At 72.7% G+C, this 52,743-nt stretch carries 44 protein-coding genes and 2 riboswitches; of the genes, 20 read left to right on the top strand and 24 right to left on the bottom strand.

Annotated features, from left to right (window positions below):
• The first annotated feature begins 201 nt into the window (after positions 1-201).
• Positions 202-570 carry a hypothetical protein gene (locus tag FHL79_RS13540; protein ID WP_138759112.1) on the top strand — a complete coding sequence of 123 codons (369 nt, stop codon included), beginning with the start codon at positions 202-204 and terminating at the stop codon, positions 568-570.
• A 56-nt stretch (positions 571-626) separates the two neighbouring features.
• Here FHL79_RS13540 and FHL79_RS13535 read toward each other — a convergent pair whose 3' ends face one another.
• From FHL79_RS13535 to FHL79_RS13515, 5 genes are all read right to left on the bottom strand, one after another.
• Positions 627-2,156, bottom strand: a complete 1,530-nt coding sequence (locus FHL79_RS13535) for an ATP-binding cassette domain-containing protein (RefSeq protein ID WP_138759111.1) — start codon at positions 2,154-2,156, stop codon at positions 627-629.
• A 154-nt stretch (positions 2,157-2,310) separates the two neighbouring features.
• Positions 2,311-3,822 (bottom strand): glycoside hydrolase family 13 protein, encoded by a 1,512-nt coding sequence (locus tag FHL79_RS13530; protein WP_246080761.1) that lies wholly within the window; start codon positions 3,820-3,822, stop codon positions 2,311-2,313.
• Positions 3,823-3,971: 149 nt separating this feature from the next.
• Positions 3,972-4,370: a globin gene (locus tag FHL79_RS13525; protein ID WP_138759110.1), complete on the bottom strand. Its 399-nt coding sequence runs from the start codon at positions 4,368-4,370 to the stop codon at positions 3,972-3,974.
• The gene (locus FHL79_RS13520; RefSeq protein WP_138759109.1) at positions 4,367-5,629 is read right to left on the bottom strand and encodes an MFS transporter; all 1,263 of its coding nucleotides are present in this window, start codon (positions 5,627-5,629) and stop codon (positions 4,367-4,369) included. Before FHL79_RS13520 ends, FHL79_RS13525 begins: the two co-directional genes overlap by 4 nt.
• Before the next feature lie 269 nt (positions 5,630-5,898).
• Positions 5,899-7,998: a prolyl oligopeptidase family serine peptidase gene (locus FHL79_RS13515; protein ID WP_138759108.1), complete on the bottom strand. Its 2,100-nt coding sequence runs from the start codon at positions 7,996-7,998 to the stop codon at positions 5,899-5,901.
• A gap of 221 nt (positions 7,999-8,219) precedes the next feature.
• Here FHL79_RS13515 and FHL79_RS13510 point away from each other — a divergent pair, with 221 nt between their 5' ends.
• Positions 8,220-8,732, top strand: a complete 513-nt coding sequence (locus tag FHL79_RS13510) for an HNH endonuclease (protein WP_138759107.1) — start codon at positions 8,220-8,222, stop codon at positions 8,730-8,732.
• Positions 8,732-9,643, top strand: a complete 912-nt coding sequence (locus tag FHL79_RS13505) for an SCO6745 family protein (protein WP_246080759.1) — start codon at positions 8,732-8,734, stop codon at positions 9,641-9,643. Before FHL79_RS13510 ends, FHL79_RS13505 begins: the two co-directional genes overlap by 1 nt.
• Positions 9,644-9,724: 81 nt before the next feature.
• Here FHL79_RS13505 and kynU read toward each other — a convergent pair whose 3' ends face one another.
• Positions 9,725-10,975, bottom strand: a complete 1,251-nt coding sequence (gene kynU / locus FHL79_RS13500) for a kynureninase (protein ID WP_138759106.1) — start codon at positions 10,973-10,975, stop codon at positions 9,725-9,727.
• A 37-nt stretch (positions 10,976-11,012) separates the two neighbouring features.
• Between kynU and FHL79_RS13495 the strand changes: the two genes are divergently transcribed.
• From FHL79_RS13495 to FHL79_RS13485, 3 genes are read left to right on the top strand one after another with little or no spacing between them, the layout of a single operon-like run.
• Positions 11,013-12,443, top strand: a complete 1,431-nt coding sequence (locus FHL79_RS13495; RefSeq protein ID WP_138759105.1) for an amidase — start codon at positions 11,013-11,015, stop codon at positions 12,441-12,443.
• Positions 12,444-12,484: 41 nt separating this feature from the next.
• A complete protein-coding gene (gene ctaJ / locus FHL79_RS13490; protein WP_138759104.1) occupies positions 12,485-12,829 on the top strand; it encodes an aa3-type cytochrome oxidase subunit CtaJ in 345 nt (114 codons plus the stop codon).
• A gap of 7 nt (positions 12,830-12,836) precedes the next feature.
• Complete coding sequence (locus tag FHL79_RS13485) at positions 12,837-13,361, top strand: DUF5130 family protein (RefSeq protein ID WP_138759103.1); 525 nt, start codon at positions 12,837-12,839, stop codon at positions 13,359-13,361.
• A gap of 115 nt (positions 13,362-13,476) precedes the next feature.
• On the opposite strand, the gene pepN is transcribed toward FHL79_RS13485, so the two are convergent.
• The gene (pepN, locus tag FHL79_RS13480; protein ID WP_138759102.1) at positions 13,477-16,026 is read right to left on the bottom strand and encodes an aminopeptidase N; all 2,550 of its coding nucleotides are present in this window, start codon (positions 16,024-16,026) and stop codon (positions 13,477-13,479) included.
• Positions 16,027-16,173: 147 nt separating this feature from the next.
• On the opposite strand from pepN, the gene FHL79_RS13475 reads away from it, so the two are divergent.
• On the top strand, positions 16,174-16,833 hold the full coding sequence (locus tag FHL79_RS13475) for a mycothiol-dependent nitroreductase Rv2466c family protein (protein ID WP_138759101.1): 660 nt from the start codon (positions 16,174-16,176) through the stop codon (positions 16,831-16,833).
• A gap of 69 nt (positions 16,834-16,902) precedes the next feature.
• Positions 16,903-17,658 (top strand): SDR family oxidoreductase, encoded by a 756-nt coding sequence (locus FHL79_RS13470; protein ID WP_138759100.1) that lies wholly within the window; start codon positions 16,903-16,905, stop codon positions 17,656-17,658.
• A 33-nt stretch (positions 17,659-17,691) separates the two neighbouring features.
• Here the strand turns inward: FHL79_RS13470 and FHL79_RS13465 are convergent, their stop codons facing one another.
• Together FHL79_RS13465 and FHL79_RS13460 are read right to left on the bottom strand one after the other, a co-directional pair.
• The gene (locus tag FHL79_RS13465; protein WP_138759099.1) at positions 17,692-18,459 is read right to left on the bottom strand and encodes an MBL fold metallo-hydrolase; all 768 of its coding nucleotides are present in this window, start codon (positions 18,457-18,459) and stop codon (positions 17,692-17,694) included.
• Positions 18,456-19,181, bottom strand: coding sequence for a DUF429 domain-containing protein (locus tag FHL79_RS13460; RefSeq protein ID WP_246080757.1), 726 nt, complete (start codon positions 19,179-19,181; stop codon positions 18,456-18,458). The genes FHL79_RS13465 and FHL79_RS13460 overlap by 4 nt, the downstream gene beginning before the upstream one ends.
• Between FHL79_RS13460 and FHL79_RS13455 the strand changes: the two genes are divergently transcribed.
• Together FHL79_RS13455 and FHL79_RS13450 are read left to right on the top strand one after the other, a co-directional pair.
• A complete protein-coding gene (locus FHL79_RS13455) occupies positions 19,180-19,665 on the top strand; it encodes a ribose-5-phosphate isomerase (RefSeq protein ID WP_138759098.1) in 486 nt (161 codons plus the stop codon). The two genes, FHL79_RS13460 and FHL79_RS13455, sit on opposite strands and share 2 nt — an antisense overlap.
• A 10-nt stretch (positions 19,666-19,675) precedes the next feature.
• Complete coding sequence (locus tag FHL79_RS13450; RefSeq protein WP_138759097.1) at positions 19,676-20,266, top strand: hypothetical protein; 591 nt, start codon at positions 19,676-19,678, stop codon at positions 20,264-20,266.
• 12 nt (positions 20,267-20,278) lie between these two features.
• Here the strand turns inward: FHL79_RS13450 and FHL79_RS13445 are convergent, their stop codons facing one another.
• From FHL79_RS13445 to FHL79_RS13430, 4 genes are all read right to left on the bottom strand, one after another.
• Entirely contained in the window at positions 20,279-21,520 is a 1,242-nt protein-coding gene (locus tag FHL79_RS13445; protein WP_138759096.1) for a GNAT family N-acetyltransferase, read from the bottom strand.
• A gap of 54 nt (positions 21,521-21,574) precedes the next feature.
• The gene (locus FHL79_RS13440; protein WP_246080755.1) at positions 21,575-23,782 is read right to left on the bottom strand and encodes an MMPL family transporter; all 2,208 of its coding nucleotides are present in this window, start codon (positions 23,780-23,782) and stop codon (positions 21,575-21,577) included.
• 395 nt (positions 23,783-24,177) lie between these two features.
• Positions 24,178-24,852, bottom strand: a complete 675-nt coding sequence (locus FHL79_RS13435; RefSeq protein ID WP_246080754.1) for a response regulator — start codon at positions 24,850-24,852, stop codon at positions 24,178-24,180.
• Positions 24,843-26,162, bottom strand: a complete 1,320-nt coding sequence (locus FHL79_RS13430; protein WP_218938459.1) for a sensor histidine kinase — start codon at positions 26,160-26,162, stop codon at positions 24,843-24,845. The genes FHL79_RS13435 and FHL79_RS13430 overlap by 10 nt, the downstream gene beginning before the upstream one ends.
• Before the next feature lie 268 nt (positions 26,163-26,430).
• On the opposite strand from FHL79_RS13430, the gene FHL79_RS13425 reads away from it, so the two are divergent.
• The 5 genes from FHL79_RS13425 (at position 26,431) to FHL79_RS13405 (ending at position 30,495) form a co-directional block, all read left to right on the top strand.
• A complete protein-coding gene (locus FHL79_RS13425) occupies positions 26,431-28,101 on the top strand; it encodes a hypothetical protein (protein WP_138759095.1) in 1,671 nt (556 codons plus the stop codon).
• Between the two features lie 68 nt (positions 28,102-28,169).
• Complete coding sequence (locus FHL79_RS13420; protein WP_138759094.1) at positions 28,170-29,186, top strand: sigma-70 family RNA polymerase sigma factor; 1,017 nt, start codon at positions 28,170-28,172, stop codon at positions 29,184-29,186.
• Between the two features lie 29 nt (positions 29,187-29,215).
• Positions 29,216-29,620, top strand: a complete 405-nt coding sequence (locus FHL79_RS13415) for a VOC family protein (RefSeq protein ID WP_138759093.1) — start codon at positions 29,216-29,218, stop codon at positions 29,618-29,620.
• Positions 29,620-30,180: a dihydrofolate reductase family protein gene (locus tag FHL79_RS13410; protein WP_138759092.1), complete on the top strand. Its 561-nt coding sequence runs from the start codon at positions 29,620-29,622 to the stop codon at positions 30,178-30,180. The genes FHL79_RS13415 and FHL79_RS13410 overlap by 1 nt, the downstream gene beginning before the upstream one ends.
• A gap of 69 nt (positions 30,181-30,249) precedes the next feature.
• Positions 30,250-30,495, top strand: a complete 246-nt coding sequence (locus FHL79_RS13405; RefSeq protein ID WP_138759091.1) for a glutaredoxin family protein — start codon at positions 30,250-30,252, stop codon at positions 30,493-30,495.
• A gap of 298 nt (positions 30,496-30,793) precedes the next feature.
• Here FHL79_RS13405 and FHL79_RS13400 read toward each other — a convergent pair whose 3' ends face one another.
• The 9 genes from FHL79_RS13400 to FHL79_RS13355 form a co-directional block, all read right to left on the bottom strand.
• Positions 30,794-31,924, bottom strand: coding sequence for a tyrosine-type recombinase/integrase (locus tag FHL79_RS13400; RefSeq protein WP_138759090.1), 1,131 nt, complete (start codon positions 31,922-31,924; stop codon positions 30,794-30,796).
• 147 nt (positions 31,925-32,071) lie between these two features.
• Positions 32,072-32,305, bottom strand: coding sequence for a helix-turn-helix domain-containing protein (locus FHL79_RS25120; protein ID WP_171058157.1), 234 nt, complete (start codon positions 32,303-32,305; stop codon positions 32,072-32,074).
• 1,160 nt (positions 32,306-33,465) lie between these two features.
• Positions 33,466-34,053: a M23 family metallopeptidase gene (locus FHL79_RS13390; RefSeq protein WP_246080752.1), complete on the bottom strand. Its 588-nt coding sequence runs from the start codon at positions 34,051-34,053 to the stop codon at positions 33,466-33,468.
• 203 nt (positions 34,054-34,256) lie between these two features.
• Complete coding sequence (gene resB, locus FHL79_RS13385) at positions 34,257-35,777, bottom strand: cytochrome c biogenesis protein ResB (protein ID WP_138759087.1); 1,521 nt, start codon at positions 35,775-35,777, stop codon at positions 34,257-34,259.
• Between the two features lie 424 nt (positions 35,778-36,201).
• Positions 36,202-37,494 (bottom strand): peptidoglycan DD-metalloendopeptidase family protein, encoded by a 1,293-nt coding sequence (locus FHL79_RS13380; RefSeq protein ID WP_171058156.1) that lies wholly within the window; start codon positions 37,492-37,494, stop codon positions 36,202-36,204.
• A gap of 932 nt (positions 37,495-38,426) precedes the next feature.
• Entirely contained in the window at positions 38,427-39,998 is a 1,572-nt protein-coding gene (locus FHL79_RS13370; RefSeq protein ID WP_246080751.1) for a multicopper oxidase family protein, read from the bottom strand.
• Between the two features lie 73 nt (positions 39,999-40,071).
• Positions 40,072-41,010 carry a M56 family metallopeptidase gene (locus FHL79_RS13365; protein ID WP_138759085.1) on the bottom strand — a complete coding sequence of 313 codons (939 nt, stop codon included), beginning with the start codon at positions 41,008-41,010 and terminating at the stop codon, positions 40,072-40,074.
• The gene (locus tag FHL79_RS13360) at positions 41,007-41,369 is read right to left on the bottom strand and encodes a BlaI/MecI/CopY family transcriptional regulator (RefSeq protein WP_138759084.1); all 363 of its coding nucleotides are present in this window, start codon (positions 41,367-41,369) and stop codon (positions 41,007-41,009) included. Before FHL79_RS13360 ends, FHL79_RS13365 begins: the two co-directional genes overlap by 4 nt.
• 270 nt (positions 41,370-41,639) lie before the next feature.
• Positions 41,640-42,197, bottom strand: coding sequence for a TlpA family protein disulfide reductase (locus FHL79_RS13355; protein WP_171058155.1), 558 nt, complete (start codon positions 42,195-42,197; stop codon positions 41,640-41,642).
• A gap of 165 nt (positions 42,198-42,362) precedes the next feature.
• A riboswitch (cobalamin riboswitch) is annotated at positions 42,363-42,541 on the top strand.
• Between the two features lie 46 nt (positions 42,542-42,587).
• Here FHL79_RS13355 and FHL79_RS13350 point away from each other — a divergent pair.
• The gene (locus FHL79_RS13350) at positions 42,588-43,676 is read left to right on the top strand and encodes a HoxN/HupN/NixA family nickel/cobalt transporter (RefSeq protein WP_246080749.1); all 1,089 of its coding nucleotides are present in this window, start codon (positions 42,588-42,590) and stop codon (positions 43,674-43,676) included.
• 644 nt (positions 43,677-44,320) lie between these two features.
• Positions 44,321-44,473: riboswitch (cyclic di-AMP (ydaO/yuaA leader) on the top strand.
• On the top strand, positions 44,469-45,812 hold the full coding sequence (locus FHL79_RS13345; protein ID WP_246080747.1) for a M23 family metallopeptidase: 1,344 nt from the start codon (positions 44,469-44,471) through the stop codon (positions 45,810-45,812). (Overlaps the previous riboswitch by 5 nt.)
• Positions 45,813-45,880: 68 nt before the next feature.
• Here FHL79_RS13345 and FHL79_RS26500 read toward each other — a convergent pair whose 3' ends face one another.
• Entirely contained in the window at positions 45,881-46,432 is a 552-nt protein-coding gene (locus tag FHL79_RS26500) for a TVP38/TMEM64 family protein (RefSeq protein WP_369333695.1), read from the bottom strand.
• A gap of 698 nt (positions 46,433-47,130) precedes the next feature.
• Here FHL79_RS26500 and FHL79_RS13335 point away from each other — a divergent pair.
• Entirely contained in the window at positions 47,131-47,772 is a 642-nt protein-coding gene (locus tag FHL79_RS13335) for a class I SAM-dependent methyltransferase (RefSeq protein ID WP_218938458.1), read from the top strand.
• Positions 47,773-47,801: 29 nt separating this feature from the next.
• On the opposite strand, the gene lnt is transcribed toward FHL79_RS13335, so the two are convergent.
• On the bottom strand, positions 47,802-49,259 hold the full coding sequence (gene lnt, locus FHL79_RS13330; RefSeq protein WP_246080745.1) for an apolipoprotein N-acyltransferase: 1,458 nt from the start codon (positions 49,257-49,259) through the stop codon (positions 47,802-47,804).
• Between the two features lie 836 nt (positions 49,260-50,095).
• Here lnt and FHL79_RS13325 point away from each other — a divergent pair.
• On the top strand, positions 50,096-51,190 hold the full coding sequence (locus FHL79_RS13325; RefSeq protein ID WP_138759079.1) for a prolipoprotein diacylglyceryl transferase: 1,095 nt from the start codon (positions 50,096-50,098) through the stop codon (positions 51,188-51,190).
• Between the two features lie 479 nt (positions 51,191-51,669).
• Positions 51,670-52,626, top strand: coding sequence for an ABC transporter ATP-binding protein (locus FHL79_RS13315; protein ID WP_138759078.1), 957 nt, complete (start codon positions 51,670-51,672; stop codon positions 52,624-52,626).
• Positions 52,627-52,743 lie beyond the last annotated feature (117 nt).

Raw genomic sequence — 52,743 nt, 5'->3', positions numbered from 1 at the left:
CCCCAGGTCACGCCCGCCCTCGACGAGACGGCTCCGCACCGCGCTCCGGCCGGTGCGACGCACGCCGAGGTGGCACCGCCGCCGCCCCGGGACACCGTGCACCCCCAGACGCCCGGTCCGTCCGGTCGACCCGGGTCCCATCCCGATCCGGAGCGCAGCGACCTGCTGCGTCCCCCAGCGAGAACGACAGGAGCCTCATCCGTGGCACAGCTCGACAACGTCATCGCGGACCTGCTCGCGATCGAGGGCGCCACCGGCGCCGCGATCGTCGACATCGACAGCGGCATGGCCCTCGCGGCCGGCGGCAGCCCCGGCTTCGACCTGAACATCGCGGCCGCCGGGAACTCCAACGTGGTCCGCGCCAAGCTGCGCACGATCGCCGACCTCGAGCTGAAGGACGAGATCGAGGACGTCCTGATCACGCTGCAGGGGCAGTACCACCTGATCAACGTGCTGACCGGCGAGGGCAACGCCGGGCTGTTCATCTACCTGGTGCTCAACCGCGTGGGCGCCAACCTGGCGCTGGCCCGGCACAAGCTGCGGGCCGTCGCCGTCAACGTCGCCGTCTAGGGCCCCGCGACACCACCGGCGCCCACCCCGGACGGGGGACGGGGAGGGCGCCGGCGTCAGGCCGCGGTGGAGGCCTCGATGATCCGGTCGCGGACGGCGGCGTCGGCGAGTCCGCCGGTGTCGATCCAGCGGGCCACGCGGCCGCCGGAGACGATGCCCACGCGGTCGCAGCACTCGGCCAGCTCGTCCGGGTCGACCGAGACGACGACGACCGAGGCGCCGTTGCCGGTCGCGTCGTCCAGCAGCTGGCGCACCTGCCGGCGGGCTCGCACGTCCAGGCCGCGGGTGGGCTCGTGCAGCACGAGGACGTCGTGCGCCGAGGCGGCCATCCACCGCGCCAGGGCGAGCTTGTGCCGGTCGCCGCCGGACAGCGCGCCCACGCGGGTGCGGATGCTCAGCGTCTTCACGTCCATCTGGTGGACGGTGCGGATGACACCGCGCAGGGTGGCGATCTCCTGGCGCAGGTCGGTGAGCGCGCCCCACTCCTCCTGGGTGAGCGTCCGGGCAATCGTCTCGCCGGGGTCCACCCCGTAGGCGTCCTCGTCCGGGCGGTAGGCGGGCAGCCGCAGCGCGCCGCCGTCGGCCCGGGAGTCCAGCGCGCGCGGCTCCCCGTGCAGCAGCAGCTCGTCGGTGATCGCCGGCAGCTCACCGGTCAGCGCGCCGGCGATCTCCCGGACGCCGGAGGAGCGACGTCCGGTCAGCCCGATCACCTCGCCCCGGTGGAGCAGCAGGTCCACGCCGTCCACCGCGCCGGGCACCCGGAGGTTGCGCACCCGCAGGGCGACCTCGTCGGTGAGCAGCGACCGTGGCGCGCTGGGCACGGGGGTGGCCTCCCGCTCGGCCCGCGGCACGACCGACGTCGTCCGGGGGGCGGGCGCCGGTTCGCCGACGGTCTCCGCGGCCAGCCGGACGGGGTCCAGGGCAGCGGCCGGGCTGTCCAGCGCGATCCGGCCCTCGCGCAGCACCAGCACCCGGTCGACGACCTCGAGCATCTCGGGCAGCCGGTGGCTGATGTAGAGCACGCCGCGGCCCTGGCGGCTGAGCCGGCCGGCGACGGCGTGCAGGCCGGTGACCTCCATCGGCAGCAGCGCCGCCGACACCTCGTCGAGCACCACCAGCCGGGTGTCCTCGGCCAGCACCCGGGCGATCTCCACCAACCCGTGCACGAAGTGCGGCAGCTCGCCGACCAGCGTGTCCGGGTCGACGTCCAGGGTGACCACGGACAGCAGCACCTGCGCCTGCCGGCGCAGCTCCGCCGGCGGCCGCCCCGCCTGCGGCGTCCCGCGGAAGACCGCCTGGGCGACGGTGAGCTCCGGGTCGATGCGGACCAGCTGCTCGACCACGCCGACCCCGAGGTGGCGGGCGTCGTCCGCCGACAGCGGGGCGTACGGGACGCCCTGGAGGGTCATGGCACCCGAGTCGGCGGCGGTGATGCCGGCGAGGATGTCACCGAGGGTGGACTTGCCCGCCCCGTTGGTCCCCACGAGGCCGACGATCTCGCCCGCGTCGACGCCGAAGGAGACGTCGCGCAGGACGCGACGGGCGCCGAAGGACTTCGTCAGGCCCTGGACCTGGAGCAGCGTCATGAGCGGGCGGGCTCCCTGGGAGGGTCGTCGACACAGGTCGATGGAGGGTGGTCCCAGCATCGGCAGCGACGCTGCGTGACCACACGCATGCTACCCGGGGCCGGAAGCCGCGCCTCCCGGGACAGCGGTCCCGGCAGGCGCCCGGCGGGGTCGCTCAGGCGTTGAGCCACACCGCCGCGTCGACGGGCAGCTGCCCGCCGACGACGGGCTCGCTGGCCAGCAGCACCTGGCCCTCGGGCAACGGCACCGGACCGCCGGAGAGGTTGACCAGGCACACCAGCCCCCCGGGACGGCGGAACGCCAGCACCCCGTCCGGCGCGGGCAGCCAGTCGAGCGCGTCGCCGTCGACGGCGGGCGAGCTGCGCCGGAGCGCCAGCGCGGCGCGGTACAGCGACAACACCGAGTCGGGGGTGGCGGCCTGGGCCTCGACGGTCAGCGGGCCCCAGCCCGCGGGCATCGGCAGCCAGGTGTCGGCGGCGCTCGAGAAGCCGTAGGGCGGCTGGTCGCCCGACCACGGCACCGGCACCCGGCAGGCGTCGCGGCCGCGCTCGGTGTGCCCGGACCGCTCCCAGATCGGGTCCTGCAGCACCTCGTCGGGGAGGTCGACGTCGGGCATGCCGAGCTCGTCGCCGTTGTAGAGGTAGGCCGCGCCGGGCAGCGCCAGCTGCAACAGCGCCGCCGCCCGGGCCCGGCGGGTGCCCAGCTCGCCGCCGCCGTAGCGGGTGACGTGCCGGGGTCGGTCGTGGTTGGACAGCACCCAGCAGGCCGGCGCCGGGGTGCCCGCCACGGTCGCCAGCGAGTGGTCGATCGCCGTCCGCAGCTCCGCGGGGTCCCAGGCGGAGGTGAGCAGCTTGAAGTTGAACGCCAGGTGCAGCTCGTCGGGGCGCAGGTACTCGGCCAGCCGGTCGTCGTCGGCCACCCAGACCTCACCGACGGCCATCGTGCCCGGGTAGCCGTCGAGCACGGTGCGGACCCGGCGGTGCACCAGGTGGACGCCGTCCTGGTCGAACCGGTGGTCGCCGGGGCCGTGGTCGGCGAGCAGGCCGGTGTCCGCCATCGGCACCATGTCCGGCAGCCCCTCGGGCTTGGCCATGCCGTGCGCGACGTCGATCCGGAAACCGTCGACGCCCCGGTCCAGCCAGAACCGCATGGTCGCCTCCAGGTCCTCGACGACCTCGGGGTTGGTGAAGTCCAGGTCCGGCTGCTCGGGGGCGAACAGGTGCAGGTACCACTGGCCGTCGGGCACCCGGGTCCACGCCGGCCCGCCGAAGACCGACGGCCAGTTGTTCGGCGGCTCGCCGCCGTCGCGACCGCGGCCGTCGCGGAACAGGTACCGGGCACGCGCCGGCGAGCCCGGCGGGGACGCCAGGGCCTCCTGGAACCACTCGTGGTCGTGCGAGCTGTGGTTGGGGACCAGGTCGATGGTCACCCGGATGCCCTGCGCGTGGGCGTCGGCGAGCAGGGCGTCGAAGCCGGGCAGGTCGCCGAACACCGGCTCGACGTCCCGCGGGTCGGCGACGTCGTAGCCGTGGTCGGCCATCGGGGAGGGGAAGAACGGCGTGATCCACAACGCGTCGACGCCGAGCTCGGCCAGGTACGGCAGCCGCGAGCGGATGCCGGCCAGGTCGCCGACGCCGTCACCGGTCTCGTCGGCGAAGCTGCGCACGTAGACCTGGTAGAAGACGGCGGTCCGCCACCAGTCGGCGTCAGCGGTGGACAGGGTCGGGCTCTCGCTCAGCAGAGGCTCCTTTGACTTCTTCCGGCCCCGTCCAGAGGCTCGCGCCGAGCTTGCGAGGCGGGAGGAGGACGGGGTCCTTACTGGTTCTGCATGCTGTGGGCGGCCATCTCCAGGTAACCCCACAACGTGGCGTCCTGCTCGGCGGGGAGCCCGAGGGAGTCGACCGCGGCCCGCATGTGGGTGAGCCAGGCGTCCCGGGCCTTGGCATCGACGGCGAAGGGCGCGTGCCGCATCCGCAGCCGCGGGTGGCCGCGGTTCTCCGAGTAGGTGGTCGGCCCGCCCCAGTACTGCTCGAGGAACATCCGCAGCCGGGTCTCCGCGCCCTCCCAGTCGTCGGCCGGGTACATCGGCCGCAGCACCGGGTCCTCCCGGACCCCGGCGTAGAAGTGCGCGACGAGGGCACGGAAGGTCTCGGCGCCGCCGACCTCGGCGTAGAAGGTGCGCGCCGAGGGCAGCGACCGGCTCGTCTCGCTCATGAGGTCGATCGTCCCTCAGCGCCGGGGGCCGAGGCCACGTGGGCCACGTCTCCGGCGGAGGCCGGCGGCGGGGAGCGCCGCAGGGCGAGCAGCGGGACGACGACGGCCGCCAGCCCGACGCCGCCGGCCAGCGCCACCACGGTCGTCGGCCGGACCAGCTCGGCGCCCGCCCCGGCCAGCACGATGCCCAGCCCCTGGGCGCCGGACAGCCCGGCCACCGCGACCCCGAACGCACGGCCGCGGTACGCGCTGGGGACGGCCTGCACGAAGGCGACGTTGAGCGGGATGCTGCAGGCACCGCCGACGCCGGCGATGAAGAACAGCGCGACGACGAGGCTGTAGGCGGCCAGCCCCCGGTCCAGCACGAGTGGCACCAGGCCGGCCAGGAGCACCCCGGCGAGTGACAGCGCCAGCAGCGGGGTGAGCAGCCGGTCGCGCAGCTGCGGCGGGCACAGCCGCCCCAGCACCAGCCCACCGATCGCCGTCCCGGCCGGGTTGGCCGCCAGCAGCAGCCCGGCGGCCGCGGTGGTCCCGTCCAGCTGCAGGGCGAGCGGGGTGGCGACGCCCTCCGGCGCGTTGACGAACAGGGCGCTGACCCACAGCAGCCCGACGATGGCGCGCAGCCGCGGGATCGAGGCGACCAGGCGCAGCCCGCTGCCGGTGTCCTGCCAGATCGACCGGGTCGCCTCGTCGGGGCCCTCGAGCACCGGTGCGGGCCGGCGCTGCAGCCCCAGCGTCAGCCAGGCCGCGGAGACGGCGAAGGTCGCGGCGTCCACGAGCAGGGCGACCGCGGGCGAGGCCGTGACCAGGAGCACGCCGCCGAGCAGGTAGCCGACCAGCTGCGAGGCCTGCGCGGTGACCCCGGTCAACGACGTGGCGACGGCGTACCGGTCGCCGTGCAGCACGTCGGCCATCAGCGCCGAGCGGGCCGCCTCGAACGGTGGCGAGCACAGCGACACCGCCAGCAGCAGGGCGAGGAGCAGGGCCAGCGGCGTGTGCGGGACGGCCATCAGCGCGACCAGCACGGCCCGGGCCACGTCGCAGCTGATCAGCACGCGGTGGCGGGGGAAGCGGTCGGCCAGCGCGGCCAGCACCGGACCGCCGAGCAGCCAGGGCAGGTAGGTGATGGCGAAGGTCACCGCCGACAGCAGGGCGGAGTCGGTGCGCTGGTAGACCAGCACGGTGAGCGCCACCCGGGCCAGCTCGTCGCCGATCGTGGACAGCAGGTAGGAGCCGAACAGCGGCCGGAACTCGGCCACGGCGAAGACCTGCCGGTAGGTCGCCGGGCGGTCGGCCAGGGCCGTCCGCCCGGCGCGGTGGCGGCTCAGCGGAGCCCTCTGCCGCGGTCCGGCAGCGGGTGCAGCCGGCCCGGATCAGCGCCGCAGTCGTCCATCGGGGTCACCGATCGTGCGCGCTCCATGGCGGTGAGTGTTGCAGGTGAACGTGCTGTGGTCGACCACCTCGCAGGGCACGGCGAGTATCGGTCGGTGTGGTGCCGGTATCCCGTGGTCGTCGGAGAACCCGCCGGTCAGCGCGCTGCCGTGGCCGGGGGCGGCGTCGCGGGGGACAGCCCGGTGAAGGCGGCCACGAAGGCCAGCTGGTCCGCGGCCAGGCCCACCGTGCGGCTCACCGCGCGGGCACCGTGACCGACCGACAGCTCGCGGCGGAGCACGATCGGCGCGTCCGCGCTGGTGGCGTGCTGCAGTGCCGCGGCCAGCTTGCGGGCGTGCAGCGGGTGGACCCGGGTGTCGGACTCGAAGGTCGTGAACAGCACCGCCGGGTAGGCGGTGCCCTCGACCACCCGGTGGTAGGGCGAGTAGCCCAGCAGCCAGCCCAGCTCGGTGGGGTCCGAGGCGGTGCCGTACTCGTCGTTCCAGGTGCGGCCCAGCCCGAACAGCTCGTACCGGACCATGTCCAGCAGCGGGGCGCTGCAGACCACGGCGGCGACGAGGTCGGGGTGCTGGGTGGTCATCGCGCCCACCAGCAGCCCGCCGTTGGAGCCGCCCATCACGGCCAGCTGGGCCGGCGTCGTCCAGCCCGTGGCGATGAGGTGCTCGGCTGCGGCGGTGAAGTCGTCGAACACGTTCTGCTTGCGTTCCCGCATGCCGGCCCGGTGCCACTCCTCGCCGTGCTCGGAGCCACCGCGCAGGTTGGCCACCACCCACACACCGCCGGCGGCGACCCAGGCCAGGGCCTGCGCGCTGTAGGCGGGGGTGAGCGAGACGTTGAAGCCGCCGTAGCCGTACAGGACGGTCGGGCGCGGCGCGTCCGGCGTCCCGGCCGCGGACAGCACGAACAGGTGCACCGGCGTGCCGTCCGCGGAGGTCGCGTGCACCTCCCGCACCAGCACGTCCGGCACCGCGCCGGCCACCGGCGCCCGCTCGTACCCGGTGAGCGCGGCCGGGTCGGCGGCGTCCCAGCGGAGCACCGAGGGCGGGGTGGAGTGGTCGGTGAAGCCCACCCACGCCGTCGTCCCGCCCTCCGGGGGGGCACTCACGCCGGACACGCTCCCCGGACGCAGGTCGCTGACCTCGGCCAGCCGACCGCTGCCGTCGGCCGACCACAGCGAGAGCCGGTCGGTGGCGTCCACGGCGTGCACGGCCAGCACCTGCAGGCCGCCGTCCGGGGCGTCGACCAGCGCCAGGTCGGCCAGCACGCCGTCGGGCTGCTGCGGGACGACCTCCTGCCAGGCCGCCGGCGCCCAGCTCGCCGGGTCGGCCGGGTCGGCGACCACCAGGCGGTTGCGGGGGGCGTCCCGGTCGGTGTGCAGCCACAGCCGGCCGTCGCGGGCGACCCAGGCGGTGGTCTGCGCGTCGACGCCGACCTGCAGCTCGCGCAGCGCGCCGTCGCCGGCGAGGTCGGCCAGCCAGACGTCGTCCCGGGGGGCGGTGCCGATCGAGGCGGAGACGACCAGCCAGCGCCCGTCGGCGCTGGTGCGGGCACCGAAGTAGGTGGCGGGGTCGGCGCCCTCGCCGTGCACGAGGGCGTCGGACCCCGGGTCGCTGCCGACCCGGTGCCGCCACACCCGCCGGTGGAACTGCTCCTCGCCGGCGGGGACCAGCTCGGGGGCCAGCCGGCGGACGTAGAAGAGCTCCTCGCCGCCGGGCAGCCAGGCGACGGGGGAGTAGCGGCAGCGGTCGATCGGGCCCTCGAGCACCTCGCCGGTGCCGACGTCGAGCACGAACAGCTGGGACTCCTCGTCGCCGCCCACCGACAGCTGGTAGGCCAGCCGGTCGCCCTCCCAGCTCGGTGACCAGGCGTCGAGCGTGGTGGTGCCGGCCGGGTCGAGCGCGGTCGGGTCGACCAGCACCCGGACCGTCCCGTCGGGCTCGGTGACCCGCAGGACCGCGTGCTCCTGGCCGGGGTCGCGCCGGGTGGAGAAGGCCCGACCGCGACGCCAGACCGGGATGCCGACCGCGCCGGCGTGCACCAGCTCGGCGAGGCGGTCGGCGAAGGCCGCGCGGGCGGGCAGACCGGCCAGCAGGCCGGTGGCCAGCTCGTCCTGGCCGGCGGCCCACGCGGTGGTGCGCGGGTCGTCGTCGTCCTCCAGCCAGCGGTAGGGATCGGCGACCGGGTGGCCGTGCAGGTCCTCGACCAGGTCGAGACGGGGGGCATCGGGGTAGCGCACGCGCCGACCGTAGCCGGGCCCCCTGACGGCCCGGCATCTCACATCACAGCGGGACAGTGCAGGATGGACGTGCCCGTGGGCTGTCGAAGCCGTCGGTGGCCCGGGGCACTCGGAGGTGTCCGGTGTCGATCACAGCACTCGGGTCGTCGTCCGCGCCGGGGCACCCCGGCGCCCGCCACGACCGCTCCCTCGCTCCGCACGCGCCTGCCCCGGCTCCGTCCATGACCGGTGCGACGCTCCTGCTCAACGCCACCTACGAGCCGTTGTGCGTGGTCTCCAGCCGCCGCGCGGTCGTGCTCGTCCTGGCCGCCAAGGCCGAGGCCGTCGACGTCACCGACGACGAGGTGCACGCCGAGCGGATCAGCCTCGCGGTGCCGATCGTGGTGCGGCTGACCCGCTACGTGCGGGTGCCCTACCCGGTCCAGGTGCCGCTGTCCCGTCGCGCGGTGTTCACCCGCGACGGGTCGACCTGCGTCTACTGCGGGGGCTCGGCGACCAGCATCGACCACGTCGTGCCGCGCAGCCGAGGGGGCACGCACACCTGGGACAACGTCGTCGCCGCCTGCCGGCGGTGCAACCACACCAAGGCCGACCGGTCGTTGGCGGAGATGGGGTGGTCGCTGCCGCACCCGCCCCGCGCCCCCAGCGGCGCCGCCTGGCGGCTGCTGGGGCACCGGACGGTCGACCCGCGGTGGCGGGAGTGGCTGGGCATGCCCGACTCGGTGAGTGCCTGATGAAGGACCCTCCTGCCCCCCAGCCCTCGCGAGCTCGGGCCGGGCCCCTGCAGGAGGGCCGAGCGGCCGCGCGGCGGCTCTGGGCGCTGGGCGAGCCCTTCCACGCGCTGACCTACTTCGCCGACGAGGCCCGCACCGCCTTCGCCGCCGCCGGGCTGCGCACCTTCTGGGCCGGCTACTTCGCCGGTCGGGCCGCCCCGCTGGGCGCCGTCGGCCCGGAGGTGGTGGCGGCGACCTTCGCCTCCTTCGCGCCGGCCTTCGTGGCCCGGCGGGTGCCGGAGGTCTGGTCGACGACGTCGCCCGCGGGCGCGCTGGCCGCCCGGCTGGCCGGGGTCGACGCCGCCGTGCAGCGGGCGCTGCCGGGCTGGGCCGACTCGACCGACGCCCTCGAGGCCGCCACCCTGGCCCGGCGGGCGGCGGAGGCGGTCGACGTCCCGGGCCGCCCGCTGGCCGCGGCGAACTCCGCGCTGCCCCTCCCCGAGCAGCCGCACCTCGCGTTGTGGCAGTCCCTGACGACGCTGCGCGAGCACCGCGGGGACGGGCACCTGGCCACGCTGCTGCAGCACCAGCTGCTCGGGCTGCCCGCCCTCGTGCTCAGCGCCGCGGCCGGGACGACGTCCGCCGACTGGCTGCAGAAGGCGCGCGGCTGGTCGGCCGACGAGTGGGCCGACGCCGGGGTCGTGCTGGCCCACCGCGGCCTGCTGGCCGACGGCGCGCTGACCGCGGACGGGCAGGCGCTCCGGGCCGACGTCGAGGCCGACACCGACCGGCTGGCCCAGGGCCCGTGGACCGCACTCGGTGAGGCCGGCTGCGACCGGCTGGCCGAGCTGCTCGTGCCGGTCCGCCGCGCCGTGATCGCCGCCGGCGACTGGCCGGCGCACAACCCGATCGGCGTCCCCGCCGACATCTGACGGACCCCGCTTGACGTGCTCGAAGGACCCCCGTGCCCCCCACCACTCGCGAGCTCGCGGCGGGGCCCTGCACGGGGGCCGTCAGGTGACGCGGGCCCGCTGGGTCGGGTAGCCGTGGTGCGCGCCCTCGGTGAGGACGGTGCGCAGCCGGTCCATCGCGTCCCAGACGTCGACGAACCGGGTGTAGAGCGGCGCCGGGCCCAGCCGCAGCCGGTCCGGTGTGCGGAAGTCCGGGACGACGCCGCGGTCGACCAGCGCCTGGGTCAGCTGCCAGGCCTGCGGGTGCGCCAGGCTGACGTGCGAGCCCCGGCGGGACGCCTCCCGGGGCGAGGCGACGGTGACGCCGTGCTCGGCCAGCCACTCGTCGGCCAGCGCGATCACCAGCTCGGTGAGCGCGCGGCCCTTGACCGCGAGGCGCTCGATGCCCGCCTCGGCGGAGATCCGGGCACCCACCTCCACCGCGGCCATGGCCAGCACCGGCGGGGTGCCGACGCCGAACCGGTCGACGCCGTCCGCCGGGTCGTAGGCCGGCCCCATGTCGAACTGGTCGCGGGCGCCGAACCAGCCCCAGATCGGCTGGCGCAGCTGCTCCTGCAGCTCCCGACGGACGTAGAGGAACGCCGGGGCGCCCGGGCCGCCGTTGAGGTACTTGTAGGTGCAGCCGACCGCGAGGTCCGCGCCGGCAGCGGACAGCTCGGCCGGCACCGCACCGGCGCCGTGGCTGAGGTCCCACAGGACGAGCGCGCCGGCGTCCCGGGCCAGCCGGGTGACCTCGGCGATGTCGACCAGCGCGCCGGAGCGGTAGGCCACCTGGGAGAGGACGACGACCGCGACCCGCTCGTCCAGCGCGGCGGCCAGCACGTCGAGGTCCAGCCCGGTGTCGATGTGCGCGTCGACCTCGCGGACGGTCAGGCCGCGGGCGGCGGCCACACCGGCCACGACGTACCGGTCGGTGGGGAAGTCGTCGGCACAGCAGACCAGCACGTCGCGCCCCGGCCGGGCGTCGGCGCCGGCGACGAGCAGCTTGTACAGGTCGACGCTGGTGGTGTCCGAGACCAGCACCTCCCCGGGTCGGGCGCCCAGCACGCCGTCGGCCAGCACGTCACCGATCCGGCGGGACTGCTCGACCCAGCTGCCCCAGGACCCGACCAGGCCGCGGCCCCACTCCTGCTCGACGACCCGGGCCACGGCGGCAGGCGTCTCGAGGGGCAGCCGGCCCAGCGAGTTGCCGTCCAGGTAGAGCCCGTCGTCGACGCCGGTGAACCGGGCGCGGAAGGCGGTGAGCGGGTCGGCGTCGTCCAGGGCGGCGGCCGCGGCGCGGGAGGGGTCCACCTGCCCATCGTGGCGCAGCCCCCGCTAGCGTCCGCCCGTGACCTCGTCGACGGGTACGCAGCTGCACGACCTGACCGCGCTGGAGCAGGCGGCCGCCGTCCGGGCGCAGGAGGTGAGCCCGACCGAGCTGGTCGAGCACGCCCTGGCCAGGATCGACGCCCTCGACGAGGGGATCGGGGCCTTCATCACCGTCACCGCCGACCGGGCGCGTGCGGCGGCCGCACGCGCCGACCAGGCCGTCGTCGACGGCGCGGAGCTGCCCCCGCTGCACGGCGTGCCGACCGCGATCAAGGACCTGAACAACACCGCCGGGGTGCGGACGACGATGGGCTCGCGGGTGCTCGCCGAGTTCGTACCCGACGTCGACGACGCCGTCGTCACCGCGCTGGCCGCTGCCGGCACGATCAGCGTCGGGAAGACCAGCACACCGGAGTTCGGGTTTCCCTGCTACACCGACAACGACCTGACCGGCCCGGCCCGCTGCCCCTGGGACACCACCCTGCTGGCCGGCGGCTCCAGCGGGGGCGCGGCCGCCGCGGTCGCGGCCGGCCTGCTGCCGTTCGCGCAGGGGTCCGACGGCGGCGGCTCGATCCGCATCCCGGCGGGCATCAACGGGCTGTTCGGCATCAAGCCCAGCCGCGGCCGGGTCAGCAACGCGCCCTACAACTCCGAGGTCACCGCCCTGGGTGTGCAGGGCCCGCTGGCCCGGACCGTGCGGGACGCCGCCGCCATGCTGGACGCCATGGCCGGCCCGGTCACCGGCGACCCGTTCTGGGCGGCGCCGCCGCCGGCCGGGGAGAGCTTCCTCGGCTACGCCGACCGGGCACCGGGCCGGCTGCGGATCGGCCGGTACCTGGACTCCGGGATGCCCGGCGCCGAGCTGGACCCGGAGGTGCGCGCCGCGTTCGAGGACGCCTCGGCGCTGCTGTCCTCCCTCGGGCACGACGTCGAGGACCTCCCGTCGGGGCCGCCCACGGGTGACATCTTCCCGTCCTTCGAGGTGGTCTGGGCGCTGTCGGCCACCACCCTGCCGGTACCCGAGGCGGCGGTGCCGCACCTGCGGCCGCTCACCCGGTACCTGCGCGAGCGCGGGATGGCGCTGTCGGCCAAGGACGCGATGCAGGCGATGTTCACCCTGCGGCTGTTCTCCCGCCGGTTCATCGAGGCCACCAGCGGCTACGACGTCCTGCTCTCGCCGATCTGCACGATGCCGCCGCGCCCGGTCGGCTGGTTCGGCGACGACGGCGCCGAGGACTTCGAGCGGCAGAAGCGCTACGCCGCGTTCCCGGCCGTCTACAACGTCACCGGTCAGCCCGCGGTCAGCGTGCCGCTGTGGTGGACGGCGTCCGGGCTGCCGATCGGGACCCAGCTCGTCGGCCGCCCCGCCGACGAGGCGACGCTCATCTCGCTCGCGGCCCAGCTGGAGCAGGCCCGGCCGTGGGCGCACCGCCACCCCGCTCTGTGGTGACCTGCCAGGCCGGGGTGCGGAGGTCCCGGTAGATTGCGGCCATGCCCGTGACCGAGACCGTGCTCATCTACGGCGTCATCCCGCTGGCGGTCTTCCTGCTGCTGGCGGTGCTGACCCTCCTGCCTGGGCGGGGCAAGGAGCGGACCAAGTACCGCCCGGGCCAGCCGTGGGACGAAGCGCCGATCTGGTACGAGCCGCACCCCGACGCCGCCGGTGTCGTCGGTGGGCACGGGGAGGACGCGCACGCCGACGGCCACGTGACGCCGAGCCTGGGTGCCACCGCCGCCGCGCTGACGATCGGCGAGCACCCGCACGTGCCGCAGGAGCAGCAGGAGCCCGACGCCCACCGGCGCACCGCCGCCGGCGGCGCCCGCGGGACCTGGTGACCGCGCCATGAGCACCGCCTTCTCGGCCGCCCCGTCACCCTCCGGAGACCCCGCCCCGATGTCCCAGCAGCTCGCCACCCGAGGTACCCCGCCCGAGGACACCCGCGGCACCTCGACCTCGGCCACCAGCGGCTCGGTGGTCGACGAGTCCGGCGGCACCACCCCGTTCTCCTACCAGGACCTGTCCCGTCTCGACGAGGCGCTGACCATGTCCTCGAAGGAGACCGGGCTGCGCTTCACCCTCTACATCGGGGAGCTGGGCACCGACACCCGGACCACCGCCGAGGGCCTGCACTCCCGCTCCGGCGGCGACACCTCCACCAGCGTGCTCGTGGCGATCTCGCCCGGGCAGCGGGTGCTCGAGATCGTCACCGGCACCGCCGCGGCCCGACGGCTGCCCGACCGGGCCTGCGCCCTGGCGGTGCTGTCGATGACCAGCCGCCTGGGCTCGGGTGACCTCGTCGGCGCGATCGTGAACGGCCTGCGCCAGATGTCCGACGCCGCCGGCCACCCCTCCCGCCGCTCGCACTAGAAGGACCCTGCTGCCCCCACGCCTCGCACGCTCGGCGCGGGCCCCTGCAGCAGGGCCGTACGCCAGCGGCCCAGAACTCATCGAGTTCTGGGCCGCTGGCGTTCACAGGGTCGGGTCAGCCGGCGGCGGCGTCCCGCTTGCGTGCCCACAGGGCCCGGGCGACGCCGTCGCGGCCCTCGCTGACCAGCCGGCGCAGCGGTGCCGGGACGTCGTCGCCGGCCAGGAAGGCGTCGGCCGCGGCGAGCGTGCGCTCCTCGATCACCTTCGGGAACAGGTACTCGACGGCGTTCTTCGCGATCTCGCCCGGCCGGCGGTCCCACAGGCCGCGGATGTCGGCGAAGTAGCGCTCCACGTAGGGCGCGGTGAGCTCCTGCTGGGCCGGGTGCCAGAACCCGGCCACCATCGCCTCGTGCACGGCGTTCGGGATCGACTCGTCGGTGAACGCCCGCTCCCAGGTCTCCGCCTTGGACTCGGCCGTCGGCCGGAGCGCCCGGGCGGTCGCGGCCCGGCGGGCCCCGGTCGCCGTCGCGTCGCGCTCGGACTCGGCGTCGATCTCGGCGTCCCCGGCCGCCCCGACGGCGACCAGCCCGTGTAGGAACGCCCAGCGCGCATCGGCGTCGACGGCCAGCCCCTCGAGCGTCCGCGACCCGTCGAGCAGCCCGCGGAGCTCGGCCACGTGCTCGTCGCTGCGGGCGGCCGCGGCGAGGGTGCGCGACCACTGCAGCTGCGCGTCGCTGCCCGGCTCGGCGCTGTGCAGCGCGGCCAGCGCCTTGTCGCCCAGCAGCTCCCAGCCGGTCGGCGCCCAGGCCGGGTCCGCGTAGGCCGACAGCGCCGACTGCACCCGGGCCAGCAGGGACTGGACGACGCTGATCTCGGACTCGGCGTCGACGCCGGCGAGCACCAGCTGCACCCACTCGCGGGCGGGCAGCTCGCCGTCCCGGGTCATGTCCCAGGCCGCCGACCAGCACAGCGCCCGGGGGAGCGATTCTGGGAGCGCGCCGATCTGGCCGCGCAGGGTGGCCAGCGACCGCTCGTCGAGCCGCAGCTTGGCGTAGGTGAGGTCGTCGTCGTTGACCAGGACCAGGTCGGCGGCCGGGTGGCCGACCAGCTCGGCGACCTCGGTGCGCGCCCCGTCGACGTCCAGCTCGACGCGGTGCGAGCGGGTCAGGCCCTCAGGGCCGGAGCTGTACAGGCCGACCGCCAAGCGGTGCCGGCGCAGCACCGGGTGCGCGGGGACGGCGGTCTGCTCGATGGCGAAGGAGCTGTACCGGCCGTCCGCATCGAGGGAGTGCACCGGCCGCAGGGTGTTGACCTGGCTGGTCTGCAGCCACTGCGCCGACCAGTCCGACAGGTCGCGGCCCGAGGCCTCCGACAGCTCGCTGAGCAGGTCGTCGAGGGTGGTGTTGCCGTACTCGTGCTTGCGGAAGTACCGCCGCACCCCGGCCAGGAACTCGTCCCGGCCGACGTAGGCCACCAGCTGCTTGAGCACCGAGGCGCCCTTGGCGTAGGTGATCCCGTCGAAGTTCACCTCGACCGCCGCGACGTCGACCATGTCGGCCGCGATCGGGTGGGTCGAGGGCAGCTGGTCCTGCGCGTAGGCCCAGGACTTCTCGGTGTTGGCGAACGTCGTCCAGGCGGTCGTGTACTCCGTGGCCTCGGACTGGCACAGCGTGGAGATGTAGGTGGCGAAGGACTCGTTGAGCCACAGGTCGTCCCACCAGCGCATGGTCACCAGGTCGCCGAACCACATGTGCGCCAGCTCGTGCAGGATCGTCTCGGCACGCCGCTCGTAGCGGGCCCGGCTGGTCTTGGACCGGAAGACGTAGTCCTCCAGGAAGGTGACCGCGCCGGCGTTCTCCATCGCCCCGGCGTTGAACTCGGGCACGAAGAGCTGGTCGTACTTGTCGAACGGGTACGGGTAGTCGAAGACCCGGTGGTAGAAGTCGAACCCGGCCTTGGTGACGGCGAAGATCTCGTCGGGGTCGAGGTGCTGGGCCAGCGACGCCCGGCAGTAGATGCCCAGCGGGATGCCGTCGTGCAGGTCGGTGACCCGGGCGTAGGGGCCGGCCACCAGCGCGACCAGGTAGGTCGAGATCCGCTTGGTCGGGGTGAAGTGCACCAGCTGGGAGCCGGCGTCCCCGGCCTCGATGGTCCGGTCGCCGGTGTTGCTCACGACCTGCCAGTCGAACGGCGCGGTGACGTGGACGGTGAACGTCGCCTTGAGGTCGGGCTGGTCGAAGCAGGCGAACACCCGTTTGGCCTCGGCCGGCTCGAAGTGCGTGTACAGGTAGACCTGGGAGTCCTCGGGGTCGACGAAGCGGTGCAGCCCCTCGCCGGTGCGCGAGTAGCGGCAGTCGGCGTCGACCACCAGCTCGTTGTCCCCGGCCAGCCCCGGGAGGACCAGGCCCCCCTCCTCGGTGTAGCCGCTGACGTCGAGCTCGACGCCGTTGAGCGTGGCGGAGCGGACGCGTTCGGCGACCAGGTCGACGAAGGTCTCGGCACCCGGGGTGCGCGCGGAGAAGGTGAGGGTGGTGACCGAGCGGAACGTCTCCTCGCCGGGATGGCCCTGGCCGTCGGTCACGTCCAGGAAGAGGTCGTAGCTGGAGACGGCCAGCAGCGCGGCGCGGGCCGCGGCGTCGTCACGGGTCAGGTTGGGGACTGCCACGGGACGGAGCCTCCCATGCGGGGGCGACGGTCTCCTCCCGGTGTGCCCTGGTGGGCGACCGGGAACAACGGGACGGCGACCGGACTTGCTGGCCGCAGACGACCCGGGCACCGCCCGGCAGGAACGACGAGACCCCGAGGAGCACCCATGACCGAGGCAGTGCAGAGCGCGCCCACGAAGGCCCGCGTCGACTTCTGGTTCGACCCGCTGTGCCCGTGGGCCTGGCTCACCAGCCGCTGGGTGCTGGAGGCCGCCAAGGTGCGCGACATCGACCTGCACTGGCACGTCATGTCGCTGTCGGTGCTCAACCGCGGGCGCGACCTGACCGAGGACTACCAGCAGATGATGGAGCAGGCCATCGGCCCGGTCCGCGTCGCCATCGCCGCCGCGCAGCAGCACGGCGAGGGGGTGCTCGGCGACCTGTACACCGCGATGGGCACCCTGCGCCACCACGAGGGCGTCGAACTCCCCGACCTCATCGCTCCGGCCCTGGCCAAGGTGGGCCTGCCCGCCGAGCTGGCCGAGGCGGCGGGGTCGACCGAGTACGACGAGGCGCTGGAGAAGAGCCACCACGAGGGCATGGACCCGGTGGGCGACGACGTCGGCACCCCGGTCATGCACATCGACGGCGTCGCCTTCTTCGGCCCGGTCATCAGCAAGGTCCCCACGGGTGAGGAGGCCGGCAAGGCCTTCGACGGTGCCGTGCTGCTGGCCAACCTGCCGGACTTCTGGGAGCTCAAGCGCACCCGCACCACCGGGCCGGACATGTCCTCCGTCCCCGCCGACGCCCTGGAGCTCAGCCGCTGACGTGGAGTGCCAGCGCATCGTCTTCGGAGCGCTGGCACTCCATGACGAGGGGTGCGGCATCCTGACCGGGTGCCGCGCCCCCTCCGTCAGCGGATCTTCATCACCGGCGCGAGCTCCGGGCTCGGCGCCGGCATGGCCCGCGAGTTCGCCGCCCGGGGCCGCGACCTCGTGCTGGTGGCCCGGCGGCTGGACCGCCTGAGGGAGCTGCGCGAGGAGCTGGTCGCCCGCCACCCCGGCACCCGGGTCGTGGTCGGCGAGCTGGACGTCGACGACCCCGGCGCGGTGGCCGAGGTCGTGCCGCGGCTGGCCGGCGAACTGGGTGGCATCGACCGGTTCATCGCCAACGCGGGCATCGGCGAGAGCGCCTCGATCGGCACCGGGCACGCCGCCCGCAACCGCGCCGTGCTCGCCACCAACGTGCTGGGCACCCACGCCACCTGCGAGGCGGCGATGGAGCTGTTCCGCGCCCAGGACGCCGGCCACCTGGTGGTCGTCTCCTCGGTGGCCTCGGTGCGCGGCATGAAGGGCGGCCGCTCGGCCTACGGGGCGAGCAAGGCCGCGCTCAACTCGCTGGCCGAGAGCATCCGCGCCGACGTGCTCGGCGGCCCGATCGCGGTGACCACCGTGCTGCCCGGGTTCATCGCCACCGACATCAACACCGGCCGACGCGGTCCGTTCACCGTCGACCTGCCCACCGGTGTCGCTGCGCTGGTCGCGGCGGTCGAGCGCGAGCCGGTGCGCGCCTACGTGCCCGAGTGGCCCTGGCGCCCGGTCTCCGCGCTGCTCCGCGTGCTGCCGCTGCCGGTGGTCCGGCTGCTCAGCTGATGAAGGACCCGGGTCCCCCCACCCTTCGCACGCTCAGGGTGGGACCCTGACCCGGGCCAGGGCGACCGTCCGGGTCTGCTCGTCGAACGCCGGCGCGGACCCCGGTTCGGTGAGCCAGCGGGCCAGCAGCGCCAGCTCGTCGCGCTGCGCCACGACGTAGGCCGCGTCCACGACCGCGCCGTGCCCGGGGACGACCGGGCCACGCGTCTGCGCCAGCAGCTCGGTGAGCGTGGCCGCCCACTCCAGCGGGAAGGCGTCCTCCATCGCCGGCGGCGCGCCCTCCTCGACCAGGTCGCCGGCGAAGACGACGTCGTCCACCGCGACCACCAGGTCCGCCCCGGTGTGGCCGCGGCCGAGGTGCCGCAGCGACACCGCGCGGCCGCCGACGTCCAGCACCGCCGCGTTGCCGACGAGGTGGTCGGGCGGGTCCACCGGCGCGGCGGCGACCAGCTCCGCGGTCGGGTCGCCGTCGGCCAGCAGGGCGGCGACCACCGCGGCGCGCTGCTGCTCGGCGGTGCTCAGCAGCTCGGTCACGCAGTCCCGGTGGGCCCAGATGGCGGCCGGCCGGAAGGCGGCGTTGCCGAAGCAGTGGTCGTGGTGGGCGTGGGTGTTGACCACCGTCCACGGGTGCGGGGTGACCGCCCGCACCGCCTCGGCCAGCGCACGGCCCTCGCCCAGGTGCGAGCGGGTGTCGACGACCAGGCAGGCGTCCTCGCCCACGACCAGCCCGCAGTTGAGGTCGAGGTCGTGGTGACGGCGGACGAACACCCGGTCGCCGACCTCGACCCAGCCGGCGGTCACCAGCAGATCCGCATCGGCCGGCCGCGGGAGTCCCTCGTCCCGTCGCCCACGCACTGCTCGGTGCCCTCGGCGATCCGCCGGGCCGACCAGGCGGCGGCGCAGGCGTCCAGCGCGTCGACCGCCGGGACGCCGACCGGGGCGTCGGCCAGCGCCTCCTCGACGTCCATCACCGCGCGCAGCGCGGCCAGTCGCTGGACCGTCCCGCGCGCGGTCCCCTTGCGGTCGGTGACGCCGCCCAGGCCGCAGCGGAACGCCAGCTCGGGGTGCACCTCGACGACCCGGTCGGTGGACGGCGACCCCAGGGCGTCGTCGAGGGCGCGGATGGACCGGACGAGTTGGAAGGCCTGCGCGGACGGCGCCCGCGGTGGGTCGGTGGCCGCGCGGGAGATCGCCCGGGCCTCGGCGTAGTCATCGGTGACCAGCACACCGCGCACCGGCGTGGGGAACACCGAGCTGGCGGCGCCGACCAGCAGCGCCCGCGCGGCGACGTCGCAGGCCCGGACGCCGTCCTCGGACAACCCGATGGGCATGTCGATGGCGACCACCGACACGTCCGGGACGGCGAGCACCGCCGCGACGTCGGGCAGCGCCAGCAGCCGGACCGTCCGCCCGTCCAGCAGCGCGCCCACCCAGGCACCCCGCCAGCCGTCCACCCCCAGCACCGCCACCAGGTCAGCCTGCCAGTCGCCGGGCGTCCGGGGGGCCTGCAAGGATCGGCCCATGCGCGTCTTCCTCGGGACCGACCACGCGGGCCTGGAACTGAAGTCCCACCTCTTGCAGGTGCTCGCCGACGAGGGCTTCGAGCCCGTCGACTGCGGCGCGCACAGCTACGACGCGGAGGACGACTACCCGCCGTTCTGCTTCGCGGTGGGGGAGGGGGTGGTGACCGAGCCCGGCACCCTGGGCATCGTCATCGGCGGCTCGGGCAACGGCGAGCAGATCGCCGCGAACAAGGTCCCCGGCGTGCGGGCCGCCCTGGTCTGGAACACCGACACCGCCAAGCTCGCCCGCCAGCACAACGACGCCAACGTCGTGTCGGTCGGCGGCCGGCAGCACAGCGTCGCCGAGGCCACCGAGCTGGTGCTCACCTTCCTGCGTGAGCCGTTCAGCGGCGAGGCCCGGCACGTCCGCCGCATCGGGCTGGTGTCGGAGTACGAGCGCGACCGGCACCGCCCGGCCGGCGGGCTGCCCACCGACACCCCGTGAGGCCGCCGCGGTGACCGGGGACGAGCTGCGGGCGGCCGACGCGGCCGTCCAGGAGCTGCTGGCGCGGGTGCCGGACGGCTCGGCGGCGGTCCCGCTGCTGGCCACCGACGTCACCGGCGTGGCCCTCCACGTCACCTCGTGCCTGACCTGGTACGCCCAGGACCTGGTCGCCGGGCCGGTCGAGGTGAGCGCCTTCGACCTGGTCCGGCGTCCCGAGGCCGAGCTGGCCGAGATGCGCCAGCAGCTCGGCGCCGCCACCGAGGTGCTGGCCCGGGTGGTCGACGCCGCGGACCCGGCCGAGCGCGGCGCGCACCGCTGGGGGCTGGCCGACCCCTCGGGCTTCGCCGGCATGGGCTGCGCGGAGCTGCTGCTGCACGGCTGGGACGTCGCCGACGGCCGGGGCCTGGACTGGGCGCCGTCCCCGTCGCTGGCCGACGCGACGGTGACCCGGCTGTTCCCGTGGGTCCCGCCGGACCCCGACCCGTGGGCGGCCCTGCTGTGGGCCACCGGCCGCGGCGAGCTGCCCGGCCGCGAGCCGGTGACCTCCTGGCGCTGGCACTGCGCCCCGCTGTCCGAGTGGGACGGCACCCAGCCCCGGTGACGTGCTGGCCTCCTAGAAGAGGTCGGGGCACCAGGGCGCGACCGGCCAGCTGAACGCCGTGGAGGCGGCGACCACGGCACCCGGGCTGACCTCGGTCACCCGGCCGGCGGCCTGCAGCGAGGCGAGCGAAACCCCGCCCAGGTAGGCAGCGCTGAGCGCCTCGATGTCCAGCACCAGGTCCGGGTCCCGGTCGGTGCGGTCGCAGAACGCTCCCGCCGGGTGGCCCCAGACGTGCCAGCGCCCGTCGTTCCAGTCGCAGAACCGGTCGCGCACCTCGAGCACCAGGTCGATCCGGGCCGGGTAGCGGCGGGCGGACAGCGCCCGGCCGACGTCCACCAGCCGCACCCACAGTGCGTCGACCGGCCGCGCGTGCCAGGCGCGGGGGTCGGCGAGCAGGTGCCGCAGCGGGTCGTCGGCCGACAGCGATGGGGCCTCCACGGTGCGGACCAGGTCGATGCCGAGCAGGAACCGCCAGAGCGCGGCGTACGCGGTCGGGGTGGCGGCGCGGACCTCGGCGACGGTGAGCGTGCCGGTCGGTTCGCCCTCGTCGGTCCAGCTGCCCCGGACGCGGTAGAGCGCGTAGCCGGTGACCTCGCCGTCGGCCTCGGTGTGCAGCACGTGCTGCCGGGCGGTGCCGCCGCGGCGGTCCTCCGGCCGGTCCAGCAGCACTCGGTCCCACCAGCGGTCGTCGCGGGCGAGGTTGCCGGGCACCTGCCGGCGAAGCTGGTCGTAGAGCCGGGCGGCGGCCGGCCGGAGCACCTCGACGTCGACGAGCGCGACCCGTCCGGTGCCGCAGTCGACGTCCGGGCGCAGCCGCAGCCGCTCGGTGGCGCCGGTCCAGCCGCCCCGCCAGCTCGCCGGGGCGTAGCCGAACCGGCCGTAGATGCCGGCCTCCGCGGCCCACAGCGCCGCCACCGGCTCGCGCCCGGCGGCGTGCACCTCGCTGAGCTGGCGCCGCATGACCGCCGTCAGGACCCCCTGCCGGCGGTGGGTGGGCGAGACGGTGATCCAGGTGACGCCGGCGGTCGGCACGGTGGCCCCGGGGACGGCCATCTCCAGGCTGTAGATGCCGGCGGTGGCCGCCACCCGGTCGCCGTCGAACAGGGCGAGGGAGCGGTCGAGCTCGGCGATCGGCGACGGCGTGTCCTGGTACGGACCGTCCGGCGCCTCCCCGAACGTGGTCGCCATCGTCGCGGAGAACTGCGGCCACTCCTCGGCGGTGATCGGACGGAGCTGGTCGGCGAGATCGGTCACGGTGGCTGTCTACCGGTCCGGGACGACGATCCGCCAACCAGTTCCGCCCCGACCTCAGGAGCTGCCGGCCGGCAGCCGGTGCAGCTGGCGTGGCAGCCACCAGGTCCGCTCACCCAGCAGCGCCATCGTCGCCGGCAGCAGCACCCCGCGCACCAGCGTGGCGTCGATCAGCACCGCCACTGCCAGCCCGACGCCCAGCTGCTTGAACTGCAGCAGGGACAGCGTCGCGAAGATGCTGAACACGGCGACCATCACGACCGCGGCGCTGGTGACGACCCCGGCCGAGCGGGTGACCCCGCGGGTGATGGCGAGGTCCATCGGGATGCCGGCCTGGGCGGCCTCGCGGACCCGGGAGACGACGAACACGTGGTAGTCCATCGACAGCCCGAACAGCACCACGAACAGGAACAGCGGCAGCCAGGACACGATCGCCCCGGTCGAGCTGAACCCGAGCAGGCCCTCGGCCCAGGTCGACTGGAACACGATCACCAGCACGCCGTACGCGGCGCCCACCGACAGCAGCGTGAGGACGGCGGCGATCAACGCCACGGCCAGCGACCGGAACGCGACCGTCAGCACGACGACCGTCAGCGCCAGCACGAAGCCGATCACGATCGGCAGCCGCTGGGACATGGTGTCCCCGAAGTCGAGGCTGCCCGCGGTGTCGCCGGTGACGGCGGCGGTGACGCCGGGCAGCGACCCGACGGTGCCGGGGATCACGTCCTCGCGCAGGTGGGCCAGTGCGGCGACGGCGTCGGCGCTGTCGGCGTCAGCGGTGCCGGCGATGCTCAGCCGGGCCACGGTCCCGGCCGGGTTGAACTCGACGACGTCGGCGGCCGAGGGGTCGGGCAGCTGCCCGGTCAGCTCGGCGGTGGCGGCGCTGACGGCGGGGACGTCGAGCGGCGCACCGTCGGTGCGCCACAGCACGACCTGGTCCGTGCTGCCCTCCTGCGGGTAGGCCGCGGCGATCGCGTCGTAGCTGCGCAGCACCTCGCTGTCCCGGCTCAGCGACTCCAGGCCCGGCATCGCGGTGTGCATGCCGACCGCCGGCGCGGCGACCGCGAGCAGCACGCCGGTGCCCAGCGCCAGGGAGATGCCGGGGCGGGCGACGACCCGGTGGACGACGGCACCCCACACCCGGCTGTCGTCGGTGCGGCCGACCAGCCGGCCGAGCAGGGGCAGGCGCGGCCGCTCGATCCCCCTGCCGAGCAGGGCCAGCGTGGCCGGCAGCACGGTGAGCGACCCGAGCACGGAGACGGCGACGACTCCGATCGTGCCGGTGGCGAACGAGGTGAAGACGGCGTTGCCGGCCAGGTACATGCCGGCCATCGCGACCGCGACGGCGATGCCGGAGGTGAGCACCGCCCGGCCGGAGGTGGCGGCGGCGAGCTCGACCGCCAGCCGCGTCGAGGCGCCGTGGCGGCGCTCCTCGCGTGCCCGGCGGACGTAGAACAGCGCGTAGTCCACCCCGACGGCCATGCCGATCAGCAGGACGACGCTGGAGGTGCTCTCGTCGACCGGGCGCAGCTGGGAGACCAGCGACACCAGGCCGAGCGCGCCGCCGACGGCGGTGATGCCCAGCAGGACCGGGACGCCGGCGGCCAGCAGCGCACCGAAGGCGACCAGCAGCACCACCAGCGTCACCGGCAGGGTGAGCAGCTCGGCCCGCTGGAAGTCCTCGTCGAGCTGGTCGCCGACGACCGCGTCGATCGAGCTGCCGCCGGACTCGGCGACCAGCACGTCCGGGTGGTCGGCCTGGACCCCGGCGACCGCGTCCAGCACCGGGCCGACGGCGTCGGCCGCGGCGTCGTCGGCCGCGGCACCGGTGGCGCCGCCGACCTCCAGGGTGACCGGCACCAGCAGCGACGTCCCGTCCGCCGAGGGCACCGGGTCCCCGACGGAGGCGACCTCGTCGAGGCTGCGGACGGCGGCGGCGACGGCGTTGGCCGCCGACGTGCCCTCCGGCCCGATCGGTGACCCGTCACGGGTCTGCACCAGCACCTGCTCGACCGGTGGGTCGGGGAAGCCGGCGTCGTCCAGGACGACGTCGGCGCGGCCGGACTCGCCGCTGCCGCTCTCCGCCCCGGTCAGCGTCCTCGTGCCGGTGGCGCTGCCGAGGACGACGGCCAGCACCACGCCTACCACCCACAGGGCGACGACGGTCCAGCGGTGGGTGGCGCTCCAGCGGGCGATGGAGACCACCGCCCCGGCCCGCTGTCGGGGCGGTGTCTCGGGCGGTGCGGTCATCACGGGAGCGCTCACGGCGGGGCCTCTCGGGGTCGGGCGCCGCGGCTGCGGCGGCACTGCCTCGACGCTGGCCGACGCCGGACCCGGGGTCATTGCCGCTGGCACCCCGGCGGGAGTCGGGCTGGCCCCACCCCCGCTCGCCGGTCAGCCCGACGTCACGGCCGCTGCTCACCCCGTCGGCGGCGGTCGTCAGGTCGCCGCAGGTCACCTGGGAGGCGAGCTCGAGCTGCTGGGCGGTGGCGTCGGGAACCGTGACGCTGGGCCCGTTGGCCGCTCGCGGACCGTCGAGCTCGATGACCGTGCGGGCGACCGGGCTGGCCGACCGGAGGGTGCCGTCGACCACCGCACCCCGGTGCGGTCCGCACGCCGCACCGGACCGACCCGTCGGCCGTGTCGGGCCCGCTGTGGGGTCAGCTGCGCAGGTAGGCCAGGGTGGCGAGCACCCGGCGGTGCTGGTCTTCGTCCGGGGAGAGGCCGAGCTTGGCGAAGATGTGCTGGGTGTGCTTCTCCACCGCGCCCGGGGTGACCACGAGCTGCCGGGCGATCGCGGTGTTGGAGGAGCCCTCGGCGATGAGCTCGAGCACCTCCCGCTCCCGCGGTGACAGCGACCGCACCGGGTCGTCGCGCCGGCGGCGGGCGAACAGCTGGGCGACCACCTGCGGGTCGAGCACGGTGCCCCCGGCCACGACGTCGTCCAGTGCGGTGAGGAACTGGTCGACCTGGGCGACCCGGTCCTTGAGCAGGTAGCCCACGCCGCCGGCGCCGTCGGCGAGCAGCTCGTCGGCGTAGGCGACCTCGACGTACTGGGACAGCACGAGCACCGCCGTGGCCGGGACGGCGCGGCGCGCCTCGACCGCCGCGCGCAGCCCCTCGTCGGTGTGCGTGGGCGGCATCCGGACGTCGACGACCGCGACGTCCGGGCGGTGCTCGACCACCGCGCGGACCAGGCTGGGCCCGTCGGCGACGGCGGCGACCACCTCGGCGCCGGCCTCGCCGAGCAGCCGGATGAGCCCCTCGCGCAGCAGCACGGAGTCCTCGGCCAGCACCACCCGGCGGTGGGGGACGGCGCCGGCGGTCACGGGCACGGGAGCTCTCCGATCAGGCGGGTGGGGCCCCCGCGGGGGCTGTCGACGAGGAGCACCCCGTCGACGGCGAACAACCGGTCGGCGAGCCCGGCCAGGCCGTGCCCGGGGGCCAGCACGGCGCCGCCCTGCCCGTCGTCCTCGACCTCCACCCGGAGCCTGCCGTCCTCCCGGGCGACGGACACCCGGGCGAGGGCGGCGTCGCTGTGCTTGGCGATGTTGGCCAGCGCCTCGCTCACCAGGAAGTAGGCGCTGTTCTCCACCGCCGGCGCCAGCCGCTGGCCCCCCGGCAGCTCGACGGCCAGTTCGACCGGGACAGGGGAGCGCGCGGCGACGGCGGCCAGCGCGGCGGCCAGCCCGCGGTCGGCGAGCACCGGCGGGGCGATGCCGCGGGACAGTGCGCGCAGCTCCTCCAGGGTCTCGCGGGTCATCGTGGCCGCCTCTGCGAGCGTGCTGCGGGCACCGTCGGGGTCGCTGTCGATCATCCGCTGGGCGCGGTGCAGGTCCATGCTCAGCCGCACCAGCCGCTGCTGCGGCCCGTCGTGGATGTCCCGCTCGAGCCGGCGCAGCGCCACCGCCTCGGCGGCGACCGCGGCGTCCCGGCCCTCGGACAGCCGGCCGATCTGCGCCTGCGTGCCGGCCCGCAGGGTGAGCAGGGCGCGGCCGAACTGGGCCTCCAGCAGGGCGCTCGCCCGGACGACGGCGGGCAGCAGCAGGGCGAGGAGCAGGCCGATCGCGGTGTGCACGAGCACCCGGTTGGTGGAGGTGTCCTCGAGGCCGAACGCCTCGGGCAGCGTGACGTTCTCCTCGTCGGTGCCGTAGGGGATCGACCAGTCCCAGGCCACCGACGTCAGGCCGCCCAGCGCGACCGCCCACCAGGTGACGACCACGACGAACGCCGGGATCGACACGACCATGCGCAGCAACGCGTGCACCACGTCCAGCCAGCACTGCGGGTCGCGCAGCGGCTCGACCAGCCGGCGCACCAGGGAGGCCTCGGGGGCCGCGCTCCGGTAGACCGGGGAGGGCACCTCGCGCTGCAGGACGCCGGGCAGCCGCATCCGCTCGACGGCGGCCAGACCACGGGCGACCAGCAGCGTGAGCGCCAGCAGCGGCAGCCCGACCCAGACGACCAGCGTGCCGATCCCGACCGCGAGGCCGGTGACGACGAGGACGAACGCGGCGATCGAGAGCGGGAAGCCGACCAGCACGTAGGCGGTGTCGACGCCGAGCTGGCGCCACCAGCGGCGGTGCTCGTGGACGGTCTCGGCGGAGCCGGCCGGCAGGGGGAGCTCGGCGGTGGAGGTGGTCACGCCGACCAGCCTGCGGGCGCGTGGCGGGCGGTCCCAGCCCGCTGGCTGGCCACTGCCGCTTCGGGTTGTCCCGATCCCGCGCCGTCCCGCTCGCCGTCCATGTCGAGGGCGATGCTCCCGGCGTGTGCCCGCGGTGTCCAGGGGCGGGCCCCCCGTCAGGGTGCCGGGGTGGCACGGTGCACCCTAGGGTCGGCGGTCAGCCGACGTGTCCGCGGATCGGCTCCCCGGGACCCTTCACCCGGACGGCCGTGGACGCGAGAGGAAGGTCATGCGCCGTCTCGGGACCGTTGCGTCCGCCCTCGTCACCCTGGTCGTGCTCGCCGGGTGCACCAGCTCCGACTCCGGTGACGGTGGCTCGGCTGGGACCGCGTCGACCGACGCGCCGGGCGATCAGGCGGTGACGGCGGCGCCCGGGGCGCCGCGCACCCTCATCGCCGACGCCGACCCGGTGGCTGCCGCGGTGTCCACCAGCCGGGCGCTGTTCGGCGGCTCGCCGGTCGCCGTGCTGGCTGCCCGCGACGACCCGTCGGCGCAGCTGCTCGGGGCGGTCTCCGCCGTGGGGCTGGGGGTGCCGCTGCTGGTGGGCGGCGACGGGACGGCGGACGCCGTGGCCCCCGAGCTCGACCGGCTCGGGGTGCAGACGGTCCTGGCGGTCGGGGAGGGCGCCGCGACCGCGCTGCCCGACGACGGCGGGATCGACGTGGTGACCGTCCCCGCCGAGGCCGGCGCCGTGGCGGAGGTGACCGGGCTGGACCTGGCCGCCGACCAGCCCGTCGCCGAGCCCGACCGCGCGGCCGCGGTGGCGGCGCTGGCCCCCGACGCGCTGCCCGCCCTGCATGCCGACGGCGCTGCCGCCCCGACCGGTGCGGCGGAGCCCTCCGGCGAGCTGCCGGCGGTCGACCGGCCGGAACCGCTCGAGGACGTCGTGGTGCTGGCCAGCGGCAACGGGGACGCCCTCGCCGGCATCGCCACCGCCCGGGCAGCAGGCGCCGAGGTGCTGCTGACCGGCGGCGGCACCGACCCGCGCAGCTCGGGCGCGGTGGTCGAGCGGCTGGCCCAGCAGCCGACGGTCGTGGTGCTCGGCGCCGACCTGGCCGGCGCCCCGGGGATCGACTGGAAGTTGGACACCGCGGCCAGCGGCACCCAGCTGCCCGGCGGCGGCCAGCTGCTCTTCCCGCAGCACATGCTGGTCGCGCTGTACGGCATCCCGGGCAGCGGCGCGCTGGGGCTGCTGGGGGAGCAGGACCTGCAGGGCTCGATCGCCCGGGCGCAGCAGACCGCCGACCAGTACCGGCCGCTGGTCGACACGACCGTCGTCCCCACCTTCGAGATCATCGCCACCGTCGCCTCCGGGTCCGCAGGCCCGGACGGCAACTACTCCGCGGAGGCCGACGTGGAGTCGCTCCGGCCGTGGGTCGAGGCCGCCGGCGCGGCCGGGCTCTACATCGTGCTCGACCTGCAGCCGGGCCGCACCGACTTCCTCACCCAGGCGAAGCAGTACCAGCCGCTGCTGGAGCTGCCCTACGTGGGGCTGGCGCTGGACCCGGAGTGGCGGTTGAAGCCGGGGGAGGTCCACCTGACCCAGATCGGCCAGGTGGGGGTGGACGAGATCAACGGCGTGGTGACCTGGCTGGCGGACCTGACCCGCGAGCGCGCGCTCCCGCAGAAGCTGCTCGTGCTGCACCAGTTCCAGGTCCGCATGATCACCGACATCGAGCGGCTGGACACCTCCCGGGACGAGCTCGCGCTCATGGTGCACGTCGACGGGCAGGGCGGTCAGGCGGCCAAGCAGGACACCTGGCGGGTGCTCCACCAGTACGCCCCGGCAGGAGTGGCCTGGGGGTGGAAGAACTTCGTGGACGAGGACGTCCCGATGCTGACCCCCGAGCAGACGATCGAGCAGGTGCTGCCGACCCCGGAGTTGGTCACCTACCAGTAGCGGCGTCCCTTGGTTCTGTCGGTGCCCTCCGGCAGGATCGGCCGGGACGTCGACGAGGAGGTCCCGCGATGACCGGTGTGATCGCCGAACGACCCGGAACGGGCCTGGCCAGCGAGCTGGAGCCCCGCCTGGCTGAGCACCGCCGCGAGCTGACCGGCTACTGCTACCGCATGCTCGGGTCGGCCTTCGACGCCGAGGACGCGGTGCAGGAGACGATGGTCCGCGCCTGGCGGTCGCTGGACCGGCTGCAGGGCAGCGGCGCGCTGCGCTCCTGGATGTACCGGATCGCCACCAACGTGTGCCTGGACGCCCTCGACGGGCGCAAGCGCCGGGCACTGCCGGTCGACCTCTCCGAGGAGTCCTCGGCCCCGATCGAGGCCTCGCTCGACGGGGTGCTGCCCGACGGCGCCTGGGTCGAGCCGGCGCTGGACCGGCAGGTGCTGCCCGTGGGCGGCGACCCGGCCGACCTCGCGGTGCAGAAGGAGTCGGTGCGGCTGGCCTTCGTCGCCGCGCTGCAGTTCCTCCCAGCCCGGCAGCGGGCGGTGCTCATCCTCCGCGACGTCCTCCGCTGGAAGGCCGACGAGGTCGCCGGGCTGCTGGAGACCTCCGTCGCCGCGGTCAACAGCGCCCTGCAGCGGGCCCGGGCCACCCTCGCCGCGCAGCAGGCCGCGGCGCAGCCGGCCCGGCCGGAGGTCGCCGCGGACCAGACCGAGCTGCTGGACCGCTACCTGGACGCCTTCAGCCGCTACGACATCGAGGCGCTGGTCGCGCTGCTGCACGAGGACGCGGTGATGGACATGCCGCCCTACGCCATGTGGCTGCGCAGCTCTGCCGACATCGGCACCTGGCTCGGCGGGCCGGGCGCCGAGTGTCGCGGGTCCCATGTCGTGCCGTTGGAGCTCAACGGCAACCCGGCGTTCGCCCAGTGGCGCCCGAGCGGGCCGGGCGGGTCGTTCGAGCCGTGGTCGATCACCGCGCTGGAGTTCGGGGTCGACGGCCGCGTCACCCGGATGACCGCCTTCCTCGACACCCGGCTGTTCGACCTGTTCGACCTGCCGCGGAACCCGTCGCCGTCGCCGCGATGAGTTCCGCCGGTGGCGGCGGTCTGGAGAGCATGACCGAGACCAGGACCGAACTGCTCCGCGACAGCGCCGCCTTCAGCGGCTTCTCCGTCGACGACCTCGACGCGGCACGCACCTTCTACGAGGGGGTGCTGGGGCTGGAGACCAGCGGTGAGCCGGCGATGGGCGGGATCATGCACCTGCACCTCGCCGGGGGGCGGGACGTGCTCGTCTATGCCAAGGGGCCCGGGCACAGTCCGGCCACGTACACGGTGCTCAACTTCCCGGTGCCCGACGTGGACGCCGCGGTGGCCGAGCTCGCCGCCCGCGGTGTCCAGTTCCTCCACTACGACGAGCCCCCGACCGACGAGAACGGCGTGATGCGCGCCGGCGGACCGCTGATCGCCTGGTTCACCGACCCGGCAGGCAACGTCTTCTCCGTCATCGAGCAGAGCTGATGAGCCGGCTGGTCTACAGCACCATCTGCTCCCTCGACGGGTACATCGCCGACGCGGACGGGAAGTTCGACTGGGCCGAGCCCGACCCGGAGGTGCACGCCTTCGTCAACGACCTCGAGCGGGCGGTCGGCACGTACCTCTACGGCCGGCGCACCTACGAGGTGATGGCGGTCTGGCAGACGATCGGCGGCCCCGAGCACCCTGCCGTCGAGAACGACTACGCCGACATCTGGCGCGCCGCCGACAAGATCGTCTACTCGACCACGCTCGAGGCGGTCAGCACACCGCGGACCCGGCTGGAACGAGCCTTCGACCCGACGGCGGTGCAGCAGCTGAAGGAGTCGTCGGACCGCGACCTCGGCGTCGGCGGTGCCGCGCTCGCGGCGTCCGTGTTCCGCGCCGGGCTCGTCGACGAGGTGCACCACCTGGTGCACCCGGTCGTCGTCGGCGGGGGTACCCGGGCGCTGCCCGACGGGGTGCGGCTGGACCTCGAGCTGGTCGACGAGCGCCGGTTCGCCGGCGGCGTCGTCCACCTGCACCACCGCCGCCGCAGCAGCTGAGCCGGCGGGGCCTTGTCCGGGCCGTGGCCCGCTGCCACGGTGGGAGCAGGCACTCATCGAGGAGCACCCATGGCCGAGCTGCCCGTCGTCTACCACCTGCCGGGGTGTCCGTACTCGGCGAAGCTCCGCGCGAAGATGACCCTCGCCCGCATCCCGCACCGCAGCGTGCGGTTCCGGGACGACGAGGAGGGCGCCGCAGCCGTGCGTGCCCACCACCCGCAGGGGTGGGAGCTCTCCCCGACGGTGCTCATCGGCGGCCGGTACCTCAGCAACCCGACCCTGGCCGAGGTCCGCGAGGCGCTCGCGCACAGCTGACGCCCCGGGGCAGGCTGTCGCACCCGCCCTGCTCACCCCGCCGGCGGCGCCCGGTCAGCTCCCTCCGTGCGTCGGCATGCCCGGGACGGGCTTGCGAGCGTGGCCAGCGTGGCCAGCGCGACGACGTCACCGGTGTCGCCTGACCGAGCAGGCGCAGGACCCCGGGGCGTCGCGGAGAGCGGGTGACCGGGATCGAACCGGCATGGCCAGCTTGGAAGGCTTGACCGTCCGAGGGGGTTTGGGCAGGTCAGCGGGCCGTCAACAGCACGAAAGGCATCAGCGTGTCCGCTGTGTGTCCCTAGCGAGCGGTGGAGGCCCTGACCGTGCCGGTCAGGACGGCGTCCAGCGCTCGGGCGATCTCGTCGTCTCGATGGTCGACCGCATGCTGGTAGCGCATCGCTGCGGCGGGGGAGGCGTGCCCCAGTCGCCGCATCAGCTCGGCCGTGGTGGCGCCGGTCTGGGCGGCCCACGTTGCACCCGTGTGGCGCAGCTCGTGGGGACGAACCGGCGGCAGCCCGCACGTCTCGGCTGCGCGGCGGAACGTCTGACCCCAGTTGGAGCGGGCCAGGTAGCCGCCGGAAGCTGTGCTGAACACGAGCGCGTCCGGCGAGTCGGGGACGTACTGCTCCAGGTGATCGGCTAGTACAGCGGCCACGGACGGTGGCAAGGCCACCGACCGGCGGCCCGCCTCGGTCTTGGGCTCGCCGACCGCCCACCGGCCACCGACATAGCGGACCGAGCGCTCCACCAGCAGACGCGTGCAGTCGTCGAGGACGTCGGATCGGCGGAGCGCGGTCGCCTCGCCGAAGCGCAGGCCGCTGAAGGCCAGCACGAGGACGAGCACCGCATAGCGCTTGGTCCGCACGTCCTGGGCCAGGTGGCCGGCGATGGCCTGCACCTCGCGCGTGGTGAGAGAGCGCGACGGGCGGGCGGTCTTCGGCGTACTGGCGTTGCGCAACTTGCAGGGATTGGCCGCGATCACCTCATCGGCCACCGCGACGCCGAGAAGCGAGCGCAACAGCCGGTACGACTGGGCGAGCGCCGTGGGCCCGGTGGTCTTCACAGCCTGCGCGTGCCACGCCCGCACCTTGGCGGGGGTGACGTCGCCGACCGGCACCAGCTCCCAGTGCTCGGCCAAGTGGTGCTTCCACAGTGAGGTGTACAGCCCGCGTGTGGACTCCCGCAGGTCGTTGCGGGCCAGGTACTCGTCGGCGTAGGAGCCGACGCTGCGCGTGCCGGCCTCTGGCGCGCGCCAGGTCTTTCTGACGACGTCGGCTTGCTGGATCGCCAGCCATGCCCGTGCCGCCGACTTGGTGGGGAACGTGGCAGACCGGCGCTTCCCGTCTGGCCCGGTACAGCGCGCTCGCCAGTTACCGCTCTTGAGCTGGGTCAGCGACCCGAAGGCGGTCCGCGTCTGCTTGGTTGCCATGGGGCACCCTCCCGTGTCCTTCGCAGGCTGGCAACGCTTCAACCGATCGCGCGCATGAGCCCGATACACGAGCGGTGGTGGGGTCGGTCGCCGACCCTGCACCTGCGACGTCCGATCCTGGCGGCTGGGTCGTCGCCAACCGATGCGTCAGCGCCGAGCTCGTGGCGGGGCGATGGGCTCCACAGCGCGAGCATCCAGGTAGGCGTCGAGGTCTGACTGCCAGAAGCGGAGCGACCGTCCGGCGTACGTGTGCTTCACCTTGCGTTCGGCGACCAGCCGGTAGATCAGGCGCGGACCGCAGCGGAGGTACTCGGCGGCGCTGTCGACGTCATGCAGACGGTTGGTGGCGCCGACCGACGACCGGGCGCTTTTGGGTGCCACGCTATGGCTCCTTCTCTTGAGACAGCGCACCTGCGACGACCGGAGGTCGCTGGCTGCTGACGTTGCATGCCTGTCGAATGAGAAGGCGCTGCGGGTGGCGCAATAACTGACACGGTCACGGGCGTAGTTTCGTCGCTCGGCGCAGGAGCCGAGCGTGGTCGGCAGGGCACGGTCATGCGCAGTCAGCCGCCAGCAGTCAGCCGCGGGGCTGATTGACATCGGGGGGTGCTGGAAGCACCCGTTGGCGAGCTCGAGCGCCTGGCTCAGTCAGAGGAACGTCACTGAATTCCAGGCGCTTCGAGCCAGCGCCCCGCACGGTCGAGTAGACGCGCAACCCCATCCACTCGCCAGGACCAACCCGCCGTTTGCCATCCCTCTGCGACAACTATCCAGGGTCGTAGTAGGGTGGGTCGTAGTTCACCGCACAACGCTTTGCGCCGGCGGACTGCGGCTGGCCTTCTCCGTGTCTTCGCTCGATCGCGGCCGGGTACAAGTGGCATCGACCCGTGCCGCGGCTCGCGGCATGCCGCTCGCCGGTAGCTGCGCCTGACCCCCTCTCGGCGGCCGCCTGCCCCCGTTCTGGCGGCCGCCGAGAGGGCCCCACTTCAGCTCCGCCACCGGACCATCGCCAGGGCCGAGTCCGGAAAGGCTCAGCCGCGTCAAGGATGCCGGTCAGCCTGCTGCCCATGCTGCGAGGCCGACCGACGGCCATTCACCGTGGTGTTCGGCATGTGACAACCCCTGTGTGGTCAGTGCACCGATGCGGTCATCAGCCAAGGGCCTTACTCGGCTCACGTGCCTTCACGTCGACTCGGACCAGCCCGGCCAGGCTCGACTTGGAAAGATGCCCTCCCACCGCGGTGGTGGACCCACTCCCGTACCACCGACACTGTTCCCGGTCTCACTCATCTGGCACCTGACCGGGCAAGGGTCTCGACCGACGGCCGGAAAGGGCGGTGTCTCGCCGGTGATCGACGCCTGGTCGACTCCGGGTACGCTGGCAGCAACATGACCATCGGCCGGAAGCCGCTCGCTGACTGCGCCGCGACGTGGTGACCAATCGTGAAGTCGGCGATCGGGGGGGGCTGGGCGGATCGTAGGCGACCGAGTCGCCGACAATGGCTGGCTGGCGCGCGCGGTCACGGGGCAGACGCGTGATGTCACAGGTAGATGCCCTGTTCGGCTAGCCAGTCGAGGGGATCTACGCGACGTCCGTCCAGGCCGCCGGCCCAGACCTCGAAGTGCAGGTGTGGGCCGGTGGAGAAGCCGCGAGACCCGACCCGCGCGATGAGTTCGCCGCTCTCCACGATGTCGCCGGCCTCGACCAGGACCTGCTCCATGTGTCCGTACACGGTGACGTCGCCATTGAAATGCTGGATGTAGATGGCATTGCCGTAACCGGTGGCCGGCCCGGCGCGCAACACCGTTCCGGCTGCGGCGGCGTACTCGGGAGTCATCATCGGGGCGGCGATGTCCACGCCCCAGTGCATCTCTCCCCACCTCATGGCGAAGGCGGTGGTGAGCACGCCCGCCAGCGGCAGGCTGCGACGCTCGGCCTCAGCTTTGGCCTCGGCCTGCTCACGCTCGGCCCGTGAAGCCTGCACCTGCTGCACGCGATCGGCGGCTTCAGTCAGGGCAACGTCGCGGCGTGGGTCTGTCTCCCCGCCGAAGTTCGCGTCCGGTCCTGCAGCTTCCAGCGCCGTTGTGACGGGCTGGCTGTCTGCGGCGCCCGAGTCGATGATCGTCAAATTCAGGCCCATGGTGAGGGCCCCGAGTACCGCTGCGACGAGCAGCGCAGGTCCCTTGCTCGCAGGAGTGGCCGGTAGTCGGATTCCCCGCCTCATGGCACTACGTCTAGCCTCTCGCGTCGCGCTGTTCAGACGCGTCTGCACGAGACCCCCTTCCTACTAGCCGAATTAGTAGAGGGTAGGGCGGTCGCCCGCACAGTGCGTTACGACGCGCTGACAGGGGGCTCAGCTTGGTGGTCACGGTGGATGCCGGCCTCGACGGCCAGTCCGCCGAGCAGGTCGTCCAGTCGGGCTTGAGCATCATCGCCGCCACCGCGCGACAGGCCGGCGGCTGTTCCGACGGTTGCTGTTCGGTTTCCAGCGTCGGACTCCGCCGAGGACAAGCGAATGAAGACCCGCTCCCGGCGAAGGAGGAGATTCGCGACCAGGCCAGCCAAAAGCATGATCGCGCTACCGAGAACTGCGACCTGGGCCGGGTCGTGCGAGACCTGGAGCGCCGCGAATTCCCGGAAGCCGTCGAAGCGCACCGACGTGCCGTCGTCGAGGGTCGCGCTCTGCCCGATCGTCAGGTTCACGGCACCGATCTTCGAGAGGGCACCCACGTCGATCTGACGTTGGTCGAGTTGGAAGACCGACTGCGGGGCGCCGGAGTCCAAGCCGAGGTAACCGCGGTAGGCGATGATCGCGACCTGAGGGCTGAGTGGTCGCGCATCCACTGACCTGAGGACCCCGTCGGCGACCATCCCGGTCGGCGCGAAGAAGCCCGCCAACGCGAAGCCGTCACCGGAACCGTCACCCAGGTCCGGCAACTTGACGACGCCCTGGCTGCCGAACGTGCGACTGTCCTGAGGCAGGAACGGTGCCGACAGGGGGCCGAATGTCTGCCCGTTCGGGAGCGTGATTGTGAACGTCGGGCTGAAGCCGTGTCCGGTCACGTACAGCCGGTCGCCTTCCAAGCGGAGCGGATCGTTGACTCCGATCCGCGTAGTCCGCTTCGCCGCTCCTGGCCGGTCTTGGACCGCGATGTCAGCGGTGAAGGAGGCGGGGGTGCCGTTGAGTTCGTAGCTGGCGTTGAAGTCCTCGAGGTCGAAGCAGAGGGGGCTGAGGTTCTGTTGCTTGACCAGTGGGCCCGCCCGGTACTGGTCGTACTGCTGGAAGGAGTTGCAGAACCCGTCACCTTCGGTGACCAGGATGTTCCCCTCATAGCCCCACAACTTGCCGCCCGCGACTGCGAGCAGCAGGACGAGCAGCGAGATGTGGAAGACGAGGTTCCCCGTCTCCTTGAGGCGTCCGCGTTCGGCTGCCAGCTCAACGCTCTCTGGGGCCTGCCGGCGGTTCACTCGGAACCGCTTGTGCCGAAGTCTTTGCTCCGCTGCATCGGCCGCGTCGTCGACGGTGGTGTCGGTCCGCCATGTGAGATGAGCCGGAAGACGATGCAGGTGCCGCGGAACGGGCGGCGGCCCAGCCTTGAGGCTGCGGGCGTGCTCCAGGCAACGCGGGATCAGGCACCCGACCAGGGACGTGAACAGCAGCAGGTAGACGGCAGCGAACCAAGGGCTGGCGAACACGGCGAACATGCCCAGCCGGTCCAGCAGCGGCGCAAGGGTGGGGTGGTCGCGGTAGTAGGAGGCGACCCCGGTAGGCGACAACGACCGCTGCGGCAGCAGCGAGCCCGGGATCGCGGCTAGCGCCAGGAGGAACAGCAGCACGATGGCCGTGCGCATGCTGGTCAGTGACCGCCACTGTCGCAGCAACCAACGGCCTGACCAGGTGGCGGGGCGGCGCCGTGGGGGCGTGACCGGATCGGACGTGTTGTGCGTTCGCACATCGGTCACGCGAGCCCTCCGGGCGGGGATGGCTGGCCGTGGGCGGCCACTCGCGAGTCAATCTACTAAGCCATCTAGTAGTGATCCTGACTCGGGCTGTTGCCCGTGACGAACGGGGCGTTGACTACTGCACCCCGGGTGTTGTCCCGCGCCGTCTGGCAGGCCACGTCTCCGCCGCGCGTGTGTCGACGCAACCGCCACGCTCCGGCCCCCGTGTCAGGGAGCCGGAGCGGGCCGGCAGTCAGGTGACGCCGCCGTCGGCGGGTGACGCACAGGACCTGTCCCGGGATCTGTGGGAGTCGACCGGTCGGACAGGTGGTGGTCAGCAGCGACCGCCCATGTCCACGCCGCGCGCAGCGAGCCAGGTGATGGGGTTGACCGCGCCGGCGTACATGCCCTTGGTGTTGACCTGGAAGTGCAGGTGCGGCCCGGTGGACTCGCCGCGGTTGCCCACCTCGGCGATGACCTCACCGGCTGACACACGCTGGCCCACGCTGACGAAGTAGTCGTTGATGTGTCCGTACACCGTGACCGACCCGTCGTCGTGCTGGATGTACACGGCCAGCCCGTACCCGGTGGCTGTTCCGGCGCGCACGACACGGCCTGCTGCGGGGGCGTAGATCGGGGTGCCGATCGGAGCCGCGATGTCCACGCCGTTGTGCATGGTGCCCCAGCGCATCTCGAAGCACGTGGTGAACCGGCCACTCGTCGGCGCCACGCCGCCACCGCCGGTCATGGGCTTCACCGATGCCGCCTGAGTCGACGTGCCGTTGGTCGGCTTGGGCGCAGTCGCCTTGGGCGCAGTCGGCGTGGGCGCGGTCGGCTGCTCGGCCGCCTGACGAGCGCGTGCCGCTGCCTGTGCTGCTGCCTTGGCGGATGCAGCCGCCTGTGCCGCCTCCGCAGCCTGCTGCTGCGCCTGCTGGTCCTTCCACGCCTGATAGGCGTTCCGCTGCCCTTGCAGTGCCAGCAGGTTCACCTGGGCGTCCTGCAACTGCTTTTCGTACGTCGCCTTCTGTGTGCTCACACTTTGCACCGCAGCCTGGAACGTGCTGACCTGCGCGTCCGCCGTGGCCTTGGCTTGGGCAGTCTCCTGCGCAGCCTCGTCCTTGTCGGCGACTGCGGCCTTCGCCTGGGAGTCTGCTTCGGCCTGCCGTGTTTGCGCGACCTCCAGTTGGTCGAGAACGGCGGCTCGCTGGTCGCCCAACAGCCCCAGGACGGCGGCCTGCTCCATCAGTTCGGACGGACCCTCGGCGCTGAGCAGGGCGGTGACGCCACTGATCGACCCACCGCGCATGTAGTTCTCGCGTCCAAGTGTGGCCACGTCCGCCTGGGCCGCGGCCACCGCCTCATTGGCAGCCTGCAGTGCCGCTGCCGTCTCGGCGGCCGCCTGCTGGGCTTCCTCCAAGTCCCCCTGCGCGACCAGGTAGGCGTCATTGGCGGCTTCAGCCTGTCCCGTGACGCGCTGCAGGTCTGACTCCGCCGAAGCGACAAGAGCAGCGATCCGGCCGACCTCGTCAGCCGCCGCCTGCTGAGCGGACTGGGCCGAGGCGATGTCGCCGTCGCTCGGGTTGGCCGGCGCCGCGAGCGCCTGGCCCGGAAGGACGCCCACGAACACTGCGATCAGGACAGCGAGGGCAGGCAATGCAGCGACGCCTCGGCCAGTGCCGCGGCGGTGAAGACCACTGGGGGTGCGCCGAACGCGCGAGGCGTGCTCGGCGCTGATGGCACGCGCGTTGTTCGCGGGCACCTGGGTGGTCCCGTGCGTCGTCCGGCGGCGTCCGGCCCACCCGTACATGTCGCTCCTCGAGTCGTTGTGCGTCCGTTCCTACTACCTGCACTAGTAGGAACGGCAGACGCGCGACTTCCTTGAGCGGTCAACTCGGAAAAGGTGGAGAACCTCCTGGGCCCGATTGATCGCGCTGCGAACTCAACCCTTGAAACGGGTTGTGATCGGTTGAACGGCTAGCGTCGATTGTGGCTTGCGCTCCTCGGTCGCATCCGGCGCATGGCGGAGAATGAGACGCGACAAGTCAATCGAGGGGAGCTCGTCTTCAATGCGGTCCTTTCCCGGTGAACGTGGTCGTGTTGGGACCGGGCATGCGTATTCGTTCTTGATTCTCCGCCGCAAGGCCCAACCCAGCCCGAGTACGGACGCCACCCCGAGGGCTGGCTGAAGCGGTGCCCAGATGCTCAATGCCCCGGAAACGCCCAGCGTTGAGACGATCAGCTTGTTGCAGATGGGGCAGCCGACGGCGAACGCGGCCAACAGCCCCCCGCCTGACGCTGACGCAAACCCGTTCCGTGGTGCAGTGTCGCCAGGGCGACGGATGTAGGTCGCTACCACCAAGCCGCCCAGAATGGCGGTGGCCGCCCACACCGGGTAGTTCCACCACAAGACCGGTGTCATGCGGCTGTACAGCGGCGTGGGAACCATCCCTGTTGGTATGCCGACCGCCAGAGCGAACACAACGCCCGCGACGAGTGCGGCGGCGATTCGCCGGGGCGGCCATCCGGCACGCGTTGTCGACGTTGACTTGCTCGAGTGCATCACTTGATGTAGGCGAGAGCGGTCATCATCCCCGCCTCCCCGTGGTAGACGTTGTGGCAGTGGACGAGCCACTGGCCTGGGTTGTCTGCGACCAGGTCCGCCGTGATGGTTTCGCCGGGCAGGACCATCACCGTGTCCTTGCGCGGGCCACGCCCAGTCGCTGAGCGAACCTGAAACGTATGCCCGTGCAGGTGCATGGGATGGAACATCATTGTTGAGTTGGTCATCTTGAGCCGGACGACCTCCCCTGGCCGCACTTGCAGATCCTTGCGATCGCTGTAGACGCGGTCGTTGATCGTCCATTGGTAGTCGGACATGCTGCCGCCGAGCACCAGGTCGTGCGTTCGGTCGGGTCGACGTTCCGCCAGAAAGGCATCGTCGGCTGCTTCGAGCATCAGGGCCCCGGTGACTTGACCGGCCAACTCCCTGGGGTACGTGTCTGCCGTCGGCGCTGCACCACTGCCGGTCCGGATGACTTCCAGCCCGCTCGCGTTCTTCCCTTCCGCCAGCGCAATGAGGGGAAAAGCGCCGTCGGCCAAGGTGACCAGGACGTCGATGCGCTCACCCATGCCGATCAGCACTGCATCGGTGTCGACCGGGCGGACCGGGAAGCCGTCGCTGTGTACGACCGACAGGCGGTGTCCACCCAGGGCGACCCGAAATGCGGTGTCACTGCCCACGTTGATGATGCGCAACCGCAAGCGAGTGCCCGGCGTGAACGTGACGGTGTTCGGTGCCGTCGCCACCCGTCCGTTGATCAGGTAGTACGGGTACTGGACGTCGCCGGCGTCCCCGCCAAGCAGTGGGGACAAGGGCGAGTCGCCGCCCGCACTCATTCCATCCATGTCCATACCACCCATGTCCATGCCACCGGCCTGCAACTCCTTCAACACGGAGTCCGGGGTGCGCCCAGTGCCATCGAGCCAGTCGTCGAGAACGACGACGTGCTCAGCGTCATAGACCAACGGCTCGGCCGGGTCATCCACGATCAGGGGTGCGTAGAGCCCCCGGTCCAGCTGAGTGCCTACGTGTGAGTGGAACATGTACGTGCCGGGGTCAGGAGCCGTGAACTCGTACTTCATCGACCTACCCGCCGCAATGGCCTTCTGGGTGAGCCCCGGGACACCGTCCATGTCGTTGCGCAACGCAATGCCATGCCAGTGCACCGACGTCGGATCGGGAAGCGCGTTGGTGACCGTGGCGACAAGACGGTCGCCGGCAGGTAGACGGACCAGTGGGCCGGGCACGGCTTCTCCATAGGCCCACGTTTCGACGACCGGGCCGCCCAAGTCGATCGACGCTGGTTGGGCGGTCAGGACGACCGGGTGCACCGTGGCCCCCTCACCGGTGCGGCGAGCTTCTGCCGTCTCAACCAAGACATCGGTTGGCTTGATCAGCTGAGCAGCTGCTGGAGTCGCCTGACCCGTGCATGCGGCGAGTCCTGCCAGCCCCAGCGCACCGACCGTTCCACCCAGGAACTGTCGACGGCCCATCAATCGATCGAACCGGATCCCCGGGTTGACGGTATTTCCCGCCGTCGACCGCGAGCCGTCCCTGTGCTTGCTGATCATGGCCCCTCACGTCATGGCGGGCGCCCGCCGTGGAACCACTATGGCCCATAGTAGTCGCCGTGTGAGGGAGAGGTCAGGTGACGACGCAACCCACGATGTTCATGCCAAGCCATCCTGTTGCCAATGGAAGCGCGAGCGCCCCCACGGTCATCGCCGCACAGCCGGCCCAGCGAAGCAGGTGACTGGTCCCTCGCTCGCGCCCGTGCAGGCGATTCATCCGCACTTCGGTCAATCGGTTGGCCATGGCCAGGCCGAGGGGCGGATTCGGGTGTCCCGTGAGCAGCCGCAGAGCCGTCTGCACCGCTTCCGGCCCGCATCGGCGGGCAGCCTGAGCATCCGCGGCCAGCTCTATCAGGTCCTTGGTGGCGGCCGGAGCCGCGCGCAGCAGAGGGCACCACGGCAACGCGGCGGCCATCGTCTCCACGACGGACACCAAGACGTGATGGTGACCGCGAAGGTGAGCACGCTCGTGCTCCAGCGTCGCCTCCACCGCGTCAGGCGGCAGTTGCCGGCGGAGCCCCTCTGTCATGAGGATCAGCCCGGGTCGGCCCCCGATGGACATGGCCATGGCCCGGTCGTCGTCCACCCACAGCGGTGCATCGGAGGGGGCGCCGGCCGCGAGAAGCAGAAGCTGCCTCACGTGTGGCGCCTGCTGGCTGCGCAGCCGTAGTCGAGCCGCCGTGACAAACGACAGGCGCGTCACGATGATCAGCGTCAGGGCGACGCTGATCGCAGCGAACGCCTGTCGCCAGCCGGGCATGGTTCCAGCGGCGACTGCCGTCCAGCACCCCCCAGCCAGACGGAAGAACCCCGTCGCGGGATGGTCGTCGGCTGGAAGCGCCAGCAGGCCGATCATCGCGACGGTGGAGCCAACCAGTCCTACGGTCAGCAGGACCCATCCGGTGAGCAGTACGGTCGGATCAACGCGCCGGTCGGCGAGCCACAGCAGCGGTCGGTGCCCGTAGAGACCGACGATGCCGGCGCCAAGCAGGAGAGTGAGGACGCCGGTCACGACTCGGCGGCTCGTCGGGACAGGACGTCGCGGAGCAGGTCGGACTCTTCATCGGTCGCGGTCTCCGCGAAGTGCAACAGCACCGACCTCGGGTCGTCCGAAGCGTCGAGGATCTCGCGGAGGGACGCGGCAGCAGCTCCCTGCCGCGTCACCGTGGGTCGATAGCTGAACGCCCGCCCTACCGGCTCTCGTTCGACCATGCCCTTGCGCAGCAGGTTGCCCAGCACCGTCATGACCGTCGTGTAGGCGAGGTTGCGCTGCGGCGGCATCTTCTCAAGGACTTCGCGCACCGTCAGCGATGCGTCGGTGGACCACAAGACGTCCATCACGGCGGCTTCCAGTTTGCCCAAACGGGGCATTGCCGCTCCTCGCCTTCAAGCCAGCATGGGTCTGCTCGACCGTGACCGATCGACGTCGCGCGCCGCATCACGGCGTACGCGTGGATGTTATGGCATCGAGTAGTAGATCCAATGCGCGCCGGGCCCCATGCATCCCCCGTCCGAGGAGAGCGGTCCCTCGGTTCAGGGCGCTCGGCTACGCCGCATCACGGGGGTGGATGTCGCCCGGTTGCCTCTTGGTGGTCCGATGGCCGGTGCCCTTGCGTACATCGCTCACCGTCAGGCAGCCCCTCAGCCGGCAGGCGGCGCGGTGGTCAACTGCTCCAGCAGGTCCCGCAGTTCATCGGGGGACATCTGGCCGATCTGCCTGGCGATGACGCGGCCGGCTGAATCTATGGCCAAGGTGATCGGCAGACCGGGAAGGCCGAGGTCGGCGAGGAGCTCTCCCTTCGCGTCCACGGCCTGCGCATAGGTGACGCCCGTGGTGGACAGGAAGTCGGCCGCTGATCCCGTGTCGTCCCGTGTGTTGATACCGAGGAACCGGATCGCCTCGCCGCGTTCGCCGAACGCCTGGGCGAGCAGTGGCATCTCCTCCCGGCAAGGCCCGCACCACGTTGCCCACAGGTTGATCAGGGTCGGCCGCCCGGTCAGTGCCCCGACCTGAACGGTCGGGCCGTTCCCCAGGCAGGGCAGGGACAGGTCCGGCAGCCCCCCGTCCTCGAAGGCGACACCGCTGGCCCCCGCCTGCTCGCAGTCGGCCACCGTGATCGCCGCCGTCGACGACGTACTACCCGCGGGCGAGGAGGTCGGCGCTGGAGCGGAGCAAGCCGACGCCGCCACGACCGTCACGCAAGCCGAGGCGATCATGCGCAGCGCCCGTGAGTTCGGTCGCGGAGGCGTCGCTCGTCCTGCTCCCGCCCCGGGGCTGCGCCGCATGACAGCAAACTACTACCAGGCATAGGACAACAGCGCACTGACGTGGAGACACGGGCTGGTCATCCCGCTGCGCCCCCGATAGCGTGCCGTTGCTGCGGTGCTCGGGAAGCCGGTGCAAGACCGGCGCGGCCCTCGCCACTGTGAGCAGGTGTACCGCGTTCAGCACGTCACTGGGTTCAGCACCTGGGAAGACGGACGTGGCGCCGGCCAGGCCGGCACCTGTGAGTCAGGAGACCGGCTGCGGCGTACGCCCTGTCCACGAGGTGTTGGAAGAGGACTTCCGTGACGTCAATGTCCGGTTCTGTGGCATCCGTCCGCGACAACCGGCGGACCCTGATCGTCGTCTTCAGCACCATCGTGCTCATGACCGTCGCTGGTTGGGCGATACTGCTGCTGGTCCTGGCTCCGCGACAACTCGCCGTCGGCGGCTCGGTACTCGGCTTCGGCCTCGGTCTCACCGCCTATGTCCTGGGCGCCAGGCACGCCTTCGATGCCGACCACATCGCCGCGATCGACAACACCACCCGCAATCTCCTGGTCGAGGGGCGACGATCGGTCTCCGTCGGATTCTGGTTCGCCTTGGGACACTCGGCGATGGTCGGTTTGCTGTCTGCACTCGTCGGTTTCGGCGCCCATGTGTCGGCCACCTTGCTGAGCGAGGAGTCCAATACTCGACAAGTGCTCGGCTCCCTCGGGACGGCCGCGTCGGGTCTCTTCCTCTTCGCCGTCGGCGTGCTGAACCTGTTCGGTCTGCGGGCCATCTGGCGCGTTCTCCGTTCCGCCAAGAGTGGTGCCCTGGAGGACGGTCAATTGGACGACGCGTTGGCGACCCGTGGCCTGGTGGCCCGGTTCTTCAAAGCCCAGTCGATTCGTCGGCCGTGGCACATGCTCCTCGTCGGCATGCTCTTCGGTCTCGGATTCGACACGGCCTCGGAGATCGCCCTGCTCGTCCTCGCCGGCTCGGGCGCCGCCTCCGGCCTGCCCTGGTACGGGATCCTCGTCCTGCCGTTGCTGTTCGCGGCGGGCATGACGCTGTTCGACACGCTCGATGGACTCTTCATGTCCACCGCCTACCAGTGGGCACTGGCCAAGCCGATGCGCAAGCTGTACTACAACCTGACCATGACCGGGCTGTCGGTTGCGGTCGCGCTGCTGATCGGAACGATCGAACTGGTGGGGGCCGTGCACACCAACGCCGGCTTGACTGACCCCGTCTCCGGCTGGATCTCGTCGCTGCGTCTCGACCACGTCGGCTACTTCGTGGCTGGGCTGTTCGTCCTGGTGTGGGCCGGCGCACTCGTGTACTGGCGCATCGCCGGGGGTGACCGGCCGGTGAGGGCCGCCGTGCGCGACCAACGCCGAGAGCGAGCGGAGCAGCAGCTCCTCGGATGACCAGTACTCGCCTGCCACTGAGGGACGACCACGCCATGAGGTCGATACGAGCGCTGGCCAGCTTCGCCGTCGCAGACCCCCCGGCACCGCTGCCGCGGCGCCAGTTGCGGACGAGTCGCATTGGCGGCTGGGTCGCGGTGACCGTCGGCCTCCCTGCGCGTACTCAGTCGCGTGAACTTCACCGCGGTCCGGCGTCGACTGGCTGCCCCGGCGCAACAGCGAGGCGCACGCCCGTCCGCTGAGCGCAGCTCGAGCTCGGCTACGCCGTCGTGGGCGATCCGCCGGCCTGAAGTTGGGGTGACAGTGAGGCGACGCGGCGGGATGACGCCCCGACGCCATCGACGAGTCAGTGTCAGCCCGCCGTCTTTGAGCACCCGGGCACCAGTGCCCGTGACAAGAACGCGGTCGCGGACTGACTACGTGACCCGGGTCAGCGCGGGCTCGAGCGGTTCCTCGAGAGGTCGGCGCAGCCAGGAGATGAGGCATGACGCCGGACAGCTGCAAGACGTCGTCGAGGGCACCCCGCGCGGGACGGGTGGGGCGGGAAGTCTCTCGTCGTTACCCGATCGTGACAACTACTCCTCTTCGTAGTACGGTCGCCCAGGCCTCGCCGAGCCACGCTCCTCCATTCGAGGACCTCGGTCAGGCTCCGTCGAACCGTCTGCCACTGCTGGTGACAGACGGACCGGGGACCCACTTCCCTCTGGGGTGAGTCCGGCGTGCTCGCTGAGCCGCTGGTAGGGCGCCTTCCTGCCCGAACCCGTCAGCTAACTCGGTAGACGGCGAGGAGGAATGGAGCACGTCGCCTTGGCGACCTCGCAGACAGAGCGCACGCCTGATCGACCCCTGATCGAAGAAGCGCACGGTGCAACTGCCCCGAGCAGCCGCCGCCGTACCCGCGGCTCACGTTCCATGCTGATGACACTTCTCGGCGTCGGGGCCAGCGTCGTCCTGAGTGCCACGACGACGACGGCGGCCGCAGCGCCCCCCGATCCGTCGGACGAGGAGATCAGCGCCGCACAGTCCGCCCAGGACGCCGCCGCCGCGGAGATCCAACGGATCGAGCGACTGGTCAGCGCTGCCGCCGACGACCTGGAGCGCGTCACCGTGGAAGCCGAGGGCGCCGCCGACGCGGCTCTGGTTGCCCAAGCCGAACTGGCTGCCGCTCAACAGCGGGCCGCCTCTGCCGCCGAGGAACTGCAGGCGGCCAGCGCTGCGGTGGCATCCACACAGACCGATGTCGCCACCCTCGGCCGCAAGACATACATGGACGGCGACACGTACGGTGCTGCGGTACTGCTGAGCGCCGACGACCCGGATGACCTCCTGCAACGCGCCGCCACGCTCGAGCGGCTCGGCGATGCGCGCGGTGAGCAACTCGACCAGCTGGAGGTAGTCCAGGACCAGCAGGCGCAGGCGGACCGAGTCGCCCAGGAAACGGTCGCACAACGGGACGCTGCTGCCGGTGCAGCAGCTGAGACCGAGGCCGCTGCCAACACCAAGATGGCGGCTTCCCGACAGGCGTACGACGTGGTGACGGCGCAGAAGACGGAGTTGGAGGAACAGCTCCGCGAGGCCGAGGTCCAACTCCTGGCTCTGCAGGGTGCCCGTGACGCACGGGTGGCATGGGAGGAGCAGCAGCAAGCTCAAGCCGCTGCCGAGGCCGCACAGGCCAGCGCCGCGGCCGGCGCCAACGCGGCGGCAGCGGCGAGCGCTCGCCAGGGCTCGGGCGCGGGAGTCGCCCCGACGAGTGGCCGGGTGACCTCCTGCTACGGAGCCCGATGGGGGACCATGCACTACGGCGTCGACATCGCCAACGTGATCGGAACGCCGATCTATGCTCCGGCAGGCGGTCGGGTGCTGCAGGCGGGGCCCGCGACCGGCTTCGGTCTGGCCGTCTACCTGCAGCACGCTGACGGCTCGATCACCGTGTACGGCCACATCAGCCGGTACCTGGTGCAGGCGGGTCAGCAGGTGGCCGCGGGCCAGCAGATCGCCGAAGTCGGGAACACCGGTCAGTCGACCGGGCCGCACCTTCACTTCGAGGTGCACACCGGCGGGCTGTACCAGAACCGCGTCAACCCTGTTCCGTGGCTCGCTGCCCGCGGCGTGTCGCTCGGGGGCAGTTGCACCTGACCGGTCCGGCGCGCAGGGAGTCGTCCAGAGGAGTTCTGGACGGCTCCCTGCCCGCTGGCGCGCGCTGCCTATGGGCTCTTCCCCTCCGGCGTGCCCGCGGCCGCCATGCGCGATGGTGGTCGGCGTGACAGATGCCGGCGTCCCCACCACACGGCGCTCCCGGTTACAGCCACAGCAAGCCCGATCAGCGTCCACGCCCACCCTCCGAGGTCACGTGTCCAGGCATCGAAACCGCTGGCGGACGCTCCGAGGCTGACGTACAAAAGGGAACCCGGGAGCATGCCCACCGCAGTTCCCAGCAGATAGGGCGCAAGGCGGACGCCGCTCGCCCCGGCGGCGTAGCTGACCACTGCGAACGGGGGCGCCGGCAACAACCGAGCCACCAGAACCGTGCTGAAGGCGCGATGGGTGAGGAACCGGTCCACACGAGGCCAGCGAGAACTGATCAGTCGCGCGACGGCTGCGCGTCCCAACCATCGGCTGATCCCGAACCCGAACAGTGCCCCCAGCAGTCCGCCGACCAGGACGAGCCCCAGCCCTGCACTGAAGCCGGCCGCAGCGCCGGCGAGGGCGGACAGAGCGGACCGGGGCGTCGGGACCGATAGCGCCAGTGCCAGCATCCCCAAGACGACCAGCCAGCCGACCGAGCCGGAAGTGTTGAGCCGCGTCCTCATGGCCCCGACGTCCGGGACCCCCACGGTCATGGCGGTCCAGACGCCGGCACAGATCAACAAGCTCAGTAGTGCCAGCCGAGGCCACGTGCGGTGAGCCTTCCGGTCCGTGGCTTCCTCTTCTGGGGAGGGGCGAGCTCGATCAGCCGAGCTCAGCGAGCAATCCGTCGCTTCCGTCGAACTGCGCCGGAACAGGTGCCGCCACCGGGCCTCCCCAGTTGACGACCTGCAGGTCGGAGTCATCAGGTCGTTCCCTCCGGGTCCACGCTGACGTCGGTCTCGGGGCACCTGTTGAGACGCATCCGACGCCTCGGTCGATGGCGCACACGTGTACGCCCTGCTCCGCCTGCCCGACCGAGGGGTCGATTCAGCGTCGGTCCAGGCCGACTTTCCACACTCGGAACGCAACTGTGGGAAGTCGGGCAGCCCGCGAGCCTGCTGACGGTGACCGGTCGTTCCCACAGCTCGGCGCACCTCGCGTCCTGCGGTGGAGCCTGACAGCTGGAACACCCTTGTTCATCATCCGCGATCACAGTCGTCGCGTGCCGCGGACCAGGGCCGTTCAACTCGCAGCAGTGAGGTGGTGGCCAACCCGCGCCGCCGCTGCCCAGTCGCGCTGGAGCAGAGAATTCGACACACTCCCCGGCGTGGACGTGCGCCGCGACCTGATGCGCGCTGTCGCCGGCCAACTCGGCAAGCCTCACGGCATCGCTGGCCGGGCTCTCGCCAGGGTGCTCAACAAGACCAACCTCGAGCCGATGCGCGCAGCCGTGGACGCGCTCGAGGTCGGCGCTGGCTCGACGGTCGCCGATCTCGGCTTCGGTGGTGGTGCCGGGCTCGCGCTGTTGCTGGAGCGAGTAGGTCCGCAGGGGCGGGTGCTCGGGCTCGACCTGTCCCCGGACATGGTCAGTGCAGCGGGCCGACGATTCCGGCGGGACGTGGCAGCCGGTCGGTTGTTGCTGCATGCTGCCGGCCTCGAAGCGATGCCCATCCAGACGGCGTCGCTCGATGCCGCGATCACCGTGAACACCATCTACTTCGTGACCGACCTGGACGGCGTCCTCCGCGAATGCGTCCGCGTGCTCAAGCCCGGCGGTCGATTCGTGGTCGGACTCGGTGACCCGGCGGCGATGAGCCACATGCCCTTCACGCCCTTCGGCTTCAAGCTCCGTCCACTCAGTGAGGTGCAGACGGCGCTGGTGACCGCGGGTCTGCCTGCCATCGACCACCGCCGGGTCGGAACAGGGCAGCGTGCGTTCCATGTGTTGGTGACCCGGAGGGTGGCGTAGCGCCACGCCGCCGCCCTCGGACGTCGGCGTCAGATGCCGCTCCTGTGACGACGGCGGTCGGCGGCACCGCGGCTGCGCAGCAGGCGGAGCAGCGGGGCCGCCAGGAGGAGCACTGCAGCGGAAGCCAGGACCGGTGCATCCCCGGTGCTGGCGTACGGCGTGAGTCCGATGCGCAGCGGGATCGTGGCGATCAGGACCTCTGGGCTGCTGAGGCCACCCTCGGCGACGATCTGCCCGTCAGGCTCGACGATGGCCGTGTAGCCCGTCGGTGCAGCCTGCAGGACGGCGCGGTCGGTCTCGAGCGCGCGCATCCGCGCAGCGGCCACCTCGGTCGCCGGTACCTCCTCGGTCGTGTAGGACGCGGCGTTGGTCGGCACGAGGAGGACCTGCGCGCCGGCGGTCACCGCTGCCCGGGTGCGGTCGGCGAAGAAGACCTCGTAGGAGATCACCACGCCGAGGGGACCGGCCGGCGTGGCAAGCAGTCCTGGACCACCTCCCGGGATCGCGTCGCGCGGTACGAGGGAGGTCATGTCGGTCAGCCGCTCGAAGAGACTCCGGCCCGGGATGTACTCCCCGAAGGGCACCCGGTGGACCTTCTCGTACCGGTCGACGATTCGGCCCGCGGGGTCCCAGGCCACGGCAGCGTTCCGGAAGCCGGTTCCGTAGGACTCGCTGAGGCCGGCAACGACGGTCGCCCCAGTGCGGACGGCGAGTCCGGCGACTCGTTCCGCCTCCCGGGTCCGGGCGACCGGCCCGGACACGGCGATGCTGCTCTCCGGCCACAGCACGAGGTCCAGTCCGGCCGGGAGGTCATCGCTTTGCTGGAACTGCCGCTCGGTGACGGCGTCGGCGTCACTCGCGACGGCGGGGATGCCGCGCGGACCACCACCCTGGACCAGGGCCACCCGTAGCCGCCCAACGGCGGCGCTGTCCGGCTGTGCGAGCAGTAGCCCGGCGGTGCTCCCGGCCACGAGTGCTCCCACGACGAACAGCGCCCGCGGTCGTCGGCCTCCGGCGGCGACCCCGGTCACAGCCGCGCCCGCTGCTGCGGCCAGTCCGAGCACCAGCAGTGCGCCGCCGAGTGGTGCCGCTGCGGTGAAGGGGCCGTCGAGCTGCCCGAGGGCCATCCCGGGGATCGGAAAGCCGCCGAAGGGGAACCGGGCCCGGAGTGCCTCCAGGACGACGAGCGCCGCTGGAACGGTCCACCAGCGGGCTGGGCGGGGATCGACCAGGAGCATGGCCGCGGCGAAGAGCACCACTTCGATGACCAGGACCGCGGCGAAGCCGGCGGGATGGAAGCCGGTGAGCCAGCTGAGCGTGAGAGCGAAGAAGGCAAGACCCGCAACCGCCCCCTGGACGGCCCGTTCACGCCATGGGGTGTGCAGCAGCGCCCAGGTGAGGAGCGCCGTGCCGACCGGCAGGAGGTACCAGATCGACCTCGGTGGCATCCCGGCGGCGAGCAGTGCGCCTGATGCCGCCGCCCCCAACAGGCGGACCGTGCCTGGTCGCCACCGGCTGCCCCGGGAGGTCTCGGGGGCTCTCCCGGTCGCTCCTCCGGACTCGTCAGCCGAGGCCCAGCATCCGGTTGCCATGGGGACGTCCGTCATCGCCGCGGCTCGTTGGCGCCGACGGGGTCGCCCGGCAGAGGAGGCAGACGGTGGACCGCGGCAGTGACTGACGCCAGGTCCGGGATGACCCGGATCGCGGCAACTGCGCGTCGCCTGGCGGGGAACGTCGGGGGAAGCGGGCGCACGCCTCACAGTAGGCAGGCTGTCTACTATGTAAGTTAGTTAGTAGTTGCAGGCGGCGCAGTTGCTCGTGGAGAGTCGAGGTGGTGGCGGTGTCGGCCAAGTCGCGTACCAGCAAAGCTGCACAGCCCAAGCGCCCCGCACATCAGGCCAAGCCGCAAGGGGGCACCAGCGCTGGGCGGGGGAGGCAGGTCAACCGGGCGATGCCGGCGGCTGGCGGGCCCTCCGGTAGCGCGCCAGTCGCTCGTTCCCAGCGGCACGGCCAGCCCGAGCCGCCGCTGCAGGCCTTTCGGGCCCCCGTCCCACCGGCGCGCCCCTTTCCTCCACCTGGGCGCTCCGCCGCGCCCGGCCGACGGCATGTCCAGGTGGGTCCTGCCCCCATACGTCGACCGACGGACGTCTCAGAGGCGGTGCGTCCCTCGCAGCAGCCAGCGGCACGGTTGGGGCCGTCCTCAGCGCCGGCGCTCATCGGTTCCACCGCGCCACGCGCGGACGGCGCCGAGAGAGCGGTGACCGCGACCGTGGCGCAGCCACCATCGGCCGAGCCGACACGGGCACCGGTGCTGACCGCTGACATGCCCACCGGTCCTGTCCAGGTCATGTCCTGGAACTGCTCGCAGCTCGACGAGCTGAGCCCTCAGGGGCTGGGGCTGACCTACTGGTTCGACGCCGCGCCGAGCGGCCGTCCTTATCCGGTGACGGTTCGGTTCACCGGCCGGCGCGTGTCCGGTGCTGATCCTGGGAGAGGATCGGAGACCTTCGAGACCCTCCGCACCATCCCGCGGGTGCTCCCCGGCAGTGGGCTGATAGCGATGACCACCCGCGTGTCGGGGGTCGCACCGGGGGAGTGGGCCGTGACGGCGGCGCCCGTCGTCCTGCTGGAACCGGATGGCACTCGGCAGGCCGAGCCACCGGTCCCGCTGCCCAGGGGCGAGTCGACGGGGACGACTGCGTTCCTCCCGGTGGCCAAGGTGCGCGCACCAGGCGTGCGGATCGGCGCCTGGCCGGGTCTCGTGGGCCTCGGCTTCCTGCTGGCTCTGGTGCTGCAGTGGGTGCTGGGCACGCAGCGGGACCTGCCGGTCGGCCGGATGCTCCTGGTGTCCTTGCTGGCCTCGGCCGTGGGCCTCGCGGGTGCGAAGGTCTACTACCTGCTCACCCACCGGGAGGACAAGGGCGGGACGCTGCGGGCCGGCATGTCGATCCAGGGCTTCGTCATCGCCATGATCGCCCTCCTCCTGGGCGGCGCTTGGGCGACCGGCATCCCGTTGGGGCCCTTGTTCGACGTCACCGCACCCGGCCTGCTCGTCGGGCTCACCGTGGGAAGGCTTGGCTGCTTCTTCGGCGGCTGCTGCGTCGGCCTGCCCACAGCGTCGCGGTGGGGGATCTGGTCCTCCGACCGCGGCGTCGGCGTCAGGCGCATCCCGGTGCAGCTGTTCGAGTCGACACTCGCGGGCATGCTGGCGGGGGCGACGCTGCTCGCCGTCGTCCTCGTCAACCCTCCGGTGGACGGACTGTTCTTCCTCGCCGGCCTGTCGGCGTACACCTTCGGGCGTCAACTGCTGTTCCCGCTGCGGGGCATCCCCCGCAAGACCACGCACGGTCGGGTGGCGACGATGATCGTCACCGGCCTGGTGCTCGTGGGATCCGTGCTCGCCCTGATCTTGGGTTGATCATGCTGGCCAAGGCTCTTCGCCCGCGACATTGGCCGGCGCCTCTTCCCCGTCCAACGGCTGCACCCGTATCGACTGCGCGCGGGCCCGCGCAGGGTGAGAGCGATCAATGCGCCCTCGACGAAGGCGGCTGCGGCGATGTCCGCGGCGTCGGCCAGCTCGCCAACGCCGGTGGCCAAGCAACGCCATCTGTCCCATGGCTGATCTCCGGACCTCGGCAGCCGGGCGCTTGGCGAGGACAACCTTCAACGACGCGACCGACCGGGCCCAGGCCGACGGGGATTCACACAGCCCCGTCGGAGGTGGCCACCCCGACCGTTAGCGGGTGGCCTCTGCGACCTGGGGAGGGCGCCGGCCCTGCCCAGGTCGCGGGGGTGGGCGAGCCGCCAGCCGGACGACACCGTCCGCTGGCGGGAATCGCCGGCCGACGCCCCACTCACCCGTCGACACAGCCCGCACTGAGGAGGCAGAGTCCGGCCATGCACCCTGCGCAGCAGACCGTCGGGGATGGGCCCACCGGTGGAACGGTCCGCACCGACGAGGTCGTGGTGCTGGACGGGCTCACCAAGCGCTACGGGACCCGCACCGTCGTCGACGACCTGTCCCTCACGGTCCGTCGCGGGGAGGTGTACGGCTTCCTCGGCCCGAACGGCGCCGGCAAGACGACGACCCTGCGGGCCCTGCTGGGGCTGATCCGCCCGACCAGCGGCACCGCGACGGTGCTCGACCGGCCGGCGGGCTCGTCGGCGGTCCGGGTCGGCGCGCTCATCGAGGGCCCCGGCTTCTACCCCTACCTCTCCGGCCGGGACAACCTCCGCGTCCTGGCCCGCTACGCCGGGGCCCCGCCCGGCCGGGTCGACCTGGTGCTGGGCACGGTCGCCCTCACCGACCGGGCCGGCGACCGGTACAGCACCTACTCGCTGGGCATGAAGCAGCGCCTCGGGGTGGCCGCGGCGCTGCTCAAGGACCCCGAGCTGGTGATCCTCGACGAGCCCACCAACGGGCTGGACCCCGCCGGCATCACCGACATGCGTGCCCTGCTGCGCCGGCTGTCGGCCGACGGCTGCACCGTCGTGCTGTCCAGCCACCTCCTCGGCGAGGTCGAGCAGGTCTGCGACCGGGTGGCGGTGATCTCCACCGGGCGCCTGGTCGTGGAGAGCAGCGTCGGTGACCTGCTCGGGCTGCGCCGGCTGGTGGTGGAGGCCGAGCCGCTGGAGCAGGCCGCCACGGTCACGGCCGGGCTGCTGGGCGCCGAGCGGGTGTCGGTGGAGGACGGCGTCCTCGTCGTCCAGGCCGGACCGGAGGACGCCGCGCGGATCAACCGCGCGCTGGTCCTCGCCGACGTCGACGTGACCGGGCTGCGCCAGGAGGTGCAGACCCTCGAGGAGGTCTTCCTGCAGATGACCGGGTCCGAGCTCGAGAGTGACGTCCGATGAGCACGGCGACCGAGACCCGGACACCGGAGCGCGGGGCCCCGTCGGCCCGGACCCGGACCGTGGGGTCGCTCGGGGCGATCGTCTCGGCGGAGCTGCTCAAGCTGCTGCGGCGCCCGG

The organism is Modestobacter altitudinis (assembly GCF_005930475.1).
In the GTDB taxonomy this organism is placed as follows: domain Bacteria; phylum Actinomycetota; class Actinomycetes; order Mycobacteriales; family Geodermatophilaceae; genus Modestobacter; species Modestobacter altitudinis.
The sequence above is the reverse complement of the archived record's forward strand: the minus strand, read 5'-3'. Positions and strand labels throughout refer to the sequence as shown.

Excerpts from the sequence above, each read along its gene's own strand:
- FHL79_RS13535 (WP_138759111.1), bottom strand. The coding sequence starts at position 2,156 with ATGACGCTGCTCCAGGTCCAGGGCCTGACGAAGTCCTTCGGCGCCCGT.
- FHL79_RS13525 (WP_138759110.1), bottom strand. The coding sequence starts at position 4,370 with ATGAGCGAGACGAGCCGGTCGCTGCCCTCGGCGCGCACCTTCTACGCC.
- FHL79_RS13510 (WP_138759107.1), top strand. The coding sequence starts at position 8,220 with ATGACCGGTGCGACGCTCCTGCTCAACGCCACCTACGAGCCGTTGTGC.
- FHL79_RS13505 (WP_246080759.1), top strand. The coding sequence starts at position 8,732 with ATGAAGGACCCTCCTGCCCCCCAGCCCTCGCGAGCTCGGGCCGGGCCC.
- ctaJ (WP_138759104.1), top strand. The coding sequence starts at position 12,485 with ATGCCCGTGACCGAGACCGTGCTCATCTACGGCGTCATCCCGCTGGCG.
- FHL79_RS13485 (WP_138759103.1), top strand. The coding sequence starts at position 12,837 with ATGAGCACCGCCTTCTCGGCCGCCCCGTCACCCTCCGGAGACCCCGCC.
- FHL79_RS13475 (WP_138759101.1), top strand. The coding sequence starts at position 16,174 with ATGACCGAGGCAGTGCAGAGCGCGCCCACGAAGGCCCGCGTCGACTTC.
- FHL79_RS13455 (WP_138759098.1), top strand. The coding sequence starts at position 19,180 with ATGCGCGTCTTCCTCGGGACCGACCACGCGGGCCTGGAACTGAAGTCC.
- FHL79_RS13460 (WP_246080757.1), bottom strand. The coding sequence starts at position 19,181 with ATGGGCCGATCCTTGCAGGCCCCCCGGACGCCCGGCGACTGGCAGGCT.
- FHL79_RS13425 (WP_138759095.1), top strand. The coding sequence starts at position 26,431 with ATGCGCCGTCTCGGGACCGTTGCGTCCGCCCTCGTCACCCTGGTCGTG.
- FHL79_RS13420 (WP_138759094.1), top strand. The coding sequence starts at position 28,170 with ATGACCGGTGTGATCGCCGAACGACCCGGAACGGGCCTGGCCAGCGAG.
- FHL79_RS13415 (WP_138759093.1), top strand. The coding sequence starts at position 29,216 with ATGACCGAGACCAGGACCGAACTGCTCCGCGACAGCGCCGCCTTCAGC.
- FHL79_RS13410 (WP_138759092.1), top strand. The coding sequence starts at position 29,620 with ATGAGCCGGCTGGTCTACAGCACCATCTGCTCCCTCGACGGGTACATC.
- FHL79_RS13405 (WP_138759091.1), top strand. The coding sequence starts at position 30,250 with ATGGCCGAGCTGCCCGTCGTCTACCACCTGCCGGGGTGTCCGTACTCG.
- FHL79_RS13400 (WP_138759090.1), bottom strand. The coding sequence starts at position 31,924 with ATGGCAACCAAGCAGACGCGGACCGCCTTCGGGTCGCTGACCCAGCTC.
- resB (WP_138759087.1), bottom strand. The coding sequence starts at position 35,777 with ATGCGCACGGCCATCGTGCTGCTGTTCCTCCTGGCGCTAGCCGCGATC.
- FHL79_RS13370 (WP_246080751.1), bottom strand. The coding sequence starts at position 39,998 with ATGATCAGCAAGCACAGGGACGGCTCGCGGTCGACGGCGGGAAATACC.
- FHL79_RS13360 (WP_138759084.1), bottom strand. The coding sequence starts at position 41,369 with ATGCCCCGTTTGGGCAAACTGGAAGCCGCCGTGATGGACGTCTTGTGG.
- FHL79_RS13345 (WP_246080747.1), top strand. The coding sequence starts at position 44,469 with ATGGAGCACGTCGCCTTGGCGACCTCGCAGACAGAGCGCACGCCTGAT.
- FHL79_RS26500 (WP_369333695.1), bottom strand. The coding sequence starts at position 46,432 with ATGCTGGCACTGGCGCTATCGGTCCCGACGCCCCGGTCCGCTCTGTCC.
- FHL79_RS13325 (WP_138759079.1), top strand. The coding sequence starts at position 50,096 with ATGCCCACCGGTCCTGTCCAGGTCATGTCCTGGAACTGCTCGCAGCTC.
- FHL79_RS13315 (WP_138759078.1), top strand. The coding sequence starts at position 51,670 with ATGCACCCTGCGCAGCAGACCGTCGGGGATGGGCCCACCGGTGGAACG.